We start from the raw sequence: 57,671 nt of genomic DNA on the forward strand, positions 1-57,671 counted from the left end.
GTTGAAAAACGCTGGAGAGAATGGCTGGCATTCGAAGAATCCATTATTTCTAATTACGGAAAAGGGGAGACTATTCATGGGTAGGTTTTTAGTCTCAGTTTTCAGTTTTAGTATTCCAGTCTGATTTTAGCTGTCAGTTTTTACGTTTGTCACGTTGAGCGAAGTCGAAACGCATTCCTATTGCGAAACTTTGTAATCTCTGAAAAAAAAAATCCGTTTAAATCCGCGTTATCCGTGTTCCACATAACCGCAATTTTTTAGCAATCCAAAATCTACAATCTACAATCTAAAATTCCTTACATTTGAAAGTAACGAAAATTGAAAACCATGAGAATAGAAAGTGATTTAAAATTAGGATTTAAAGATGTAATGATCCGACCAAAAAGATCAACGCTCAAAAGCAGATCTGAAGTCTCTTTAGAACGGAATTTTAAATTTTTACACAGCACTGCAAATTGGACAGGTATTCCGATTATGGCTGCCAATATGGATACTGTCGGTACTTTCGAAATGGCAGAAGTTTTGGCCGGTGAAAAACTTTTTACGGCAATTCATAAACATTATTCACTACAGGAGTGGAATGCTTTTCTTGAAAATGTATCACCCGATTTCTACGATTATATTGCGATAAGTACCGGAACAGGTAAAGAAGATTTTGAAAAAATCGGTCAGGTTATAATGGCAAATCCGTTGCTGAAATTTATTTGTATTGATGTTGCCAATGGTTATTCGGAGCATTTTGTTCAGTTTCTAAAACAAACCCGCAAACAATATCCCGATAAAGTTATTATTGCCGGAAACGTTGTGACCGGTGAAATGGTGGAGGAACTATTATTGGCCGGAGCAGATATTGTAAAAGTCGGAATTGGCCCGGGCTCCGTTTGTACCACCCGCGTCAAAACAGGAGTTGGATATCCGCAGCTTTCAGCCATTATAGAATGTGCTGATGCAGCTCATGGTTTAGGCGGGCACATTATCAGTGATGGAGGCTGCAGTACTCCGGGCGATGTGGCGAAAGCTTTTGGCGCAGGATCCGATTTTGTAATGTTGGGCGGAATGTTGGCCGGACATACCGAAAGTGGAGGAGAATTAATCGAAATTAACGGTAACAAATTCAAACAGTTTTACGGAATGAGTTCCACAACAGCAATGGACAAACATGTCGGTGGCGTGGCAGAATACAGGGCAAGCGAAGGAAAAACAGTTCAGGTTCCGTATAAAGGAAAAGTTATAAGCACCATTTTAGATATTTTAGGCGGTTTGCGAAGTACCTGTACTTACGTAGGTGCTTCACGACTGAAAGAATTAACAAAACGAACCACTTTTATAAGGGTAAGTGAACAGGAAAATCAGGTTTTCAATAATTAAAAATACTTTTTAGAATAGATATGATTACAATTTCAGAAGCGGGTTTAAAGGATATAAAAGTAATTCAGGCAATAGCGCATATAACCTGGCCCATAACGTACGGCGAGATTTTATCGAAAGAGCAGCTGGATTATATGTTAGAAATGATTTATTCAGATGAAGCACTAACGGCTCATTTCCATAACAAAGAGCAGCTGTTTTATCTGATTGCAGATGAACAAACTAATTTAGGTTTTATCGGAATTGAACATCAGTACAAAGGGGAGCCATCAACAAGAATTCATAAAATATATCTTTTGCCGGAAACACAGGGCAAAGGAATCGGTAAAAAAGTGATTGAAGAAATTGAAAAATTAGCTTTAGAAAATAAATCAACAGCACTATCCTTAAATGTAAACCGATTTAATTCGGCTTTGGGGTTTTATCAAAAAATAGGTTTTGAAATTGTTGATGAAGTCAACATCGAAATTGGAAACGGTTATTTGATGGAAGATTATGTGATGGAAAAACAATTGTAAGTATTTAAAAGATAATTTACAGCATAAAAAAGACCTGAATTCATATGAAAATTGAAATCAGGTCTTTTATTGTTTAATATGATGTCCAGTTATTCTTTTAGGTCCTCGTTAATCTGTTTGATAATCGTTTCTCCGGAATTAACCAGATTATTATAGCGTTCATAAATCTGATTCCACGGAATAAGATTTTTGGTCAGTTGTTTTCCTTTAGGTTTTGTTAATACGCTCCAATTATCAGGAATGCTTTCTGGATTATTTACATTTTCTTCTAAATAATTCTGTAATTTTTTTTGGTTTGACATCCATCCGGATTCAGATGAACTAACTTCAGAAATTGTCTCCTGATAAAATTTCAGGATATTCAGGGAAAGCGAATCATTTTCTATGTTTCCAATTCTTCCGGAAGATACAAAACCGTTAAATCTGTAAATTTTAGGCCGTAAATACACGTTTGTATTAATATAAGCCAATTGTTTTTTTAGATCTTCCTGATCGTACGGTTTGTTTTTATCCAGATTATTCAGTGCAGTATATACTTTTCCAAATTCCTGATATTGTTTAATAATAGCTTTACTGTCATCAACATCACTTTGTATATCGGATTTTAAGCCAAGTAAAAACTTCTTCACCTGTTCCTGCTCGTGCCTGTGTTCGCTCCATCCGTGTAACCAAATCGATAAGGATACTGCAAAGACAATAATGAAAATTTCTAAACCAATTTCTTTAATCTTTTTAAAAGTACTGTGCTTTTCGTTTGTTGCTATTTCATGCATTTTTTTGGTGTGTTTAATTACTTCAAGTTCTGCCATTTCTTTGTGAATTTGGTTTAGGTGTTGCAAAAATATGTGAAACAGAGTTAAAATCTTAGAAATATCTAAAATTATTTGATGAAAAATATTGAGATAAAAAACTTAAATTATAATCTCGCAAAGTTGTAAAATCGCAAAGTTTAGTAGTTAGTTTTTTAACTTGGCGTCTTTGCGCCTTTGCGAGCATTTTGCATTAAGGCTAAATAACTTAAAGTTATAATCTCCCAAAGCCATTAAATCAGATAGTTTTCGATTTAATTTATTAAAAGGCGCTGCTTTTTTTATTCTCATTAACTCACAATAATATCATGCTTAAACAGCAGTCCTTTAACCTCTTTCAAAGCAAAAACCGCTTTCTTTAATTTAGTTTTCGATGGATCAATGGTGTAGTTATAGCTGGTTTTAAAATCAGCTTTATTAGCAATCGCTTTATCAAATTCAGAGCGGTATAAATCACAATTATCAAAAAGTACGCTTGTAAGATCTGTGGCCATAAAATCTACCGCAATCAAACTGCAATTCGTAAAAGTGGTTCCTTTTATTTTTAAGGTATAGAACTTCGAAAAGTCTAAAATACAATCATAGAAATGAACTTCAAAGATCAGTTTGTCGCACATGGCAAAATTAACTTCCTTAATTTCGCAACGGTTAAAAGTGGCTGTTCTGAAAGCGACATAATTGATTTTGGCCTCACTGAAAATACAATCATTAAAAACACAATCGATAAAGGTAACGGCTAAAAAAGTACAGGCTGAGAAGTTGCAGTTATTGAAAACACAGCATTCAAAATCCTTGAAATTGGCGTCATCCCTGCCATAAGTAATGGTATCGTATTCTTTATCAAGGAAATATTCGGATTGTTTTTTCAATGCTTTTTAATCGTTATTTGAGAGTGAAAAGATAATAATTACGTTGTTATTTGATACGTTTTGGCTTGTTATTTTTAAAATGTAAATGAATTTATAAGAATTTAACCGTGAATAATTTAATATTTAAATTTTAAAGTACTTTTAGTCATAATAAATTCATAATAATAAATTATTGTGATTTGTATTCTGAACTCAATTCTTATTTTTGTTGTATATACATATATTCATATGAAATTACTAATAGTCGAAGACGAACCCAATCTTTTATCCATTTTACGTAAAGGATTTGCTGAAAATAATAATGAAGTAAGTGTTGCCCTTGATGGCAGAACAGCTTTAGAGATGATTCATAATTATACGTTCGATGTTGTAATTTTAGATGTAATGTTACCCGATATCAACGGAATTGAAATTTGCAGAAGATTACGTGCCGGTAAAAATTTTGTTCCTGTTTTGCTTTTAACAGCACTTGGAACTTCAGAAAATATTGTAACAGGCCTGAATGCCGGAGCCGATGATTATTTGGTAAAACCTTTTAAATTTGGAGAACTCGATGCAAGGGTAAATGCCTTAAACAGAAGAGCCAATCAGGATACGGAAAAAATAGATACTATAGTCATTAGTGATTTAGAAATAAACGGAAGAGCCAAAACCGTAAAAAGAGACGGAGAACCTATTGTTTTAACCGCCAAAGAATTTAAGTTACTCTATTATTTAGCCAAAAATAGTGGCAGAATTGTATCCAGAGATCAGATTTTAGATAACGTCTGGGATATAAATTTTGATATGAACACCAATGTTGTCGATGTTTACATCAATTATTTAAGAAAAAAAATAGATAAACCTTTTGCAACCAAGCTTATTCACACGATGAAAGGTTTAGGTTATGTGATACAGCCTTAATTATGGATATAAGAAAAAAAATTACGGTTACTTACGTGGCGCTTTCTACTTTTAGTACACTATTATTGTGTATTGTTGTTTTTGTTTTGTTTCGCGAAAATAACCGATATTACTTCTTAAAACGATTAGAAGACAGAGCCAAAATTGTAGCTTCCATTCATTTTCAGAAAGATCCTGAAAAGATCAAATATTACAGCAATCTTAAAAAAAATGGCCTTGAAGAACTGATCGAAGAGGAAGAATTTGTGCTTAAAATAAACAGTGCTAGCAGTTTTGATTATAATACAAACCTGAATTTACCGAATAAATTTTATACCAACGTCTTAAAAACCGGAAGAGACTTTTTTGAAATTGACAATAAATATTACTTAGGGCAGGTCTTCACAGAAAACCATCAAAAATATATTGTAATTGTTGGTGCGAGGGACAGAAAGGGAACTACGACAACCATTTATATTGTAAAAATCATGCTCTTTGGCGGTATTGCTTTTGTATTTCTGGCCTTCTTTTTAGGTCGTTTTCTGGCAAAAAGGGTCATCAATCCGGTAGCAAGAATTACGAAGGAAGTCAACAGAATCAGCGCTTCCAATCTTCACAACAGGCTGCCTGAAGTCAAAAATTCAGATGAAATCTCAGATCTTACGGAAACGTTTAATGATATGCTGGACCGTCTGGAAACTTCCTTTGAAATACAGGCGAACTTTATCAATAACGCTTCTCATGAGTTAAAAACGCCTATTACGACTATTATAGCAGAGTCTGAGATCATGCTTCTGAAAGAAAGACAGGTGCCGGAATACATTCAGTCGCTGGAAAATATTTACAGTCAGGCATCAAGATTAGGGAACCTGACTGAAAGCTTGCTTAAATTAACACAAACTGGTTATGACGGAAAAAAACAGGTACTCGATATTGCCCGAATTGACGAATTACTGATGGATGTAAAGTCGGATCTGGATAAAATTTTCCCGGATAACCGCGTGAGCATTAAACTTAATTTTGCGCCTAAAGATTCTAATTTATTATTGATTCCGTGTAACAAGCCTCTTTTAGAGCTGGCCATCAATAATATCATTACCAATGGAGTAAAATATTCCGACAATAATGAGGTTTTTGTATCGCTTTCCGCTACTACTGACTGGATTAAAATTGCCATAAACGATATCGGAATCGGAATTCCGCCGGAAGATATTCCACACTTATATGAACCTTTTTTCAGAGGGAAAATTGCAGCCAAATATATCGGCTACGGTTTAGGGCTTCCGTTGGCTTCTAAAATTATCCGCATGCATGATGGGGAAATACAGGTGCAATCCGAACAAAACAAAGGCACTATTGTCACCATTATTTTTAAGAAAGACAAGACCGGAAAAACCAACATTAAAAAATCTAATGTTGAATCTTAGGAAATTCTAATTTTAACTTAAGACCCTTCTAATTTGCAGGGAGTTATTTTGTAAGTATAAACTAAACAAGTATACTTATGAAAAATTTCCTTATACCCACCACTTTAAAAGAAGATACGATCAGCGCTGTTAAATCAGCTGTAAATCAGGCAAAAAACACCAATTGTGAAATCGTCTTAATGATGACTTCAGATGCTCCCGACTCTTTTTCATCTTCCCAGTTTTTGCGTGAAATGAGAGTTGGCCTTACCACAAGCCAGGAAGAAGTCCTGGAAACCTGCCGCTATATTATTGAGCACAGTGCCAACTGCAAAATAAAAGTGCACAACCAATACGGACTTTCATCACCGGTTTTCAAAGGAATTATTGATGCTTTTGATGTGAAGCTGGTCATTCTGACCCATTCTTATAAACAAGAAACAAAACGTATTCACCAATATCTGGTAAAACTAGCCGGAAACCAAAGATGTCCTATTTTGCATTTAGGAACAGAAGCTGTCAAAGAAGATTTCAACAAAGCACTTTATATCGAAAACAGTAATGCCAACATGCATGTCAAAGATGTTCAGCAGTTTCTGAGCCAGAATTTCTCTTATGAAATAGTAAGTCAGACCGCTAATTTTGATGATAACTACGAAGAATTTGCGCCTTACTTATCAGAAGCCATTTCAAAGTACGACATCGATTTGCTGGTAGAAACACGCAAAGGCGAAAAAATCAAATTCAAAAAATCTAAAAAAGAAAATATCAACGATAAACTTGGACTTCCTGTGTTATCACTTTACGAAGAATTAGTCTAAAATCTAATTGCTTAATAAAAACAAGTTTAATTTAAAACCGAAAATATGTTATTAAAGAAAAGAATTCCCATGAAGTACGTTCTCGGAAAAATTAAAGTAGAATTAAGCCTGGTACTGGCTTACACAATTTTGTTTGAAATTTTCCACAATTATTTTATAAACCTTCCCGTAGATATTCCAATTGCAATACCCACAATGATTGGTACTATTATATCCTTATTATTAGCTTTTAAGTCTAATCAGGCCTATGACAGATGGTGGGAAGCACGTATTGTCTGGGGAGCTATTGTAAACGATTCCAGAACGTTGATCCGTCAGGTATTGACTTTTTATAAAGATCCTGATTTTTCTGTGGAAGCAAGCGAGTTCAAAGAAAATTTCGCGAAAAGACAAATTGCATGGTGTTATAGTTTAGGTCAGGCATTAAGAAACAGAGATGCCATAACGCCCATTGAAGGATTAATCAGTGAAGAAGAACTGCGATTTGTAAAAAATCATCAAAACATACCGAATGCCATTTTAATGCTTCATGCGAAAGATCTTCGAAATGCTAAAAATACGAAGCACATCAACATGTATCAGCAGGTAGAAATCGATAATACTCTGTCGCGATTATGTGATGCAATGGGTAAATGTGAGCGTATTAAAAACACCATTTTTCCAACAACCTACAGTATGTACATCAGATTGACCCTGTGTTTATTTATTTTGCTATTGCCTTTTGGATTAATCAGTGTCTTAAGCTGGTTTGCTATTCCGTTGATTACCGCTATTGCCGGAGCTTTCTTTTTAATTGAAAGAATGGCAATCCACTTGCAGGATCCTTTCGAAAACAGACCTACAGATACACCGGTAACGGCTATTTCGAACACTATTGAAAAAAATATCATGCAGATGCTAAACGAATATCAAAGCGAATTTGATATCATCAAAGAATTTAATCTTAGTGCAGAACCTGCAAAAGTAGACAAGAATACCTATTATGTTTTATAATTAATGTTAGTCAATTTTAATTGTTGGCCAGACAATGCATGTATTTGTATTGTCTGGTTTTTTATTTTAATAAGAATGAAGCAATCTGCCCAAAGTCTGAATCGATTGTCGTAATTCATTGGTCCAGGGCAAACCAAAACTCAGACGCATGCAATTGGAGAACTGATCCTGAAAAGAAAAAATCCTACCCGGAGCAATACTGATACGATGTTTCATCGCCAGATGATAAAAATCGGCGGTATCTATTTTTTTATCCAGTTCTACCCAAAGAAAAAAACCGCCTTGTGGCTGACTCACTTTTGTTCCCGTCGGAAAAGATTCCAGAACCGTGTTGATGTAATTATTGCAATTGTGATTCAGGATCTGACGAATTTTCCGGAGATGATTCTCATAGCGTCCGTTTTTAAGAAAATCACCCACAACCTCATGCGTGATGGTAGGAGAGGAGAGTGTATGGTAAATTTTATTTCTCAGGATTTCCTTTTTAAATTTCCCCGGCGACACCCATCCCACGCGATAACCCGGAGCCAGTGTTTTAGATACCGAACTGCAGCAAAGCACAATACCGCTTTCGTCATAGGTTTTGCAATTGGTAGGACGGCTGGAGCCAAAATACAAATCACCATGAATATCGTCTTCAATTAAAGGAACATTATAAAATTCCATCAATCGGACAATCTCTTTTTTGTGCTCAACAGGCATCATGCTTCCGGAAGGATTGCTGAAATTACTCATAAGCACACAGGCCTTTACTTTTTTGGTGGAAATGGCTTTTTTTACGGCATCCAATTCTATTCCTGTTGTCATATTGGTTGGCAGTTCCATGATATATAAGCCCAATGATTTTGACAATTGCAGCAGGCCAAAATAAGCGGGGCTTTCAATAATAATGGTGTCTCCCGGTTTTGTTAGTGTCATTAAACAATGCGAGATCGCACTTGTACAGCCCGGCGTTGTAATAATATCCTCTTCGGTAAGCGACCCGCCCCAGGTAAAAGACCATCTGGCAATTTCCCGTCTTAAATTCGGATTGCCCTGTATTTCTTCATAACTCGTTCCGCTATTGGGCAAGGAACGCATCGCCTGAATCATTCCTTTGTTTAATTTTGCAATAGGAAGAAGTTCATTCGAAGGAAAACCCAAAGAAAGCATCGTGATATTTTTATCGGTCATATTGCCGTAAACCTGATCGATTAAATCTTCGCGGTCAATATTCAGGCATTTTGAAACCGGACTGCTTGAACTCGGTTCCGCAATTACTCTTGCAGAAGTATTACTCACATAATAACCGGATTGCGGTCTGGATTCGATCAGAGAACGGCTTTCGACTTCATAATAGGCCTTACTGACAGTGCTCATGCTGTAACCGGTTTCAGAACAGACTTCCCGAATCGAGGGCAGCTTATCCCCAACATTCAGAACACCCGATTTTATCTGTTTTTCAATTCGGTCCGCAAACTGAAGATATAAGTAATTGGAATTTTTCATAAAAAAAACTGTTATGGTGCAATTTACAAAAACTGTATCTGTATTGCTGTTTTATTTTTATGAAATTTGCTTCATCAGAAAAATTAACCAAAAACAAACCCCGTGAAAACAACAAAATATTATTTAGCTGCGATTACCGCTTACACCATTTGGGGATTTTTTAGCCTGGTGCTAAAACCGATCCATGAATACCCTTCATTAGATATTTTGTTCAACCGCGTTTTTAGCTGCAGTATCCTGATGGTATTGATTGTTTTTATTTTTAAAAGAAAAACAGTCATAGAAACAATCGGTATTTTTAAAGCCTTATCAAAAGCAGAAAAAAGAAAAACACTTTTGTTGAATTTTGGAGGCAGCTTTTTTCTAATGGCCAACTGGTTTACGTTTATTTATGTCATGAATCATGTGAGCGTTAAAGCAACCTCTCTGGCGTATTTAGTATGTCCGATCTTAACCACATTGCTGGCGTATTTTCTTTTGCACGAAAAGCTGTCAAAAACACAGTGGATTTCCGTTGGACTTAGTGTTTCAGGCTGTTTACTTTTATCATACACCAATATTATGGATATGGTTTTTAGTATTGTCATTGGATTGACCTACGCAGCCTATTTGGTAAGTCAGCGTGTCAATAAAGGGTTTGATAAATTTATCATACTCACCTTTCACATTAGTTTGGCCGGATTGGTTTTGCTGCCTTTTTATCCGGTTTACAGTGGTCCGGTACCAACAGAATTTAAGTTTTATTTCTGTATTGAAACCATTGCCATATTGTTTACCATTTTCCCGCTGTTTTTGAATTTATACGCGCTTTCAGGACTTAATTCTTCAACAGTCGGAATGCTTTTAAACATCAATCCGATGATTGCTTTTGCTTTGGCCGCTTTTGTTTTTAATGAGCAGATTAGCAGCTTACAGATTCTGGCGTATGGTATTATTTTCATCGCAGTTTTGGTATTTAACTCCCATCATCTTTTTGCCTTGAGAGCGAAATATTTGCCGGTGACTAAAAATACATAATTTCGAAAAGGTAAAATTACCAGAATCTTAACAGCATATTAAAACAGGAATGATTATTTTTCATTTCTGTTTTTTTTTTGTTTTATCGAAAGACAGTTGAAATTTAATTTCCACAAAAGCACAATATTATTTTATGAAAAATACGAAACTACAAGCCTTTATACCTTTATTTTATCTGGTGTGGTCCGATGATCTTCTGACACAGAAAGAGTTTTCTACTTTACAGGAATTTATTCGTTCCCTTACTTTGCTTTCACCTGAAGAACAGCAATATTTGCTTTCTAAAGTTGATATTTCAAATCCTCCTTCCCGAAATGAACTCGCAGAATGGAAACTGGATATAGAGAAAAGTATTAAAGATAAATCTTCCATAAAATCTGTTTTTGATATCGCTGTGGCCCTTTCCGATACCCATCTGGATATTTCAACATTGGAAGCAGATTTTACAAAACTCGAAAATGATCTGGGCGTTTTAGGCGAAGAAGTCATTCAGAATTTCAAAACAAAAGCCGATTCCTTTACGGCCAGTTCTCAAACCAACAGTAATTTTGACATTCAAAAAATTACCGAACTTTTAGACGGTAAAGAAGCCGCAATTATTAAAAAGGTAAAAGCGGTCATTTCACAACCAGAGTTCGCTTACGAAACTTCAACAGATATTACTGTTTATCGCGAGACGGTATACAAATGGTGTAAAATCCTGGCCGATGAAAATCTCGGAAACATGGCTTATCCAAAGCAACATGGAGGAGGAGAAAACATAGCCGATTATTTTGCTATTATGGAAACCCTGAGTTATCACGATTTAAGCCTGGTAATCAAATTCGGAGTACAGTTCGGACTTTGGGGAATGAGTGTTCAGTCGTTAGGAACAGAGAAACATTACGCAAAATATTTAAAAGATATTGGATCATTGAAGCTTCCGGGCTGTTTTGCCATGACCGAGACACATCATGGTTCCAATGTAAAAGGGCTTGAAACTACAGCGACTTACCATCACGGCAATCAGACTTTTACGATACATACGCCCAATAAAAATGCACAAAAAGAATATATCGGTAACGCAGCTGTTCATGGACAAATGGCAACTGTTTTTGCCAAACTGATTATTGACGGTCATGATTACGGCGTAAACGCTTTTGTGGTGCCTTTGCGCGATACAAACGGCAATACTTTAGCAGGAATTACCATTGGCGATTGCGGCCATAAAATGGGGTTAAACGGCGTTGATAACGGAACAATTAGTTTTGATAAGGTTGAGATTCCAAAAGAAAACATGCTGGATCGTTTTGCTTCCGTAAACGATAAAGGAGAATTCGAAAGTCCGATTCCGAGCGATAACAGACGTTTCTTTACCATGCTGGGCACTTTGGTTGGAGGACGAATCGGAATTCCGCGTTCGGCTTTGGCTGCGGCTAAATCAGGACTTACAATTGCCATTCGCTACAGCAATCAGCGCAGACAATTTGGCCCTGAAGGAGGTTCTGAAGTGCCGATTTTAAATTATCGCATTCACCAACGCAGATTATTGCCGCATTTAGCAAAAACCTACGCGGTACATTTTGCCTTGCAATACCTAACGAACCGTTTTCTGAACAGAACCGAATCGGAAATGCAGGAAATTGAAGCTTTGGCGGCCGGAATGAAATCCTATTCGACCTGGAGTACCAGAGATATTTTGCAGGAATGCCGGGAAGCTATCGGAGGAAAAGGATATTTGTCTGAAAACCGAATTGATGCCCTAAAAAACGATACCGAAATATACACCACTTTTGAAGGTGACAATACCGTTCTGATGCAACTCGTTGCTAAAAACCGCTTGTCTGAATTTAGAAAGTCCTTTGGCGAAATGGGATCTTTGGGCATTATTAATTATGTCTATGAAAATGCAAAAACCGCTATTGCTGAGAAAAATCCAATAGCCACCCGCAGAACAGATGACGAACATTTACTGGACGATCAGTTTCACCTGCAGGCATTCGTTCACAGGGAAAAAACAATTCTGGCATCGGCAGCAAGACGTATCAAAAAACTGATCGACGAAGGTCTGGAAGCTTATGATGCTTTTAATGTCGTGCAGCACCAAATGATCGATGTAGCGCAGGCTTATCTGGAACGTATTGTTTTAGAGCAGTTTCAGGAAGCCATAAAAGCAGTTGAAGACGAAAACTCAAAAGCAATATTAACAAAACTGAATCAGCTGTATGCACTTGCCCAGATCGAAAAAAACAAAGGCTGGTATCTCGAAGACGGTTATATGGAAGCGGTAAAAACCAAAGCCATTCGTAAAATGGTCAATCAGCTTTGCTGGGATATTCGTCCGGATGCCGTATCATTGGTTAATGCTTTTGATATTCCGGAAAGTTGCCTGGCAGCACCTATTGCGGTTAATTAAGAATATAGAGTAAAGAATATAGAGTAAAGAATATAGAGTAAAGAATATAGAGTAAAGAATATAGAGTAAAGAATATAGAGTAAAGAATATAGAGTAAAGAGTAAAGAAAATAGACTTTTTTAAGAGCTCTGTGAAGGTTTTAAACTTTGACAGAGTTTTTTTTATCCCAAAGTTTGTGATTTCTCCTTCGTCGAAATGACACAAAATGACACAAATGAGAAAAATCTGCTCAATCTGCCAAATCTGCGTGAAATAAAAATCTTTAATGAACTTACATCACTTATATGGTAAAAAAAAGTATTACCAGCTTCCCTTTAAACCTTCTTTTAAGGCAGCATTGTATTTTTCAAGATCGAAACTATACAAATCAGGTGCTTTGTGCGCGCCTCCTTTTCTCGATTCGTCTAATTTTGTGAGGATATCGTAACGCAGAATTTTTCTGTAAAAATTTCCCCGGTTTAATTTCTTGCCTAAAATGGCTTCATATAATTTTTGCAGTTCCGGCATGGTAAATTTCTCAGGAAGAAGATTGTAACCTATCGGATGATTGTTTAATTGTTCCCGAAGCGTAAGTAAAGCCCTTTCTAAAATGGTTCTGTGGTCCATCATAAATTCGGGCAATTCAGCAATAGATTTCCATTCACAGGCAGTAGAATACTGATCGATAATTAATTTCACATTGGTGTATTCGGCCAAAGCATAATACCCGATCGAAACAAAGCGCTGTTTATTCCAAAGCGTATCAGCATATCCCTCAAAAGCACTTTCAGAACGTTTTAAATTTCCAAAAGTATAAAATTGCTGCAAGTAGATATTTTCAGTTCCGGTTCTGTCTTTCAGGATGCGTATTGCGGCATCATCTACATTCTCTTCTTTACCGACATACCCGCCGGGAAGTCCCCAGCTGAACTGATCTTTCATTTTAAGCAGCAACACCTGAAGCGTCGTTTCGTGAAAACTGAAAATAACGCAGTCAATAGAAAGCGTCGGAATATATTTATTCCAGGACTCTTCAGATTGCTGTTCAAGTATTCTTTTAAATTCCATTTGGCAGAAGTATTTCCAAATTTAGTTTTTTGAATGGAACAAGTCAAATTATTTAAAATTTTTCTGACAATTTATTCTTCGCATAAAAAAATATTTGATTTTCAAATTTGTTATTTCACTGTCTTTTCGTTTACTGTTTTTTTAAAGTAAAATTAATTTTTCGGCTAATTTCAATATTTTACGCAAACGAAATAGCTGTTTTTGCACTTCATTTTGATAAATCGGTTATAGATTTTATTTTTCTTTTTATTTAATTTTTAAATGCTATTAATTTGATAATGAAAATTATACGGTATTTATTTGCTGATATGAGAAATTGTAATTAATATTGCTTCATAAGGAAGCAATGAAATTTCACAATTAATAAACTGATTGGAAAAACAGCAGAAATTACAAGGATTTTTAAACTAATGAACTAATCTCTACAGCATGAAACACAAAATTATAAAAACAGCGAGAGTATCACTTTTGACCGCATTGGTACTTTCAAACTTATCCTTTAATACAGTGACGGATGATATAAATGAACCGCCGTTAATTACCATTAAAGGTTTTACGTTTAAAGATTTCAATAAAAACGGAAAATTAGACCCGTGGGAAGATACCCGACTTTCTGTAAATACAAGAATTGACGCGATTATAAAAGAAATGACCAATGCAGAAAAGGCAGAACTGCTTATCGGAACCGGAATGCCGGGAATAGAAGTACTTACGGGTCCTATTGGAGATTCTAAAAAAGGGTTGGTTCCGGGAGCTGCCGGCGGAACTGCTGCTTTTGAGCGTTTCGGAATTCCAGCCACAGTTGTTGCCGATGGCCCAGCGGGTTTAAGAATTCAGCCAACCAGAGATAATGATACAAAAACCTATTATGCAACGGCATTTCCGGTTGGAACGGCTTTGGCTTCGACCTGGAATAAAGCGCTTTTGGAAGAAGTTGGAAAAGCAATGGGTAATGAGGTAAAAGAATATGGTGTTGACGTTTTATTGGCACCAGCTTTAAACATCCACCGAAATCCTTTAAACGGGAGAAACTTCGAATATTATTCTGAAGATCCCCTGATTTCAGGAAAAACGGCAGCAGCAATCGTAAACGGAATTCAGTCGCAGGGCGTGGGAACTTCGATTAAACACTTTGCAGTTAATAATGAAGAAACCAACCGTTTAACAATTAATGCGCATGTATCTGAAAGAGCGATTCGAGAATTGTACTTAAAAGGTTTTGAAATCACAGTGAAAGAATCGCAGCCGTGGACTGTAATGTCATCTTACAATAAACTTAACGGCGAATATACTTCTGCCAGAAAAGATTTACTGACTGAAGTTTTAAGAAACGAATGGGGTTTTAAGGGTATTGTAATGACAGACTGGTTTGGCGGTTTTCCGGGATTTGAAAGTATTAGAGATGGTTCAAATTCTGAAGTAGTAAAACAAATGATTGCCGGAAATGATCTTTTGATGCCAGGAATTCCGGTACAGAAAAAGGCATTATTAGAAGCCTTAAATTCAGGAAAACTTTCTCAGGAAGTGGCAAATACAAATGCAAAAAGAATTTTAGAATATATTTTCCGCACCCCAACTTTTGCAAAATACAAATACAGCGATAAACCTAATTTAACAAAAAATGCCGAGGTAACCAGAAATGCAGCGGCTGAGGGAATAGTTTTGCTTAAAAACACCAATAGTGCATTACCTTTTGCCGACAAACAAAAAGAAGTTGCTGTATTTGGCGTTACGTCTTATGCGTGGATTACAGGCGGAACCGGAAGCGGTAGCGTAAATAACAAACACACGGTTTCCCTTTTAGAAGGTTTAAATGCTGCAGGTTACAAATTAGATAAGGAATTAGTTGATTTGTATAAACCATACGCTGATAAAGAAGTACTTGCTGAAAAGGAAAGAAGAAAAGAAAAAGGAGTTATGGCTTTGCCTGAAAGACTTCCTGAATTGAAATTGGATGATGCTTTTATTGCTAAAAAAGCGGCAAGTTCTGAAATTGCATTCGTGACTTTGGGAAGAAACTCTGGAGAGTTTAACGACAGAGTTGTTGATAATGACTTTAATCTGGCCACAGAAGAACTTGAAATGCTGGATAAAATCTCAACTGCTTTTCATGCAAAAGGAAAAAAAGTAGTGGTGATCCTAAATATAGGCGGTGTAATCGAGACAGCCTCGTGGAAAGATAAAGCAGATGCTATTTTATTAGCGTGGCAGCCAGGGCAGGAAGGCGGACATTCGGTTGCGGATGTCGTTTCCGGGAAGATCAATCCGTCCGGAAAACTGACCATGACATTTCCTGTAAAATATGCGGATACGCCTTCAGCCAAAAACTTTCCGGGATTGCCAGCTGATAATCCAAAAGAAGTGACTTATGAAGAAGGAGTGTATGTCGGATACCGATATTTCAGCACTTTTAATGTAAAGCCATCGTATGAATTTGGATATGGAAATTCGTATACAACTTTTGATTATTCGAATGTGAAAGTAAGCGCTCCGGTTTTTAAAGATAAACTGACCGTTTCGGTAACGGTAAAAAACACCGGAAAAACAGCAGGAAAAGAAGTTGTTCAGGTCTATCTTGCTGCTCCGTCTAAATCTATTGACAAACCAAAAGAAGAATTGAAAGCTTTTGGCAAAACCAAAGAATTAAAACCAGAGGAAAGCCAAACCCTGACTTTTACACTATCGCCAAAAGATTTAGCATCATTTTTAGAAAATAAAAGTGCGTGGATTGCCGAAGCCGGAACGTATAAAGTTTTGGTGGGAGCCTCTTCTTTAAACATCAAACAAACAGCTGAGTTCACCGTAGCAAATGAAATTACCGTTGAAAAAGTAAAGAAAGCCTTTGACTTAGATAGCAAATTCACAGAATTGAAACCGTAATGAACAGACGATTTTGATTTTTAAAGTATCGTTCCCCTTCTACGTTCCCTTTGGATGTAGCAGTGGAACGATTTTTTTCAGACCATTGCCTTATTAAAATAATTTGATTTTTCGAAATCCTGAATATTGATCGAAATCACAGGAACTTCCGGAAGAATCGAAGCTAATTTAGTTACAATTACTTTGGAAAGATCCTTTTTCTGATCGTCATTCCGGCCTTCCATAATATATCCGAAAACATGAATAAAATCATCCAGCGTATTTCCATTATTATAAAAAGCAAAAGGATTGATGCGGACTTTTATTTCAGATTCCACAAAAAGTCCCGTTGCTAAAGCCGAATTATAAACTTCATCCATTATTTCGTCGGCAGATTTTAACCGGATTACGTTTTCAGAACAATCAATGATAAAATGTGGCATCTGTATGTAGTTTAGTGTGTAGAGAATTTCATTGAGACAAAATTAGCAAACATTATCCGGATTTGACGGAAATGGGTTTTTATAAATCATTTTTATACCATCACTTTCTTATATTTGTAATTCTGTTTTATCTTTTATTAGTTTGAAAAATTATTTTCTTTTTGTTTTAACCCTTCTTTTTTGCTTCCCTGTTTGTGCATCGGATAGTACAGCTACTATTTTGAGTAAGCTGAATGATGCTTTGAGAAATAAACAATACTATGTTAAGTTAAAAGAAGAACGAATTCTGAACTTCAAGAAAATCAAGTCCGACTCGTTTACCAAAGAACAGGAATACAATTACAATAAAACGTTATATAACGAATATCAGAAATTCAATTCCGATTCGGCTATTTTTTATGTTAAGAAGAATGTGGTACTTGCAGCAGCACTTCAAAATAAAGATTTATCAGATTTGGCAGCATTGCAACTAGCCAACCTGTATTCTTCATCAGGAAAATATCGGGAATCCGAGGCTATTCTTAAAAGCATCAATAAAAAAACATTAAGCCAGTCGTTGCTGCCCAACTATTACGTGGTTTACCGGGAGTTTTTTGAGCATTATAATGCCAATAGCACCAGCAGAAAATACATTGAGCAAATAGGCAAATACCGAGATTCTTTGCTAAGCGTTCTCCATCCGGAATCACTGAATTTTAAAATTACTCAGATTCAGAAAAATATTTTTGACAAAAAGTTTGCTGTTGCCGAAAAGCAATTAACAGTTTTATTGAAAAATACCAAAGAAGAAGATTCCCAATATGCAATGATTACCTATCTTTTTGGCAGTATTTATGAAACAACGCATCAATTAGAATTAAGAAAAAAATATTATGCACTTTCCTCTACTGCGGATATCAAAAATGCCATAAAAGACAATGCATCACTTCAGGAACTGGCGTTGGTTTTTTATGAAATAGGCGATGTAGATATGGCGTACAAGCTGACGCAATCCGCTATTGAGGATGCACTTTATTGCAATGTACAGTTTCGTACACTTTTGATGTCAGAAGTATATTCAATCATCAATACTGTATATTTAGAGAAAGAAGCAAAAAGAAAAACAGAATTACAGCTTTATCTTTTATGCATCAGTTTACTTTCCTTATTTCTGATTGTAGCAGTTATTTACGTGTACAAGCAAATGAAAAAAGTATCCAGAATTCGTGGGGAACTTTATGAAACGAGCCAGAAATTAGCCGAATTAAACAAAGATATTACCGAAACCAACAGTCAGTTGCAGGAACGTAACGCGCAATTGTCAGAATCCAATCATATCAAAGAAGAATACATTGCTCATTTCTTCAGCCTTTGTTCGGCTTACATTAACAAATTAGAAAATTACCGCATCATTTTGAATAAAAAGGCGACAGCCAAACAATTTGATGAAATTTATAAAATGCTGAAATCAACAACTTTGGTTGATAATGAACTGGAGGAATTGTATAAAAACTTTGACATTATCTTTCTGAATCTTTATCCGACATTCGTCAAAGATTTTAATGACTTGCTCATAAAAGAAGAACAGATCGTTTTAAAGCAGGGAGAATTACTCAATACAGAACTTAGAATTTTTGCACTGATCCGACTTGGGATTACCGACAGTGTGAAAATTGCTGCCTTTTTGCGTTACTCTCTAAGCACTATTTATAATTACCGTACAAGAGCCCGAAATAAAGCCGCAGTTTCGCGAAATGATTTCGAGGAAATGGTCATTAAAATAGGTTTAATATCCTTGAAAGTATAACAATTTATTTTAAAACCACTACTTTTTTCTACACTTAAATTTTGTTAAGTATTTGATTTTAAATATTTTGATTTTTTAAATCACTACTTTTTTTCGTTTAAAAATGTAACGTGTACTATAACGTTTTAGCTTTACAATATTATTATAAGGTACTTTTGACTACTAGAGTACACCGCCAAAAATAAATGCTTTAATAAATTAATAGTTATGTTTAAAAACGTTAAAACAGTTGTTGTTTTAGTTTTATTAAGTTCATTCGGATTGAATGCACAAAATAAAGTTCCTGTATATCTGGATGATAAAAAACCAATCAATGAGCGCGTAGAAGATGCGCTTTCGAAAATGACCATCGATGAAAAGATTGCCATGATTCATGCACAATCTAAATTTAGTTCACCGGGTGTTCCGCGTTTGGGAATTCCTGAAAACTGGATGACGGATGGACCACACGGAATTCGTACGGAAGTTTTATGGGACGAATGGGAACAGGCAGGATGGACAAATGATTCCTGTATCGCATTCCCTGCATTGACGGCACTTGCTGCAACATGGAACAAGGAATTATCGTCACTATATGGTAAATCAATAGGAGAAGAAGCACGTTTTCGTAATAAAAATGTACTGTTAGGCCCCGGAGTAAATATTTACAGAACGCCGCTAAACGGTCGTAACTTCGAATATATGGGAGAAGATCCTTTCCTGACTTCAAAAATGGTGGTTCCTTATATTAAAGGAGTTCAGTCTAATGGAGTTGCTGCCTGTGTAAAACATTTTGCCCTAAACAATCAGGAAACGAACCGTAATAGTGTAAACGTAATTGTGGATGATCGTGCCTTGTACGAAATTTATTTACCTGCTTTTAAAGCAGCCGTTCAGGAAGGTGATGCGTGGGCCATAATGGGATCTTACAACAAATACAAAGGGCAGCACTGCTGTCATAATGAGTTTTTACTGAATGATATTCTTCGTGGAGAATGGGGTTTCAAAGGAGTTGTAATCTCAGATTGGGGAGGAGTTCATGATACCAAACAAGCCATTTATAACGGTCTTGATATGGAATTCGGTTCCTGGACCAACGGACTTACCTGGGGAACCAGCAACGCTTATGACAACTATTATTTAGCAAAACCATATTCAACCATGATTGCTAAAGGAGAAGTGGGAACTAAAGAACTGGACGATAAAGTACGTCGTATTTTACGCTTGTCATTTTTAACGACCATGAATAAAGAACGACCATTCGGATCTTTCGGAACAAAAGAACATGCCGATGCAGGTTTAAAAATTGCCGAAGAAGGAATTGTCTTATTGCAAAACAACAATAATATCCTGCCAATCAATCTTTCTAAAACTAAGAAAATTGCAGTTATTGGAGAAAATGCGATCAAAATGATGACCGTTGGAGGAGGAAGTTCTTCCTTAAAAGCCAGATACGAAATTACGCCACTGGAAGGATTAAAGAAAAGAATCGGAAATCAGGCTGAAATTATCTATGCCCGCGGTTACGTTGGAGATCCGACCAGTAATTATAACGGAGTTGTTGCCAAAGTAAGTTTAGAAGAAAAACGTTCTCCGGCTGAATTGACTGCCGAAGCTTTAAAAGTAGCAAAAGACGCTGATATTGTCCTTTTTATCGGAGGTTTGAATAAAGCTCCAAATCAGGATGATGAAGGTCACGATCGTAAAGGATTAGAACTTTCGTATGGTCAGGATGAATTAATTTCGGAGTTAGTTAAAGTCAATAAAAATGTAGTTTTTGTAAACATTTCAGGAAATGCCGTGGCAATGCCGTGGGTAAAAGAAGTTCCCGGAATTGTTCAGGGATGGTTTTTAGGTACTGAGGCAGGAAATGCTTTGGCTGCTGTTTTGGTTGGAGATGTGAATCCATCCGGAAAACTGACCTTTACTTTTCCTGTAAAATTAACGGATAACGGAGCGCATGCCTTGGGAGAATTCCCCGGTGGAGAAGAAGTAACGTATAAAGAAAGCATTTTTGTCGGATACCGTTGGGCTGACAAACAAAAAGCAAAACCATTATTCGCCTTCGGACATGGTTTAAGCTACACCACTTTTGAGTACGGAAAAGTAACGGCGGATAAAAAGCAAATGGCTGCCGGAGATCAAATTACGTTTTCTGTAAAAGTAAAAAATACAGGAAACAGAGAAGGAGCGGAAGTAGTTCAGCTTTATATCAGTGATTTAAAATCTTCTTTGCCTCGTCCAATAAAAGAATTAAAAGGTTTTGAGAAAGTTTCGCTTAAAGCGGGAGAAGAAAAGACAATTACTTTTACAGTAGACAAAACAGCTTTAAGCTTTTTCGATGATAAAAAACACGACTGGGTTGCAGAACCGGGAGCTTTCGAAGCTTTAATTGGTGCTTCTGCTGTTGACATAAAATCTAAAGTGGGTTTCTCACTTCAATAATTTCATTAAATTTCTAAACTTGGTTGGTTTGTAAAGCTGCAATGGTAAAACTTGCAGCTTTAATTTTTATAAAAACAGAAGTTAAATGTAAAAAGGGTTAGATGTGAAAAGTTTTGCATCTCAATTAATAATTTTAATAAAAACATAAATGAAACGAATACTAATATTTACCGCCGCGTTCTTTTTATTTCAGAATGTTTGCGCACAAAGCCTGAATAAAATGCAGTGGTTTAACGAACCTGAAAAATGGGAAATTAAAAACAATGCATTGCTTATGAATGTTACGGCAAACAGCGATTACTGGCGTATTTCGCACTACGGCTTCACCGTTGATGATGCTCCGTTTTATTATGCCAGTTACGGTGGGGAATTCGAAGCAAAAGTAAAATTAACAGGAGATTATAAAGCCCGTTTTGACCAAATGGGACTGATGATTCGTGTGGATGAAAAAAATTACATCAAAACCGGAGTTGAATTTGTAGATGGAAAATTCAATATCAGCACCGTTGTAACGCATGACAAAAGTGATTGGAGTGTTACAACCTTAGACAAAGCACCGCCTTTTGTATGGATAAAAGTAGTGCGACGATTAGATGCTGTTGAAGTTTTCTTTTCTTATGATGATAAAAATTATATCCTGACCAGAAATGCACCATTGCAGGATAATACACCTGTTATGGTAGGTTTAATGGCCGCATCCCCGGATGGAAAAGGTTTTGAAGCTAAATTTGAAAATTTTACAGTAACCCATTTACCGGATCAAAGAAGATTGGAATGGCTTAAAAATCACCAGTAAAGTCAGGTCTGCAGTTCTCAGTTCTCAGTGGCAGTTTTCAGTAAATTGAGAGTAAATGTAATTAGACAATAAGATAACCGTGTTTAAAACGCAACAACTTTGTGTGCTTTGCGTAAAACCTGGCGGACTTTGCGGTGAAAAAAATATTAAACTACCAAAAAATATTTTATGAATTATAAGTTGTAAAGTGTTTTAACTCACAACTCATAATTCACAACCCATAACCCATAACTTCTAACCAATGAATATTGATATAAAACCAAAAAAGCATTATGAAATTCTGGACGGTTTGCGTGGAGTAGCAGCAATTTTAGTAGTTGCTTTTCACATTTTCGAAGCCTTTTCAGGGGGAAACCGTTTTGTACAAATTATCAATCACGGCTATCTGGCTGTTGATTTCTTTTTTCTTTTGTCCGGATTTGTAGTCGCTTACGCGTATGACGATCGCTGGGGAAAAATGACACAATGGGAATTTTACAAACGAAGATTAATCCGTTTGCAGCCCATGGTCATTATAGGAATGATCATTGGAGCCTTACTCTATTATTTTCAGGCTTCGGATATTTTATTTCCGATGATTGCCGGAATGGAAGTTTGGAAAGTGATCCTAACCATGATTATCGGGTTTACTTTACTTCCAGTTCCACCTTCAATGGAAATAAGAGGCTGGGGAGAAATGCATCCTTTAAATGGTCCAGCCTGGTCGCTTTTTTTTGAATATATCGCTAATATCCTGTACGCGCTGATTTTTCGTAAATTTTCAAATAAAGTACTTGCTGTTTTTGTTTTACTATTTGCAGGAATGGTAATTAATTATACCGTTTTTGGACCAAAAGGGGATGTAATCGGCGGCTGGTCCTTAAACCTGGAGCAGCTGAATGTTGGTTTTACCCGTTTGTTATACCCGTTTTTTGCCGGTATATTGCTTTCGCGTTTAGGAAAACTAATTCACATCAAAGGGGCTTTTTGGGTTTGCAGTGTAATGATAACGGTGATTTTAGCCCTGCCAAGATTTGGAAATGAAAGCAGTTTATGGATGAATGGTATCTATGAATCGGTTTGTATCATTGTATTGTTTCCCATAATCGTTGCCATTGGGGCAGGAGGAGAAATAAAAAATGCATTCTCCTTAAAAATCTGTAAACTTCTGGGTGCTATTTCCTATCCCGTTTATATTACGCATTATCCGCTTATTTACTGGTACACCGCCTGGGTTGTAGATAATAAAGTTACTCTTGCCGATGGCTATTTATTGGGAATTGGTGTTTTAATTGCCAGTTTAGTTATAGCCTTCTTATGTTTGAAATTCTACGATGAACCTGTACGCAAGTGGCTTCAGAAAAGGTTTCAAACAAGGCTCAAAGAAGCATAGGTTCAGAGGCGCGGAGGGAAAACCTTTGATCCTTTGGACCTCTGAACCAACCTAACAAACAAAAAAAGGGATGAAACTTTAAAAGCTTCATCCCTTTTGTATTGAGTTCAATTAAGCAAAACCTTTGCTCCTCTGAACCTCTGTAACTTAGAACCTTTTTAAAAGATTTACTCTAAAACCAATGCCCCTAAAGCTTCCTTGCTGAAACCTTTTAGTTCATCTGTTTTTCCCGCTTTGATTTTTGCAACCCAATTCGGATCAGATAAAAGAGGTCTTCCAACGGCAACCAGATCAAAATCACCTCTGTTGAAACGTCTGTTTAATTCTTCAAGAGAAGTTGGTTCAGAACTTTCACCTGCAAAAGCACCGAAGAAATCTCCGGAAAGACCAACAGAACCTACCGTAATGGTTGGTGCTCCGGTTACTTTTTTAGCCCAGCCTGCAAAGTTCAGATCAGAATCTTCGAATTCCGGTTCCCAGAAACGACGTTGCGAACAGTGTAAAATATCGACACCCGCATCTACAAGAGGCGTAAGCCAGGCTTCTAATTCCTGTGGATTTTTAGCCAGTTTATAATTGTAATCAGAAGGTTTGAATTGAGAAAAGCGCATAATAACTGCGAAATCAGGACCCACTTGTTTTCTCACTTCCTTAACCACTTCAATCGCAAAACGGTTACGTTCGGGCAATGTTTTTCCACCATAAATATCCGTACGTAAATTCGTTTCAGCTCTAAAGAACTGGTCAATCAAATACCCGTGTGCACCGTGAATTTCGATGGTATCAAAACCTAATCTTTTAGCATCAGCGGCAGCTTTACCAAAAGCAAGAATTGTATCTTCAATATCTTTTTCAGACATGGCAATACCGTTTCTGAAATCAGGTCGGTTTAATCCGGAAGGGCCTTCAAAAGGAACAGGCGGTACCCATCCGGAATGGTGGTTATCCATAATTCCCATATGCCAGATTTGTGGCCCCATTGAACCTCCGGCAGCGTGCACTTCATCAATCACTTTTTTCCATCCGTTTAAGGCTAAATCTCCATGAAAATGAGGGACATTAGCATCGTTTGAGGACGAAGGTCTGTCAATTACAGTTCCTTCAGATAATATTAAACCAACTTCACCTTCTGCTCTTTTTTGGTAGTAAGCAGCTACTTCATCCGTTGGAACTCCGTTTGGAGAAAAAGAGCGCGTCATTGGCGCCATTACGATTCTATTTTTAAGATTTAACGTTTTTAAGTTAAATGGCGAAAACAGGTTGTTTGTACTCATAGTAATTTACAAATTAGATTGAATTAATTTACTGAGTGCTTCAAAGGCACCTTCGTTGCGTTTATAGTAAGTCCATTGTCCGACGCGTTTAGATTCTATAAATCCGGCGCGTTGTAAAATAGACAGGTATTCAGATACTGTTGATTGCGTTAAGCCGGCCTTGGCCTGTATTTGCCCAACACAAACTCCGTGTTCAAATCCTGCATGCTGAAGCTGATCCGGAAAATTGATTTCAGGTTCTTTCAGCCATTCCAGCATTTGTAATCTGGACTTATTAGATAATGCTTTAAAGATTTCTATATTTTCCATGCCGCAAATATATCGACTTTTCCCGATATACCAATTTAAAGAAAAATATTTGGCAAAATTTTAAGATAGGGGAATTGATTAAGGAAATATTGAAAGAAGTATTTATATTTGTTTCCGGATTAATCATGCAAAGGGACAAAGATGCAAAGGGACAAAGTTGTTTTTCCATTGTTTCACGCAGATTACAGGGATTTAAGAAGATTTTAAAATCCTTTAATTCTTTAATCTGTGGCTATACTATAAAACTCTGCGACTTTGCGAGATCAAAAAGCCCAAATAAATAAACTCAATTACTTATGAAAAAAATCTACTTTGTTTTAGTTTTTACATTTTTTAATTTACTGACCAGCAACGCTCAGGTTGTAGGCACTGAAGTAGGAGATATTGCTCCGGAAATCGATCTTCCGGATACGAAAGGAAATAACGTTCTGCTTTCTTCTTTAAGAGGAGAATTGGTACTGGTAGATTTTTGGGCTTCCTGGTGCGGACCGAGTATTAAGGAACAACCGGAATTGATAAAACTGTACAATACTTATCCTGACAAGTTTTCTATTTACAGCGTTTCTATGGATACGAAAAAGCCACTTTGGTTAGCTGCAATAGCGAAACAAAAATTGCCGTGGACACAAGTTAGCGATTTAAAATATTGGAAATCTCCCGTTGTTGGGGATTATATGCTGCAATCGGTACCTTTAAATTTCCTTATAGATAAAAACGGAATTATTATGGCCAAAAACATTCACGGAAATGCATTGAATGAAATGGTCAAAAGTTTGCTCACGCCACAATAATTTTGGAAATTTCAATAAAAAAATTCCAAATTCCAACCTTACTGTCAGATTGGAATTTGGAATTTGATTTTTGGATTTTTAGATTTTTACTTTTTATTCGGTTGAATTTTTCCTGACTCCCCCAAAACTCGTTTTCAGCATTTCCCTAATTTGAAATTGCGTTTTGCTTCGGGTAATATTTTTCCATTCCAGAAAATCAAACAGATGAATTTCATGTGCATAGGGATTGGTAACAAAAAAAAGTCTTGAAATAGAGTATTTATAAGGTTTTATTTCATTGGAAACATGGCGATTCGGAACTATAATAAGTATGGTTTCCCATTTCAGGAAATCTTTAGGAATATCTTCTCTCTCGGTTAAGCCAAGCGACTCAAAAAAAGCAACTATTTTCTGATCGTTAAGACTGTTAATCTTCTCGTCAATGCTTTTTAGGGTGCTATGAAGTGTGTTTTCATCTTTTATAACACTCATGATACGTATGGTTTTTTTAATTTAATAAGTAAAATTAAGTTAAAAGAACAAGATTTGGTAAAGAAGCGCTGATAGAATGATTCTAAATTTTTAAGGCCTAATTTACAGAGGCAAATAATATAAAAGATTACCTTTTGATTAAATACTATTATTTTAATCGGTTTAAAAAGAATATTTTTATCGCTGTTTGCAAAACAATTCTGTTAATTTTTATATTTATGAAAACTATTTCTCCTCACGGAATTCTTCTTTACCTTGTTTTTTTATTCTCGTTTAATTCTTTTGGGCAAAATAAATCAGAAAGGGACTTGATTTTGATTGATAAGGGCTGGAGTTTTTCTTTTGGTCATTTGTCTGATACAGAAAAGGATTTCGGACACGCGACGGGTTATTTTTCCTATTTATCAAAAACAGGATTTGGAGACGGACCAGCTGCACCGGGATTTGATGACCGTGCCTGGAGGAAACTGGACCTTCCGCATGATTGGGTGGTGGAACAGTCTTTTAGTGAAAAAGCAAGTTTCAGCCACGGATTTAAAGCAGCCGGAAAAGGTTTCCCTGAAAAAAGCATCGGCTGGTACCGAAAAAAAATAGAGATTCCACAATCAGATCTCGGACGCATTATTTCCTTAAGATTTGATGGTGTTTTCAGGAATTCCAAAGTCTGGTTTAATGGGCATTTCCTGGGAACAGAAGAAAGCGGATACAATGGTTTTGAATCTGATGTTACGGCCTACATTAATTACGGAGGGGAAAATACGATTGTCGTCCGTGCCGATGCTTCGATGGAAGAAGGATGGTTTTACGAAGGTGGGGGAATTTACAGACATGTGTATCTTCAAAAAACAAATCCGCTGCATGTCATCCAAAATGGAACGTATGTCACCTCTGAAATTAAAAATGATACAGCGGAAGTCACGGCAGAAGTTACCATTGAAAACAAAGGAAATTATAAGGGGCAGCTTGAAATCGTCCAAAATATCCTGGATGCTTCAGGAAATCAAATCGCAACTATTTCTGAAAATCCGATCGCACCTGATTTTTATAAAACAGCAAAATATACTTCAAAATTAATAGTGAAGAATCCATTATTATGGGATATTGATTCACCCAATCTATATCGTCTGGTAACTCAGATCAGGCAGGGCGGTAAGATTCTGGACCGTTATGAAACTTCTTTCGGAATAAGAACGATAAAATTTGATGCCGAAAAAGGGTTTTTCCTGAATGGTAAAAATATTAAACTTCAGGGTACAAATAATCATCAGGATCATGCAGGCGTAGGAACGGCGCTACCGGATGAATTACACTATTTTCGAATTCAGAAACTCAGGGAAATGGGTTCAAATGCCTATCGCTGCTCGCATAATCCGCCCACTCCGGAATTGCTGGAAGCCTGCGACAAACTGGGCATGCTGGTCATTGATGAAACGCGACTGATGGGAATTAATGAATATCATCTGAATGATTTAAAAAGAATGATCGAAAGAGATCGCAATCATCCGAGTATTTTTTGCTGGTCGGTTGGAAATGAAGAATGGAATATTGAAGGAAACAGTACAGGCGAACGTATTACAAATGTCATGCAGGGTTTTGCAAAAAGTATAGATCCTACAAGACCTGTAACGGTTGGAATCAGCAGTGGTTTTAAAAGCGGAATTTCATCGGTTGTTGAAATCATGGGCTACAACTATATTGGAAACGGAGATATTGATGCACATCAAAATGAATTCAGACAACAGCCCGGAATGGGAACAGAGGAAGGTTCTACTTTTGCGACGCGCGGCATTTACGTTACAGATGATGCAAAACATTATCAGAGTGCTTACGATAAAAAACCGCGCCCGTCTTTTTACAGTATCGAAGAAGGCTGGAAGTTTTATGCAGAACGCCCTTATCTTGCCGGAATGTTTATCTGGACTGGTTTCGATTATCGTGGAGAACCAACTCCGTACGGATGGCCGTCGGTTACTTCTTATTTCGGAATGATGGATGTTTGCGGCTTTCCGAAAGACAATGTGTATTACCTGAAATCCTGGTGGGGAAAAGAACCCGTTTTGCATCTTTTACCGCATTGGAACTGGGCAGGAAGAGAAGGCAGGGAAATTGATGTCTGGGCCTATTCTAACTGTGATGAAGTAGAACTTTTTCTAAATAAAAAAAGCCTCGGAAAAAAGAAAATGGAACGTTTGGGACATTTAGAATGGAAAGTAAAATACGAACGGGGAACTCTGGAAGCCGTTGGTTATAAAAACGGAAAAAAAATACTTACTGAGGTTCAGAAAACAACTGAAATAGAAGAAAACATAAAGCTGACTGCCGATAAACAAATTCTTTCTCATACTGATATCGCTGTGGTTACAGTAGAACTGACAGACAAAAAGGGGCTGCATGTGCCTAATGTAAATGATGAAATTAAGTTTGAAGTAAAAGGAGGAAAGATAATTGGAGTAGGGAATGGTAATCCGACGTCATTAGAGAAAGACAAATTTCTGGATGAAATTACGTTGGTTCCTATCACTAATTTTCAGGAAAGAAAAGCAACAACAGCTGACGCTTCACAACAATTATCAGCCAATACGGAAGAAGGCTGGAAAGAAGCTTTTAAAGACAGGGATCATAAAAATCAGGCTCCATCGTATGCGTACCGCGGTGAGTTTGAGCTGAAAAATAATGCAATAACAAATACAGTTAGTTTCTTTTATAAAAAAATCGGACTCGAGACGACCATTTTTGTCAACGGAAACAGAGTTGCCGCAAGTGCGGAAGATCCTGATAAATACATTTTAAATTCGGGTATCTTAAGACAGGGAAAAAATACAATTCACATTGTTGCCAAACCCCTTCAAAAATTAAAAGAATGGGATGTTATGAATACCGATCCCGGACTGATCCAGATCATAACGCCATCCGAACCCTGGAAACGAAAACTTTTTAACGGATATGCGCAGGTCATTGTCCAGACCGACGGCAGTGGAAATGATGTAGTGATTTCAGCTTCCGCTAAGAATTTAAAGCCCGGAGTTTTGAATATTAGTTTTAGCAAAAAATAATAACAGGCTATCATCAATTTGAATAACAAAAAATGGCTGTAAAATTTAAACTTTTACAGCCATTTTTTTACCCTGAGACTAAGCCTGAGTACTGAGTACTGAGACTAATTAACCTCTTTCTTATACCTCAGTTTCCATCCGTTTTTTTCTTTAAAAAACGTTTCGGTTACTGCAACATTTTGGGCGTCTTTACCTTCCAATTTAAGGACTTCAATGTAAGTAAGTACCGCTGTATTTTCATTGGAAAAAACAATCCTGAAATCTTCAGCAGTCCAGGATTCTATTTTAGTTTTCGGATGTGTACTATAACTTTCGATAAATTCATTTTTGTTTAATTCTTTAAGATCAGCGGTTTGTAATATGAAATTGGCTCCTAAAAATTGATTGGTCACATCAGAATTTCCTTTTACAACAGCACTTAATAAATCGTTTTCCTGTTTGGATAAAAGTTTTAATAAGGGTTCCTCCTTAATGTATTTCGTTAATTCATAAGCAGAAACTGGTCCGTTATGTGTAGGATAAATAGTTTTTACCTTATTTTCCAAAGCAATTTTTTCAATCACTTTTAAATTCTCATCCGCCAATTGTTTGTTTTCGTGAAAAAAGTGTTCTCTTACATGATGACCGTCAGGAGCTAGTCCGCCTCCCTGAGATTTGAAGGTCCCTACAAAGGCATCTCCCACAAAAAGATTTTCACCAATCAGAACCAATAAATCACCTGGCGTATGTCCGCCTTTAATCGGAATGATTTTGCCATTTACGCCATATTGGCTCAGATCAATCGTATTTTCAACAACAATGTCCGGAGTAAAGGGCGGATAACTTAAATCAGAATAGGGACGAAGTCGGTTTCCCCAAATGCTGACATCTTCCGATTTTTGCAATTCCGTTTTACCTGAAGTAAATTTTTCTAAGTCGCCTTTGCTTCCTGCAATCTTAATTTTGAAGGTCTGTTGTAAAAAACGGGCATTTCCGGCATGATCCCCGTGTCCGTGTGTCACAATGGCCAAAGAAATGTTCTCCGGTTTAAAGCCCAGTTTTTGAATTGAATGTACCAGACTATCCTGATAGCCTGCAACAGGAACACCTGTTTCTATTAGTATTAATTTCCCGGAATTGCCTTTTATAAGATAGGCTTCTGAAAAATAATTTTGGATATGATATACCTGGACTTTCTGGTTGTCATTTTTGTGCTGTGCAACGGCAGTAAAAGTTGCGGCAATCAGTAAAAAGAAAAACAATAAAGAAAAGCGTTCTGTATTGTTGGCATAAATTGACTTTTTCATTTTTATAATATTAAAATTAGTTGTCCTTATTGACAATGCAAATCTGGGACAGAATAAGAAAAATAAAAATGAACTGGTTTAGGAAATAAGGTTGAACTGGTTTAACTTTTTGATGTTTTTCCGTTTCGGATTTTGCTGAGGTATTCTGTACTGAAACCCAGATACGAAGCCAGGGCGTATTGTGGAACGCGTTTAGCAATGGCGGCATATTTGCTCATAAATTCATCGTAGCGTTCTTCGGCGGTTTTTGTGAAATTAGACAAGAGTCTTTTTTGTTGAAAGGCTAACGAACGCTGCGTGATGATGCGTTCAAATTTTTCCAGTTTTGGAATTTCTGCTAAAAACCTTTGCTCGTCTTCATAGGCAATCTGAATGAGGATGGAATCTTCCAGCGCTTCTACAAATAAAGTGGCAGGTTCCTGATAAATCAGACTGCTGTAATCGGAAATCCACCAGTCTTCTATGGCAAATGATAACGTATGTTCTTTGCCTTCATTGTCTACCAGATAGCCTCTGAAAGCGCCTTTTACGACATAACTTTTATGCTGGCACACAAAGCCCGGCTGTACGATAAACTGTCTTTTTTTGACCTTTGTAATTTTCAAAAAGCCGGCCAGATGATTTTTTTCATCATCAGTCAGATCAACATATCTGGAAATATAATCTATAACGGGTAGTAAATCCTTCATTTCACAAAGATAAAATATTATGGATGGAACAGGAAAGATCTGTTTTTATTCTTTAACATTTTGAGAAGTAAATTTTTGTTTGAATTTCATAACTTTGCGGCATGAAGGAGAACACTATTTCAGAACCAATTGATTTTAATACTTCTGACTTAAAACTGAAAGGCTTTAAAGTGTACGAAGCCGGAAACGACTGCAGCGCCATACCGACTTATAATCGCAGGGATTTTTATAAAATCTGTATCAATACAGGTCAGAATATTATTCAGTATGCAGACAGAGGTATTGAAACTGACGGAACTATTTTGTTTTTCGGAAATCCGCACATTCCGTATTCCTGGGAAGTAATATCGGAGTCTTATCATGGTTTTGCCTGTGTTTTTACCGAAGAATTTCTGAAAGTCAATGACCGTTCGGAGAGCCTTCATGAATGTCCGTTGTTTAAAATCAGCGGAACGCCCATCTTTTATTTATCAGCGGAGCAAAAGACGTTTCTGACTTCTCTTTTTCAGAAAATGATAGTAGAGCAGGATACCGATTATGTCTTTAAGGACGATCTAATCCGAAATTATATCAATCTGATTATTCATGAATCGATGAAAATGCAGCCTTCGGAAAATTTCTTTAAACATAAAAATGCTTCTGCAAGAATTACATCCTTATTTCTGGAGCTTTTAGAAAGACAATTTCCAATTGAAACTAAAGATCAGCCTCTTATCTTAAAAACGCCGCAGGATTATGCGCAAAATCTGGCGGTTCACGTCAATCACCTGAATCGTTCGGTAAAAGAAATTACCGGAAAATCTACTACAGCCCATATTACGGAAAGAATTATCAGCGAAGCAAAAGCACTGTTGCAGCATACAGACTGGAGTATCGCAGACATTGGATATTCCCTTGGATTTGAATATCCGAGTTATTTCAATAATTACTTCAAAAGACTTACAGGAACGATTCCGAAGTCGTTACGAATGTAAATTGTTTCAAAATCTTAATTTTTTGTTTGATTTTCATTATTTCTGATCGGATTTACCGTAGTAAATTTGCACTCAGAATGCAGAATTATTGATCAGATTTATTACTGGCTAAAGATATATACTTCCATAGGCACACTCTTGCCCGATTTAGTTGCAGTACTGATAATAAAAAATAAAAGCTTTACCATATTTTAAAGCGAATCGGAAATACTCAATAAATTTTTAAATAGAAAACTAAATTCAATTAATAACTAACTTTATGTCAACAAAATACACCACAGTTACTGAAGAAGGGAAAGTTTCGAATTCGTTTATGACGGGCGATGTTTCTTATAAAAAACAGACCAGCGATATTCATCCCGAAAATACGCTGATCAAAGATGTTGTTTTTGAACCGGGCTCGAGATGCAACTGGCATATCAATTCCAGTTTACAGCTGTTTATCGCGACAGACGGAATTGGCTATTATCAGGAAAGAGGAAAAGGGATGAAACTCATCCATAAAGGGCAGGTACTTACCGTATTGCCTGGCGTAGAACACTGGTATGGGGCAACACCGTTCAGTCGATTTTCCCATATAGCCATCATCACAGAAATAGACAAAGGTAAAGGCACCTGGCTGGAAAGCGTAACCGAAGAGGAGTACAATAGTTTTGGGAAGAGGTACTAAGTTGCTAACTTATAAGGTACTGAGGTTCTAAGTCACTAAGACCCTAAAAGAAAAAAGCCTCAGAACCTTAGCGCCTCAGCAACTTAGAACCTCTAAAAAAAAAAATAAACCCCTAAACATTTTACTGCTTAGGGGTTCCCCAAAAAAAAAAATACCAATACCAATTCTATTTTTTATCTAAGTTTTGTTTAAGCAATTTAGCATGTTCTAAATGTGCTGTTAAACCTGCAATACTATTAGAGGCCCAAACTTTTACATCTTCATCTTTAGCATCTTCAGAGGCTGTTCTTAGCTTATCAATTGCTTTCTCGTGACCATCGATCATCATATCAGCAAATTTTTTGTCAAAATCAACACCTGATTTTTCGTTTAGTTTATTGTATTCTTCCTGTCCTTCTTCAGTTAGAGAAGTTGGAAGGGTGAAATTTTTTGCTTTAGCCAAAGCACTCACTTCCGAAGCAGATTTAGTGTGCTCATCAACAAGCATTTTACCAAATTTTTTCACTTCTATATTAGTGCTTTTTGTCTGAGCCAGTTTTCCGATTTCGATTTCGGCTAAATTCACTTCAGCGATATCTACCAAAAATTCAGAATCGTCCTTTTTATCATCTATAGAGTCAAATTTGGCTTCATTGCTATCTTCAGCAACCTCTTTTGGATCTTCTTGCTTAGTTTCATTTTTGCAGGAATTTAGGAATATAATGATTAGTCCGGCGCCTAAAATAACTTTTCCTGCTAGTAATAACTTTTTCATGATTTTATGGTTTAAATGTTATGATGTAAAATTATTCAGAAAGGCCAGGGAATATTTTACAGCATTTTAGAAAAATGTTACAGGATTTAAATATGGAGCATTTTCTTGCTTTTTTTATCTGATAATGAATGAGTCGGAAAAATCACAATACAGCTACCTTGTTAATAAACTATTTGACTTATAGTTAATTATGAAAATTTATTCAAAAATTGTATAACGCAATTGTTTTGATTTATGATCAATTTTGAATTACCATACATATTATCATTATTCATTAAAACTTATCATCATGCCAGATCCAGTAATTAAAAACGAGGAGCAAGACCAAGCACATTTAAAAAAAGGAAATAGTGAGGAAAAATCAGTCAGCATTGACAATACTCCTGATTCGGAAGTAAGAGGCGGCAGAACTAAAATTTACGAAGAATGGACAAAAGACGAATTGTACCAACAAGCCAAAAAAGTCGGTATCCCGGGGCGTTCTTATATGTCTAAAAAGAACCTTATCAAATCCTTACGCAACAATTAGAATACAAAATTAAATTTCAGGAAATCATATGAATGCTAAAATCGCCCAGGGAGAACTAATGGAGCAATTAATAAAAGCACCGCAATTAGTTTTAGAAAAATTAGATTTAGTTTACGTAAATGATCACGCGCTTACGATACAACGTTGTAGGGAAGGCGAGGGTTTCGTATATAAAAAGAATGGCAGAAGTGTTAAAAGGAAAAGTGAATTAAAACGCTTTAACAGCTTAGTGCTTCCGCCTGCCTGGGAGAATGTAAGGATTACAGATTTATCCAACGGGCATCTTCAGGCTGTAGGTACAGATGATAAAAACAGAAAACAATACAGATATCATCCCAAATGGAACCTGGTTCGGAATCAGACGAAATTCTATAAAATAGCCGAATTCGGAAAGTTCCTTCCCAAAATCAGAAGACAGGTCGATTTGGATCTGGAACAAAAAGAATGGAACAAGAACAAAGTCATTGCGCTTGTTATTCGGCTGATGGAAGAAACACATATTAGAATTGGAAACGAAAAATACGCAAAAGACAACAAATCTTATGGGCTTTCGACTTTAAGAAAACGACATATCAATATTGATCGTAATTCGCTTCGGTTTGAGTTTGTCGGCAAAAAAGGAAAACAGCATACCATCACCACCAGAAATAAACAACTGATAAAATTGGTCAGCCGATGTGAAGAAATTCCAGGTTGGGAAGTTTTTAAATACTATGATGAAAATGGCGAACGAAAAGTCCTGGACAGTCATATGGTAAATGAATATCTTCATGAAATTTCAGGTAAGCATTTTAGTGCGAAAGATTTCAGAACATGGGCAGCATCCCTGATATTTTTTGAAAATTTACTGAATATCGGAATTACTGAGGAAGAAAAAGAAATTAAAAAAAATATTCTGACGGCTATTGACAGTACTGCCGAAGCACTGGGAAATACAAGAAGCGTCTGTAGAAATTATTATGTGCATCCTTTGATTGTAGCCGGTTATGAAGATGGTTCAATCAAAGAATATTTTGATAAAGTCCGTAAAAACAGAAGCAATCAAAAATATTTTTCACGTTCGGAAGTTGTTTTTTCTGAATTAATCGGAAGCTTTCAACCCGAATTTTCAAACGGATTGAGCTAAAAATTGATTGGATTGAGTTAAAGAATACGTGTAAAAAACAGCAATTTTGATACTACAAGGAGTTCAGATTGGAAAAAAAAAGCGGCACATATATCTTTTGGTAAATGTGTCGTTTTAATTTAAAACAAAATTATAAAGTTATGGGAACTAAAAGTGGTGCTTATCAGGATGTATATATCAAAAGAGAGGATGAAATGGTAAGTTTGAAAAACGATGTAACTGATTTTTGTGAAAAGTACATCAAACCTGTTCATCCCGATAATTGGGACTGGTCGGTACGGGATTTCGAAAATCCGGATAACGATCCTACAATTGACGAAGCAAGAGCGATTGCAGCTGTTGTTTATAACGATTTAAATAAAAACATAGAAACCGATGTTGATCTGTCAACGATGAACAATGTCGAAGCCATTAAAGCCTATTTAAATCCGAATAGCAAACACGAAAGATTTAATATGGAAGAATTCGCTTTTGCCTTAAAAGTGGAATTAGAACACGGAAGGATAAAGGATGTCAATGTAACCAGCAATCATCCGTTTCTGACTGCCATGATCGCACTTGCCCATATGACCGAAAGCCTGACCTATTACAAAAGATTAGCCGTAATGGAAGCACAGGGTGAAATTTATGAAATCATGCGTAAAATCGAAAGTTCCACTACAGGAAAAGAGGAATGGTATAAAGAATTAGGCAAAGCTGAACAGGAACTAAACGAAGCCAGATCCGGTCTCTCAGAACGCCTGGAAAGAATGGATGATATTCCTCCTTTGGAAAAAATTGGAGATTAGGTTTTTATAAAAAAATAAAATAAAGAAAGCCGTTACTACATGTAACAGCTTTCTTTATGTTTTACCCCGATTAAAATTTTCTGGGGTCATTGTCAGGATAAGTATCTCCCGAATCTTCTTCTTCGATTTCGTCTTCTTCCAGATCGTCTTCCAATTCATCATCATCCTCATCTATATCTTCAAGATCTTTATCTGTTTCGGTAAAGTCATCGTCAACATCTTTAGGGTTGTCAAATTCGTCGTTTAAATCTTCCTGATCGTCATCGTGTTCAAGATCACGGGGAGAATGGAAATCATCGTCCAGATCATCAATTTCATCGTAATCACCTTCGTCATTAGTGATTTGCTCCTGATCCGGAATTGCCTTATTAGGATCATATCCGTTTAATTTACGTCCAAAATTTCTACTATCATTGTAATGGTGATGTCCTTTTTTTAGCTCGTGATTGTTATAAAGGGCTTCATTCATAATCGCATTTTGCTTATTTAAATTAGTGCTTCTGATTTTTTTATCTGTAATATCCATGATCGGTGATTTTAATTGTTTGTATTACAAATCTAACACCTGACAGATGCTTTCTTCTTACAGAATTTTATTTGCTAATTCTATAATTTACAGATGTTTATATTGTAATTTAAGCAAAAAAGGGTGTAACAAATTCGTTTTTAATGCCTGTAATTTTACTCTTATTAATTATTAAAAAAAACTCTATCATGGAAACTAAAAGTAAAAAAGAGACCACACCAAAACAAACTGCAAAAGCAGGTGTCATAAAACCAAAGTCAAATGCAGCTTCAGGATTAACAGCACTTTTTGAAGATGGACTAAAAGATATTTACTGGGCGGAGAAAGCGCTGACAAAAGCACTTCCGCTAATGGCAAAAAATGCGACCTCTGCTGAATTGATCGACGCATTAACCAATCATTTGACGGAGACAGAAGAACAGGTAACCCGTTTAGAAAAGGTTTTTGAGTCGATCGGTAAAAAAGCAAGCGCGAAAAAATGTGATGCCATGGAAGGTTTAATTGAAGAAGGAAAAGGTATCCTTGAGGAAACCGAACCAGGCGTAGTTCGTGATGCCGGGATTATTGCGGCCGCCCAAAAAATCGAGCATTACGAGATTGCCACTTACGGAACGTTACGACAATTTGCAGAAACCCTTGGTTTTACGGAAGCTGCAGCGCTGTTGGAGGAAACATTAGATGAAGAAAAAGGGGCTGATAAAAAATTAACGGAAGTTGCCGTAGCAGCCATTAATATTGAAGCGGCAGAAGAAGACGAAAAGTAAACTGCCCTAAAAGAAAAAGTGTTGTTTTTTGCAGCACTTTTTCTTTTATAATTTAAAAATACCGGTCTAACAAAATATAGAATTCTTATGCCAGAAGGTCCGTCAATTGTAATACTTAAGGAAGAAACACAGCAATTTTCAGGGCAGAAAGTAATTTCTGTTTCCGGAAATAGTGCTATTGACATTCAAAGAATAAAAGGTAAAAGCATAACCTCTTTTAAAACCTGGGGAAAACACTTTCTAATTTGTTTTGATGATTTTACGGTTAAAATCCATTTACTCATGTTTGGTACCTACCGGATCAATGAGCGAAAAGAAACCACGCCACGATTAAGTTTGGTTTTTTCGAAAGGTGAACTTAATTTTTATACTTGCTCCGTTAAAATTCTCGAAGGAGATATCAATCTTCATTATGACTGGACTGAGGATGTCATGAATACAAAATGGGATCCGGAAAAAGCAAAACAAAGCCTGGATAAAATTCCAAAACAAAAGATTTGCGATGCTTTACTCGATCAGGATATATTTTCGGGAGTCGGCAATATTATAAAAAATGAAGTTTTATACCGCTGTTACATTCATCCCGAATCTTTGGTGGGTACAATTCCACCTCTGAAACTAAAGGAATTGATTGACGAATGCTCTGTTTACAGTTTTCAGTTTTTGGAATGGAAAAAAGCATTTGAACTTAAAAAACATTGGCTTGCTCATACCAAAAAAATCTGTCTGCGCTGCGATCTTCCGTTTACAAAGAAATATACCGGTGTAAAAAAACGAAGAAGCTTTTTCTGTACCAATTGTCAAAAATTATATCAATGAAAAAAGAACTATTAACAGGATGTTCGAGTTACAATAACCGCTATTGGAAAGGTATTTTCTATCCCGAAAATTTGCCCACTTCCAAATGGTTCGATTATTATTGCCAGCATTTTGATACGTATGAAATGAATGGTACTTTTTACAAATTTCCGACCCTTCGAATATTCGAAAATTGGTATAAAAAAGTACCGGAAAATTTCCTTTTTGCAGTAAAAGCACCAAAAGAAATTACGCACATCAGGAAGTTTACAGCTTGCGAAACTTTGTTGTCTGATTTCTATTCTATTTGTGAAAATGGTTTACGTGAAAAATTAGGTCCGATATTATTTCAGTTTCCTCCGAGTTATGATTTTACCGAAGAGAGACTGCAAACCATTATAAAATCACTTGATACTAAATTTATGAATGTAATTGAATTCAGGCATAAAAGCTGGTGGAATCAGCATGTCCGGGATACTTTTATAGAAAATAAAATCACTTTTTGCAGTGTAAGTTATCCGGGATTGCCTGATGTTGTTTTAACCGAATTTCCAATGGTTTACGTTCGGCTGCACGGAGATAAAAAGTTGTTTTATTCAGGGTATTCAACAGAAAAACTGGAAGAAATAAAAAAGGAAATTTCAAAATCCTCTAAAAGTGCTTTTGTTTATTTTAATAATACGGCAGGTGTGGAAGGGATTTCGAATGCTTTGGAGTTTAAAGCACTATAAGTTTAAAAAGATAAAGAAAAACCAAAATGGGGTATTAAAAGGAAGGAGCAATTACAATCCGGCTTTGGCCCGATAATAATTGCTCCTTGGTCTTAAATGAGAAAAAATATAATGAAGAAATGAAATTTACAATTTCAAAGTTCCTTCAATTCCGTCATCCATGGTTTTTCCACTTACAAATGCAGCTGTCATTTTTGCAATTGCAACCACTTTTCCGTGTTTATTGTTCCAGTAGTAGCCATCTTCAGGTACGACTTTAATAACACTCAGATTCGGATCGTCAATTCCACCCGGCATCCAGATTTTTACAATCGGATCCCATAGTTCTTCTATGATTTCGCGTTTGTACAATATTGTTGCAGTTCCATGTAAAGTCAGAAATTTATCATGTGGCGCAGCAAAAAAGATTTCTACCAGTGGATTTAGCGTGATTTCTGCATTTTGACTGCTGTTTCTGTCCGATAAAAACCAGAGTTGTCCCAGTTCATCAATTTTCTGAACAGACATTGGCCTTGATTGCAGTCTGATGTCTTTATAAGTACAAAACATACATGTTTTTATATCTTCTGCGAGATCTTTTATTTTATCTGCAGCTAGTTCATCTGTAAGGTCTTTATGATCTCCCATAACTTTATTTGTTTAATGTGTTAATTAATTAGTTTTGCATAAAAACTCCTGTTTGTAAATTGAATTTTATGTAAGAGTTTAATAATGATAAAGTTGAGGATTTTGTTCTTTTTCCGGTTACAGAATTTTACTTATAAATTATGAGATTCCAATTTGGATTTTTGTCAGAATTTAAAACAAATTATTTAAATTTATTTATTTGAGTTATCTTTGAATCACAAAATACCATTTTTCCAATATACATGAAAGATTTGACAATATTTTATACAGATGATGACGAAGATGATATAAGCATTTTCACAGACGCAGTTGAATCTTTACCTAAGAAAATAGAGCTAAAAACGTACAATGGAGGTGAAAAATTACTGAACGCAATTTACAATCCGCCACCAACGCCACACGTTGTTTTTTTAGATTTGAATATGCCGGGTAAAAATGGTTTTGATGTATTGACTGAGCTGAAAAAGTCTGATGAAAAAAAAGACATTCCAATTATAATTTTTTCCACTTCAAACGAACCGGGCATCATAGAAAAATGCCGTACACTGGGAGCCAATTACTTTATAACAAAACCTGTTTTAATGAAAGATATTATAAAATCTATTGAACATGCTTTAGAAATTGACTGGAAAAAGTTTACTCCCGATTCCAAAAATTTTGTCTATAAATTATAAGGACTTTTAAAAAAATTATAAAAACCAAACTTACCCATAAGTTTGGTTTTTTTTTAGAAGATTAATTTCAAAAAGGTGCTTCTTTAACTTTTTTCACTGTGCCAGGATTGCAGACCAATTCCTATATCTCAATTATTGACTTTGAAAAGCGCACATTTTTCTTAGAGTCTGTAAAGTGTTATTATTGTGGCGTATATTCTCTTTTCTAATTTTTAAATGAGCTAAGATTTAAATGCATTGAGTTAAGGTTTTTGGGTCTGATTGCTGAAATTTGGATAAGAGATTAGAAAACATATTAAAAATAAAGATCATGAAAAAAGAATATTCAAAAAACGAAACCGACTATATCAAAAAATATCAGGATGAGGGATATACCTCTAACTTCTTGTTTCAGGATGGTACATTCTTAGATTCAGAAACTAAGAACAGCTATCTGCCGGAAGAAATATTTATTGTGGCCCATCATCGCTACGAAGGAATGAGTGATCCTGATGATATGTCTATCTTATATATAATAGAAACCAACGATGAGAAAAAAGGAACTCATTTAATAGGCTATGGACCAACTGCTGATTTGGAAGAGGCAGAATTCTTTAAAGATATTCCAAAAAAGAACTATTCTAAAAATGCGGATATTAATGAAATTGCTTCCGAGTAAGTATATTAGAAGAAGCTTATTATAAAAATACACAACTATTTTATTTTGCTGAGGAAAGCAGTTATTCAGGATTAATTTCTGAATAGCTGCTTTTTTATTTAAAAGAATGCTAAAGTAGGAATTTGAGTGCAACCACAAATTTTGAAATATATCCGAAAAATTGTATAACAATTTGATTTGCAATAATTACGAAATTTGAAATATCAAAAGCGATAAAAAAACCAAAACCGGTTTTGTACGTAAATTAATACTAACCGTTTTTTTTAAATAAATCAAAATGAAAAAACTATACTTAAATACTGGCGGAATCAATACAATCTTTACGGATCTTGAAAGTTCATTTGAAGGAACTTTAACCTTTGATAATGAGGATTACAATTTAGCGGTAAACTCTAAATGGGCAAAAGGTACCATCAGCGGAATGAGTTTTCAAAACAAAATGTCCTATATACAGTTTGATATGATTTTTTCTGAAGAGGTAACTTTAAGTATAGAATCGTTTCAGTGTGCTCCGGTTTTTTTCGCGTATTGTTCAGCCGGAAACTTAAAACATAGTTTTGGAGCGTACGGAAATAGTACCCATCTGAAAAAAGGACAATCCGGAATTATGAGTAACAATACAACGATCAATAATGTATTGTATTTTGAAAGAAACAAACCGGTTAAGATTTTACTGATCGGGGTTCCAACGGCAACATTTCAGGTGGAAGAAGATAACGATTTGCTTTCCAAAATATCAAAAATGTTTATTAATTCTTCCGGGAACTATATTTACGTTGGTGCACAAAACCATAGAATCGCCGAAAAACTAATTGAGTTTGATCGTATTCCTCAAAAAGGGATTGTCAAAAACTTGCTTAAAGAAAGTATTCTTAACAGTATTGTGGAAGTAGAAGTGATGCAGCACAGTTCTAATTACAGCTCAATGATTACACCAATTTTAGGTTTGGCCACTAAACAAATGGAGGAAATCAGAAGAATTTCGCAGGTTAATATTTCTGAAGTTTTACATTCACTCGGACATGCGGGAAGAAATTACTTTCCAAGATTTTTCAAAGAGAAATACCAGCTTATCCATAAATACTCTCACAATTCGCTAGCTAAAACAGCCTAATATATCCTTAACTTGTAAGACAAAAAAACAGCTTAAAACAAAGCTGTTTTTTTTATGGCATTATTTTTCCTTTTCGTAGTAAAGTATAAAATACACCATTATTAAATTTAGAAAAAGAGATACACTATTGGTGATAATAATGGGCAGATCATTTTTAAGAAAGCCATAAACTATCCAGGCCGCAATTCCAAAAGTCAGCGCACTAAAAGTTAAAAGTGAAATTTCTTTTACTTTTTTAGTTTTCCAAACCTTCAAAATCTGGGGAATAACCGATAGCGTAACGCACGTACCAGCCAGAAGCCCAACAACGTTAATCAGATCCATATCTTTTTTTTAAAATAATAGCGAATTTTTAACTGGAAGAAGACTTAAAAGTAGCACTTATTTTGTCGGGTCGTTAACTGCATTGCAACAAAAACTACCGCAATAAAACCTTCTTTTGTCATTTTGTACGAAAATACATTTGGTAAAAAAGGAAGTTTCAACGTTAATGAAATTTTAAAAATTCAGCAATCATCAGGAATCTAATTAATTCGATTCAAACATGGGAATTATGAAACTATTTTCATTTGTGATAAAATAGGTTTTTAATTTTTTTTTATAAATTTGAAGCTTTTGTCAGCTGTTTTTTACATAATAACTGGTATTCCAAGAACAAAAAACCATTCAGAACCAAATTTTAATTTTAAAATTTAATTCAATAACGTTTTACACCAATAAAATGATATTAATCGTAGATGATGTTAAGGCTAATATAATTGCCTTAAAAAAAACGCTGGAGCTGCATGATATAGAAGTAGACACGGCAGAGTCTGGTGAAGAAGCGTTGAAGAAAATTTTAAAAATAAACTATTGCCTGATCATAATGGATGTCCAGATGCCCGGACTTGATGGTTTTGAAGTCGTTAAAATTCTTTCCGGCAATAAAAAGACAAAAGAAATTCCCGTAATTTTCCTGTCCGCCATCAGCATCGAAAAAAAATACATCTTCAAAGGATACGAAACAGGCGCTGTCGATTATGTTACAAAACCGGTAGATACAGATTTACTTATTTTAAAAGTAAAAACCTTCATCAAAATTTACGAGCAGAAAAACGAATTGAAAGTAATGAAAGACTTACTTTCAAAAGAAATAAAAATTCGAAAAGAAGCGCAGGATAACCTCGAAATCAAAATCGCGGAAAGAACCAAAGAACTGGTTTTGAAAAATGAAGAACTGGAGCTCAAAAATCATGAACTGCAGCAATTTTCGTGGGTAGTTTCCCATGATTTGAATGAACCTCTCCGGAAGATTCAGATTTTTATCAAAATCATCAAAGAACTTTACTTAGTACCTGACGCAAAAGCAATTGATTATGTAGATCGTACGGTGAAGGCCGCAGAAAGAATGCAGACCCTGATTACTGACTTGCTTGCCTATTCCAGATTATCCTCAAAAGTACAACCTGAAAAAACAGATTTAAATGTTGTTTTGCAGGAAGTGCTTACTGATTTTGATTATCTCATAGAGCGTAAAAATGCCGTCATAGAAACAAGCGAACTTCCAACAATAGACAGTATTCCGAGCCAGTTGAGACAGGTTTTTCAGAACCTGATCGGGAACGCCCTTAAGTTCTCCGGAAATGTAGAAACGCCTGTTATTAAGATTACGTCAGAATTAATCAAAACAAAAGATATTGACGGTGAGGTTTCATCCGACGGGAAATACTGCCGAATTATCGTTGCCGATAACGGAATTGGTTTCGATGAAATTTACCTGGATCGTATTTTTATTATTTTTCAGAGCCTAAATGACCGTCAGACTTATGAAGGCACCGGAATTGGTCTGGCAATTGCCAAGAAAATAATAGAAAAACACAACGGATTAATAACTGCGAAGAGTCAATCCGGTAAGGGAGCCAGTTTTATCATGGTCTTACCACTAAAATATGAGAATTAAAATAAAATAACCGGCTTAAAACCTATGAAAAACAATTTTAAAAGGAATTTACTGATTAGCTCAATGGTTTCGTTGCTCGTATTAACAATCAGTTCTACGGCTTCTTATCTCAGTATAAAAAATTTGCTAAGAAGTAATTTCTGGGTAAATCATACTCAGGATGTTATTTACAATTTAAATCAGGGATCTTATCTTGTTACCGATGCTCAAACCAGAATGCGCGGTTACCTGATTAGTGGTGATGAGCAATTTATAAAAGCCTATAGTGAGTCTGAAAACGAATCGAATGCTTATTTTCAAAAACTTGCTGAACTTACAAGTGATAATCCGACACAGCAAAAACTGCTAAATGATCTAAAGCCGCTAAGAGCTAATTTCTTTAAATATCTAAACAATCAGATCGTAAAAAAGCGTCTTGGAAAAAGCAATGCTACTTTTGACCTCGCAGTAGGAGTAAAGATGATGGATGAATTAAGAAGTTATTTCAAACGCATTGAACAAAGCGAACAGATTCTTCTGAAAGAACGAAATGAAACTTCAGACCAATATGGAACCTACAGTATTATCCTGATTATCGTTGCCTTTGTTATAGCCTTTTGTATTTCGATTGTGTTTTTATTCCGAATTTTAAAAGATTATAACGAACGTTTAACACTTCAGCATGAGCTCGAAAAGAAAGACAGGGAGACAGCGGAGCGAATTGTTGCCATCAGTACGATTGCCTCTAATATTTCAAACGGAAATTATGATATAAAAATAGAAGACACCAAGGCAGATGCTCTCGGAAATGTTGGAGAATCCCTGAATAATATGGGAGCTTCCCTAAAATCTTCTTTTAGTTTATTGTCTGAAAAAGAATGGCTGCAAAGTGGTATTGCAAAATTGAATAACATCATGCTGGGTGATAAATCACTGAATGAATTATCTAAAGATGTTATTGAATTTTTATGTATGTATACCAATAGCAGTGCAGGTGTGATGTATATTCTGGAAGGTGATGAGCTTTTTGCGACCGCCGGATACAGCTATATACCGACTAAGAACAGAGAGCGTATTCAGAAAGGAGATGGTTTATTGGGACAAGCGATTATTTCGCGTAAAATGTTAGAATTAAAAGTATTGTCATCCGATTTTATTCATATTAATTATGCCCTGGGTGAAATAAAACCGACACATATTGTCGCAGTTCCCTTAATCAATTTAAGAGTAGAAGGAGCGCTTGAACTGGCCAGTATTTACGGATTTTCTGATCTTCATCTGGAATTCCTGAAATTAGTAGGTAATAATATTGGTATTGCCATTAAATCAACTCAAAACCGTAAACGCGTTTTAGAATTGCTGGAAGAAACACAGTCACAATCGGAAGAATTACGTATTCAGCATAGTGAACTGGAAGCAATTAATGCCGAACTGGAAGCACAGACAGAAAAATTGCAGGCTTCTGAAGAGGAATTAAGAGTGCAGCAGGAAGAACTGGAACAAACCAATGAAGAGCTTTCGGAGCGCAGTGTTTTATTGGAAGAGAAAAACAATGAGATTCAGAAAAAATCAGAAGCTTTAGAATTGACAACTCGCTACAAGTCCGAATTTTTGGCTAATATGTCACACGAATTAAGAACACCTTTAAATTCTATTTTGCTTTTAAGCCGATTATTATCAGAGAATAATAGTCAGAGTATGAACAATGAAGAAATTGAGTTTGCAAAAGTAATTCAGAGTTCCGGAAACAGTTTATTGGGCTTAATTGATGAAATTCTGGATTTATCTAAAATTGAAGCCGGTAAAATGGAACTTGAATATTTAGATGTTTCCACCAAAGAAATTACAGACGGCATGTATAACTTGTTCTCGTTTGTGGCGAAAGAGAAAAACATCAACTTTGAGATTATCTCAAAAGATGCCCCGATTGTCATCAAAACAGATAAAATGAGATTAGAACAGATTCTTAAAAATCTAATTTCAAATGCCATAAAATTTACAGAAAAAGGATCCGTAAGTCTGGAAATTAAAGTAAACGACGACGATGATAAAATCATTTGTTTTATCGTAAAAGATACCGGAATCGGAATCCCGTTAGACAAGCAGCCATTGATTTTTGAAGCTTTCCAGCAGGCAGACGGCTCTACAAAACGTAAGTACGGAGGAACAGGTTTGGGATTGTCGATCAGCAGGGAATTAGCAAAATTATTAAGAGGAGAGATTATCCTGCACAGTACAGTAGGAGAAGGAAGCAGCTTTACTTTATGTTTGCCTGTTTTTGGGTCAATCACTAAAAAAGTAACTGTGGAGAAAAATCCTCCCATAGAAATTGCTGCAGCAGAGGCAGAAGAATTGAAATCAATCAAAAATAAATACATCTCGACTATTATTCCGGCTGAAATTGAAGACGACAGAGACACCATTTCCGAAGATGACAAAGTAATTTTAATTGTGGAAGACGATATTAACTTTGCAAAATCACTTTTGAGCTTCAGTAGAAATAATGGTTATAAAGCTATTGTTTCGGTTCGTGGAGATTATGCTTTAAATTTTGCGATTATCTACAAACCAGTCGGAATTTTACTGGATATTGAATTGCCGATAAAAAGCGGATGGGAAGTGCTGGAGGAATTGAAAAACCACGGAGAGACCAAACATATTCCGGTGCATATCATGTCATCACATAAACTGAAACAGGAAAGTTTATTGAAAGGAGCGATTGATTTTCTTCATAAACCGGTTGCATTTGACCGAATTCCCGAAGTTTTTACGCGAATAGAACATATCATCAACAAAGAATCGCAAAAGGTTTTAATTATTGAAGATAATCCGCAGCATGCAAAAGCGCTGGCTTTCTTTTTAGAGACACATGACATTAATTCTGAAATTAAAAGTGAAGTTTCCGAAGGTTTAATCGCATTAAACAAAAAAGAAATAGACTGTGTTATTCTGGATATGGGAGTTCCCGATGCCCATGCCTACGAGATTTTAGATGGCGTTAAAAAGAGCCCGGGCTTAGAAAACCTGCCTGTAATTGTATTTACAGGAAAAAGTTTATCCCTGAAAGAAGAAGTTAAAATTAAAAAATACGCAGATTCTATTATTGTAAAAACTGCTCATTCGTACCAGAGAATGTTAGATGAAGTATCTTTGTTTTTACATTTGGTGGAAGAAACGAAAGGAGCAGACGGCAAAAAAGAAAGCCATAAAAAGCTCAATTTGCTCAACAACGTACTATACGACAAAAAAGTCCTGATTGTAGACGACGATGTTCGAAATATATATTCGCTGACCAAAGCGCTGGAAACTTTTAAGATGAATGTAATCACAGCCTTTGACGGAAACGAAGCCATCAAGATATTAGAAGAAAATCCGGATACCGATATTGTTCTTTTAGATATGATGATGCCCAATATGGACGGTTACGAAACGGCAGAAAAAATACGTACAATCCCTAAATTTATCACATTACCACTAATCGCCGTGACGGCAAAAGCAATGACAGGAGACAGAGAAAAATGTATCAGGGCAGGTGCGTCGGATTACATCACAAAACCGGTTGATATCGATCAGTTATTGTCGTTGTTGCGCGTATGGTTGTATGATAAAATTTAAGGTAAAAAGGATAAAAAAAATGAGTAAAAAAAGAGTCTTAATTATTGACGATGATTCAAGAAATATCTTCGCTTTGGTCAATACCCTAAAGGTAAAATCATTCGATTGTTTATCTTGTTTAAGTGCCGAAGAAGCCTTAAAATTGTTACAGACAGAGGAGCAGATTGATGCCATTCTGATTGACATGATGATGCCCGAAATGGATGGTTATGATGCTATTCCGTTAATAAAAAGAATACCTTCCAGAGAAGATACGTTAATTGTTGCCGTAACGGCACAGGCTATGACAGGTGATAAAGAAAAATGTCTGGAGGCCGGTGCCGATGATTATGTTTCAAAACCCATTGATGTAGATAAATTGCTTGAAGCATTATCAAAAATTTGATTTTATTATGATTGAAGATATTGAGTTAGAAACGCTTATAAATGATATTTATGAATATTACGGTTTTGACTTTGGAAGTTATTCCAGGGCATCTCTGAAAAGGCGTGTAAACCGAATATATCAATTAGAAGGATTCAAAAATTTTTATGAATTCTTGTCAAAAGTAAGGTACGATCCGGAATATTATAAAAATATGATTGACGAAATTACAGTAAATGTTACTGAAATGTTTCGCGATCCCGCTTTTTATAAGGCAGTCCGAAATGAGATTTTGCCTCAGCTGGCTCCAAAACCTTTCATTCGTTTGTGGCATGCGGGTTGTTCCAGTGGCGAAGAAGTATATTCTATGGCCATTATGCTCAAAGAGGCAGGACTTCTTCACAAATCAATTATCTATGCCACAGATATCAATTCTAAAGTTTTGGAAACGGCCAAAAAAGGAATTTTTCCGTTGCGAATGATGAAGGAATACTCCGAAAACTACCGGGACTCCGGAGGGCAGGAAGATTTTTCCAAATATTACATTGCGAACTATGGAATCGCTAAGTTTAATGAGGAATTAGCCGAAAAAATGGTTTTCTCCCAGCATAATTTAGTTTCAGACAATTCATTTAATGAATTCGATTTTATTCTTTGCCGCAATGTTCTCATTTATTTTGATAATGATTTGCAAAAAAGAGTGATCAATTTATTCGACGAAAGTCTGTCAATTCTGGGATTTTTAGCGTTGGGAACAAAAGAGACTATAAAATATTCTATATCTACCACTAAGTACAAACAGTTAGAGAAAGAAAAAATATGGCGGAAGATAAAATAAATCCAAAATGTAAAGTGGTTATTGTCGGAGGATCTGCGGGAAGTTTAAACGCTTTGATGCAAATCCTGCCGGAACTATACGTTTTAAATGCTTTCGCTCTTGTAATTGTGCTTCACAGAAGAGGTACAGACGACATGACGCTCGAAGAATTAATCAAAATAAAAACAGAAGTTCCCGTAAAAATCATCGAAGATAAAGAACCTTTAGTGCCCGGGTTTTTATACGTGGCTCCGTCCAATTACCATTTATTGTTTGAAAAAGGGGAGACGATGTCTCTCGACACTTCAGAGAAGGTAAATTACAGCCGGCCAAGTATCGATGTTTCTTTTGAGTCTGCAGCTGAAATTTACGGAGACAGTCTGGTTGCGATTTTATTATCAGGTTCCAATGCTGACGGAACAGAAGGATTAAAAACGATTCAGAATGCCGGAGGAATCATTATTGTTCAGGATCCGCAATCGGCTGATATGCCCTTTATGCCTAATAATGCTATAAGACACACTACACCGGACTTTATTCTGAATACCGATGAAATATTAAAATTTATTATTTCTGTCAACAGTTAAGCATTCCCCAAAAGATTATTATTCGATAACACTTTCATAAAATGATTCTGGGTTTTAATACTTAAAATTGCAGCTTATAAGCCAATTTATAAAATGTTATGCCATGATTTTGAATAAAATAGTGCTCTTCCCCAAAAAAAATATCGTTCGATTCAGCTTTTTGTTCCTGCTTTTTTTGAATTATACGCTTTCAGCCCAAAAGCAAGCCCGGCTTGAAGGTGTTCAGGTTGCTTTTTTATCAGATGTGCATTTACAGGATTTGTTCGGAAAATTTTCAGATAATGAATTCCGTGGAATTTTAAATCCGAAGACAGGAAAATATACCTTATTGCGAACAATGGCTTCCCAGTTACATTCGACCCGAATTTTCAATGAAAATTACTTTGCCTTTCTGGCTGCTTTAGACGATATCGCCAAACGAAAAATAAAGTATGTGGCACTTCCCGGTGATTATACAGACGATGGTCAGCCGATTCATGTTCGCGGATTAGAAGAAATCTTAAATAAATACCGAAAAAAATACGGAATTGAATTTTTTATCACCACCGGAAATCACGATCCCGTTGGGCCATTCGCGCAGGAATCCGGTAAAGAAGACTTTTTAGGAAACGAAGGAAAAAATCAGCCGATTTACAGCAAAGAAGGAATGTATAAACCTAATTTAGACCTGGAACAACCTGTTGTCGTTACCGCCGATATCGCAAAAATGGGTTATTTAGGAATTACAGAAGGGTTGAAAAATTCCGGATTTTATCCCAATAAAAAATATAAATTCTGGTCCACGCCTTTTGCACCCTATACGAGCCAGAATTATACCTATGCAAAAGCTATGGAAGCCGCTTTACTATCCAACAGAGTGTATAACGTAGCTCCGGGTTATGAAGTTCCGGATGTGAGTTATGTGGTAGAACCCATTGACGGACTTTGGCTAATGGCGATTGACGGGAATGTTTATATTCCGAAGAAAAATGCAACGGCAGATTCAAAAGATCCCAAGAATTACTCGGATGCCAGTACGGGCTACAACAATGTGCTGTCGAACAAAAAACATCTGATAAAATGGGTAGAGGAAATTTCGCTTGAAGCGAAAAAACAAGGCAAAATGCTGATTGCTTTCAGTCATTTTCCGATGATTGATTTTAATGATGACGCTTCGGCGGAAATAAAAGAATTACTGGGTCCGAATAAATGGCAGCTCAACCGGGTTCCGACCGAAGAAGTCGCACAGGTTTTTGCTGATGCAGGATTAAAAATTCATTTTGGCGGACACATGCACATCAACGATACGGGAGTGAGGACTACTGCAAAAGGCAATACACTGGTCAATATTCAGACGCCTTCCCTGGCAGCTTATATTCCGGCTTATAAATTACTGACAATTCAGAAAGATAATCTTGTCGATATTCAGACCATTACCATTGATAAGGTTCCCGGTTACGATGAACTTTTTGATTTGTACCGCACAGAATATCAGTTTCTGGAAAGCAAACATGCCAAAGACATCTGGAATATTGAGATCCTGAAAACGAAAAACTATCACGATTTTACCGATTTCCACCTCAAAGAACTGGTTCGTCTTCGTTTTTTAGCAGATGACTGGCCTGCAGCGTTCAAAGATTTTATTCTGAATGTTTCCGGAGAAGATTTATTGGTTTTGGCGAATATAAAATCAGATAAGGATTTTGATGTAATCCTGAAAAACAAAGAAAACTTCAAAACAGAATGGGCAGCGTCGGAACAAAAAACTTCTGAACTTTTATCCAAAAATAATCTCAAAAAAGAAGCTTTTAAAAACTGGAACGGGTACGATTTTCTGGTCGACTTTTACCGTTTCAGAAGCGCCGATGAATTGGCTTTAACCGATATCGGAACAGAAAAAGCAAAGGAATATAAAATACTATCACAGTTGTTTTTTGAAAACTACAAAGAAGAAACGGCTTCAAAAGAAAAACCGTTGCAAAATCAAATGCGTCTTTTCCTGATTATATTCAATAAATTCATGCACGAAGTTCCGGCAGATCATTTTAGTGTTGATTTGAAGACTGGGAGAGTTAGGGATCTTAAATAGTTTTCAGTCCCAGTCTCAGTCTCAGTTTTCCGTAAACTGAGACTGCAAACTTTATTTCTTCTCAATGAAGTTTTTTTCACGCAGATTTTGCAGATTTTCTACGCAATTTGTGTCATTTCGACGAAGGAGAAATCACATTTTCTGAAGCACGTTTGCTGAATCCGTTTAGTATAGTTTGCTTCGTTCTTCGCAATGACTTTGATTGCCGGGTAACATTGTTGCTCTGTATATGTAATTTTACTTCGTCTGTTCGCTACCGCTCTAGTCTCCAGCATCGAATCACACAACTTTGTGTTAGTTAACAAAATAGAACATAAAAAATTTGCTAAATCTGCTTGAGAAAAAAAAGAAAACCACCACAAAAAAAATCAGGTTTCAGATTCAACACAAAGTAGAACCTGAAACCTGAAACTAAAAAACTTGAAACTATTTTACACCATTAACCGGATTAACTCTAACATAAGTCCCATCATCGTATTTAATTTGATAAGGCGAATTGAAAAACGTACTCGGCAGATAATAATCCGTAGTAATTACCTGTGCACCTGATTTTTTGGATGCTTCAAAGTGCTTGTAATCATTTGCTCTGGCTTCTTTGGTATCCGAGTCGGCTCTGGTGCGGATGATGTATCCCTTTTTTACCAGATCGGCGATTTCAGGATCTTCAGAATTGTTTCTGAATAAAGCTGCAGCTTCCGGCTTTCCGGGTTCGGCGTTGATAAAAACGGTGCGTCCTTTAAGGGAGGGGTGATTTAAGGCGTACAAATCTCTTTTTGCTCCGTTGTTGTCTAACAGGAATAAAAATCGTCCTTTTGCTTTTTTAAGTGTTGGCCAGTTTTGGTGTAAAACCGCCTCTTCCAGCGTACTGTATTTTCCTCTCACCATATCGGGCGTAATCAACTTATTGTTTCCTAATTCTTTGCGGATCACTTTATCCAGAGCATCAAATAATTCAGGAGTGAAGTCTTCCGGTTTCGTTCCGAAGAAATTGGCTTCCCCGTCCTTAGGTTCCAGAGTAATAAAAACAGGAACGTGATCCGGATTGGCATCGGACCATTTTTTAAGTTCCTGCAGGCAAATTTCGAAAGTGTAGCAAGAAGTCCTGAAATCGATATCCGGCATGTGAAACACCTTAAAACCGGGTTTGTTCATTAATCCTTTGGGATCATAAGCTTCTTGTGGTGTTACAATATCCAATCCTTTTGGATGCGCGTATTTTCCACCTTTCGTATCCGCGTAAACATCGATTTCCAGATTGCGTAATCCTTTATTCAGTTGTTCTGTAATAGGAATATGCGTGTATTGCAAACCTTTCAGGGAACGTGCCGTGTCTTTCGCCTGAATGAAGTTGTACAAATCATTTTCGATAGCGTGTCTGTAACTATTGTGGGAGCCAATGACTTGTAGCTGATTTATTTTTAGGTTTTCGTCTTTTATTTGTGCATTGCCATTCAGGGCACCTGCAAGGCATAATGTAAACAGGATCTGTTTCATAATTTGAAGTTGTAATTAGGATTAAGGGAGAGGGGAGAAGAGCTGAGAATACGTCCTCTTTTGAGTGTACTAAATTAAAAGCATCATCCGGTTTTTGTGTTAGTTAAAAAAAAACAAATCGCAAAATGATTATCATTTCTTCGGTAAAAAAGTAGTATTACTACAGCAAAAGAGTTTATTATTTAATTTAAAGTTAACCTTCAGGCAAAAAACATTGGTGTAACATTTCCTTATTTTACAGCATAAAAAAGTTCCCAATATTCTTATGAAGAACCCTGAAATTTTTGAAAAAACGTATACGGAATACTGGAAAAAGTTAAATGCCTTTTCGTATACCATGACTCAGGATAAAGATTTGGCGCAGAACATTGTTCAGGATGTTTTTATTGATTTATGGGAAAGAAAAGACGACCTGAACATTCAGGCAATCGAACCTTATTTATTCCGTGCGGTAAAGAATCAGGTTTTTAAACATTACCAGAACAATCGTTTTGACAAGACCATTCTCGAAGACAAATTCGAAGATTATATTATTGATAATTTCACCTCTATTGATCCTGAAGTTATGGATCTGCTTTATTCCTTATTAGACAAACTTCCCGAAAAAAGGAAAGAGGTTTTACTAATGTATAAATTTCAGGACATGTCTATCGATCAGATCGCTTCAGAACTCGGTATTTCAAAACAAACCGTCAAGAATCAAATTTCTTCCGGCTTAAAACAATTGCGTGAAGGCTTGAAAGACCTGGCCTGGATGGCACCTTATATCGTTTTGCATCAAAATTTTTTAAGATAACTTTCTGTTAATGGTTTCATAATATTTCCGGATAGTACGATTTCTGATTTCCGGTACTTACAGATAATAATAAGTATTATGATAAAAAGAATCAAACACAGTTTAGGGTATCTGATTGATAAAAGTGCTCAGAATAAAACATCAAAAGCAGAAGAAAATCTATTAGATCATTTTGCCTTTACTGAATTTAAAAAATCAAAGTGGGATGACGCTTCAATGGGCAATGCCGACGAAGTTTCCCAAAACATATATAGAGGTATTCAGCTTCGAATAGAGAAGAAGAAGATTTTTAGTCCGTATTGGAAATATATGGCTGCTGCCAGTATTCTTTTTCTTGTTGGTTTAGGATTTTTTTATAAGCCGAATGTATCCATCGAAAAGCAATTAACATTTAAAACCGCATCATCTCCAAAATCAATCCGGTTAAGTGATGGTACGAAAATTTATCTGGCAGCAAATTCTTCTTTCCAATATCCGGCGCAGTTTAAAGGTGACGAAAGAACAGTTTCTTTACTAAAAGGGAATGCCTTTTTTGAAGTGGCAAAAGACAAAAAACATCCTTTTATCATTCATTCCGGACCAATTAAAACAAGGGTTGTCGGAACCTCATTTCATATTCAGTTTTCCAAATCAAAATGTGAAGTGCTTGTTGTAACCGGAAAAGTAAATGTTTCCAGCAAAGATCAGAGTGTTGATCTGATACCTAATCAGGAAGCTATTTTTGCTGATGCTCAATTAACGAAACTTCCAATTGACAAATCACTTTCAATCAATTGGTACAATACTGACATAGCACTAAATCAGGCTACATTAAAACAAGTCATTACCATTTTACAATATAAATACGGAGTAACCTTTTCGTGTAAAAACGAAGCTGTGCTGACAACGCCGGTGACTGTTTTTATAGAAAAGAATGCTTCACTTGATAGTGTCTTAAAACAAATAAACTATATCACGAACCTAAAATTCAACACCTATGACGGAATAATACAAGTGAATTAAAAAACAAAAAAGCAGTTGCTGAGAACAACTGCGATTAATAATTAAGTATCGAAAAACCAATAACTTAAATCATGTATTTTAAACGAATCAATTTAAATCTTCTAAAGGGAATCTTCTTTTTAGCGCTGGCGTTACTGACCGTTCAAAGTGGTTACAGTACAACCCGTTACAAAAAATCAAATGTAAATAATAAAATAGAAAAAGCAACACTGGTTTCTATTTTTTCGAAATTAAGCCAACAAACAGATTACAAATTCAGTTACGGGCAAGCCATTATCTCTGATAATACGGTTTACACAGTAAATTATACAAACGAATCTGTAGCGGTAATTTTAAGCGACCTTTCTAAAAAAGCGAATTTCAATTATAACATTAACGGAAAATTAGTTTTAATTCAGAAAACTGCTCCGGTAAAAATTTCAGAAGCAGCAGAAAAAATTAGAGTAAAAGGAAAAATTGTTGATGAAAACGGTGTGCCAATGCCGGGCGTAACTGTTTTAGAAACAGCGACTAAAAATGCTACCGTTACTAATTTTGATGGAGAATTTGAACTTTCGGTAACGGAAGGCAAAACAATTGAAGTTTCTTATTTAGGTTATCAAACGAAAACGGTTGGTGTACAAAAGAATTTCATGACCATAAAATTAGAGCCAAATACCTCAGAATTGAGTGAAGTTGTGGTTGTAGGTTATGGTAAACAGTCTAAAAAAGACGTTACAGGAGCGGTAACACAATTGAATGCTGCTAATTTTAAGCAGGGAGTTAATGTATCAGTAGATAATTTAATTCAGGGAAAAGTGGCCGGAGTTCGTGTGGTGAGCACAAGCGGTGAGCCGGGAGCAGGCGTAAATGTTACGATTCGTGGCGTTGGCTCTATCAGAAGCGGAAGTACGCCTTTGTTTGTTGTAGACGGTATGCCATTAGCTAACGATGATGTGAGTCCAAGCGGAAGTAATGTTGGTTTTGGTGCTTCGGCAGCAAAAAATCCATTAAACTTTTTGAATACCAGTGATATCGAATCGATTACAGTTCTTAAAGATGCCTCTGCAGCGGCTATTTACGGAGCAAGAGGGTCTAACGGAGTTGTTTTGGTTACCACTAAAAAAGGATCTAAAGGCGAAGGAACATTAACGTTTGACTCTTATATGGGAGTTTCGAGTGTTGCTCATAAATTAGATGTTTTAGATGCAAACCAATATAGAAGTGCTATAAAAGATAAAGCATTTGATCATGGCGGAAACACAGACTGGCAGGATGTTATTTTTAGAAGTGCAGTTACTAAAAATAATTCATTGTCTTTTGCAAAACAAACAGAGTCAGGCAACTACTATGCATCTGTTGCACAAATGGATCAGGAAGGAATTATTCATAACAGTAATTTTAAACGTCTTTCAGGTAGAATTAATGCTGCCGAATCCTTTTTAGACAACAAACGTTTAAATGTAAAACTGAATCTTACTGCGAGCCAGACTACAGATGATGGAGTTCCAACAAGTGATGATGGTGGTTCTAACGGACAATTGATCGTACATACTTTGATGGCTAATCCAACAAGATCCGTTTTTGATGCTAACGGAAAGTACACCAATTTTAATATGAACGCACATTATAACCCGGCTTATTTATTAAGTATTTATGAAGATCAAACGCGTACGTTAAGAGTTTTAGGAAATCTGGAGACTTCTTTCAGAATTATCAACGGATTAGAATATAAATTAAATATTGGTATAGATCGCTCTACATCAGAAAGAAATACTACAATTTATCCCAACCTTACCGATTTAAATCCAAAAGGTAAATATGTTCAGAACAATCTTGATTCAAAAAATTCATTGATTGAACATTATCTAACGTATAATAAGGCATTAGATAAACATAAATTTGAAGTTCTTGGCGGATTCTCTTATCAAAAATTTGAAAGATCAGGAACAAGTTTCAGTATTGATGGAATTTCAGCGCAAGGAGCAGGTGTAAAACCATCTATTAATCCGGGTTTTGCAGGAACGCAGTCTGGTACAACAGGTTATGCTCAGGAAAACGAATTGCAATCTTATTTCGGAAGATTAAATTACAGTTTTGATAATAAATACTTATTGACAGCTTCTATGAGAGCTGATGGTTCTACACGTTTTGGTGATAATAACAAATACGGTTATTTCCCTTCATTTGCTTTAGGATGGAATATTTCTAATGAAAATTTCCTGAAAGATTCTCAAACAATCAATAACCTAAAGCTTAGAGCAAGCTGGGGACAAACAGGAAATCAGGAAGTACCAAATAAACAAACCAAGGCAAGCTACTCTTTGGCTGGCCCGGACGGATATTATTTATATGATGATTTAAATCTTGTAAATGGTGTTTCTGTTTCCAGAACAGCAAATCCGGATTTAAAATGGGAAGTTGTTACACAATATAATTTAGGTCTTGATTTTAATTTGTGGAATGACAAATTTTATGGAACTGTAGACTATTTTAATAAAACAACTACAGATGCTATTTTGTATATACCTTCAACTCCTTTGAGTCAGACAAAATTTATCTGGACAAATATTGACGGTAAAATTGTTAATAGGGGTATTGAGATTATGCTGGGTTCTAAAATCATCGATAGAAAAGATTTCAGCTGGAATGTTGATGTGAATGGATCAACATTAAACAACAAAATTGAAAACTTACCGCTTTCAGAAATCTTAACAGGTGCTATTTCTGGTCCTGGACAATCAGGTGTTAATGCTAATATTTACAAAAGCGGTTATGCCGCTGGTTCATTCTATTTGTTAGAGCACACTGGTTTTGATCAAAATGGCGCAAACGTATTTAAAGACCAGAATGGAGACGGTAAAATTGATAACAGCGACAGGATTATTATCGAAGGAGCTTTGCCAACTTTTTATTACGGTTTCAACAGTGATATGAGATATAAAAATTTTAGTTTTTCATTCTCAATTATTGGACAAACAGGCGGTTATTTGTTGAATAATACAGGATTGAATGCTTTAAATATTAACAACTTAGCATCAGATCGTAACGTGGCAACAGGATATTATGAGTCAGGGGCAAACCCAACAAACTCACCAATTTTGTCTACGCTTTTCTTAGAAAAGTCTGATT

At 35.9% G+C, this 57,671-nt stretch carries 51 protein-coding genes (2 of these 51 cut by a window edge); 36 read left to right on the forward strand and 15 right to left on the reverse strand.

The genetic code is table 11. The features are described 5' to 3' along the window. From miaE to EV142_RS06525, 3 genes are all read left to right on the forward strand, one after another. Positions 1 to 84 carry the final stretch of a tRNA-(ms[2]io[6]A)-hydroxylase gene (gene miaE, locus EV142_RS06515; protein ID WP_132033692.1) on the forward strand. 510 nt of this gene lie to the left of the window's left edge, so 84 of the gene's 594 nt are visible here — the last part of the coding sequence; its start codon lies off the left edge, out of view; the stop codon is at positions 82 to 84. Positions 85 to 327: 243 nt separating this feature from the next. Further along, a complete protein-coding gene (locus EV142_RS06520; protein WP_132033694.1) occupies positions 328 to 1,368 on the forward strand; it encodes a GMP reductase in 1,041 nt (346 codons plus the stop codon). Positions 1,369 to 1,388: 20 nt separating this feature from the next. Continuing rightward, entirely contained in the window at positions 1,389 to 1,886 is a 498-nt protein-coding gene (locus EV142_RS06525; protein WP_132033696.1) for a GNAT family N-acetyltransferase, read from the forward strand. An 89-nt stretch (positions 1,887 to 1,975) separates the two neighbouring features. Here the strand turns inward: EV142_RS06525 and EV142_RS06530 are convergent, their stop codons facing one another. Beyond that, the gene (locus EV142_RS06530) at positions 1,976 to 2,695 is read right to left on the reverse strand and encodes a DUF6090 family protein (protein WP_132033698.1); all 720 of its coding nucleotides are present in this window, start codon (positions 2,693 to 2,695) and stop codon (positions 1,976 to 1,978) included. Positions 2,696 to 2,985: 290 nt separating this feature from the next. After that, positions 2,986 to 3,564, reverse strand: a complete 579-nt coding sequence (locus tag EV142_RS06535; protein ID WP_132033700.1) for a pentapeptide repeat-containing protein — start codon at positions 3,562 to 3,564, stop codon at positions 2,986 to 2,988. 228 nt (positions 3,565 to 3,792) lie between these two features. Here EV142_RS06535 and EV142_RS06540 point away from each other — a divergent pair, with 228 nt between their 5' ends. The 4 genes from EV142_RS06540 (at position 3,793) to EV142_RS06555 (ending at position 7,666) form a co-directional block, all read left to right on the forward strand. Continuing rightward, positions 3,793 to 4,467 carry a response regulator transcription factor gene (locus EV142_RS06540; RefSeq protein WP_132033702.1) on the forward strand — a complete coding sequence of 225 codons (675 nt, stop codon included), beginning with the start codon at positions 3,793 to 3,795 and terminating at the stop codon, positions 4,465 to 4,467. Positions 4,468 to 4,469: 2 nt separating this feature from the next. Then, complete coding sequence (locus EV142_RS06545) at positions 4,470 to 5,873, forward strand: HAMP domain-containing sensor histidine kinase (RefSeq protein ID WP_132033704.1); 1,404 nt, start codon at positions 4,470 to 4,472, stop codon at positions 5,871 to 5,873. Between the two features lie 77 nt (positions 5,874 to 5,950). Beyond that, positions 5,951 to 6,673: a hypothetical protein gene (locus EV142_RS06550; RefSeq protein ID WP_132033706.1), complete on the forward strand. Its 723-nt coding sequence runs from the start codon at positions 5,951 to 5,953 to the stop codon at positions 6,671 to 6,673. Between the two features lie 45 nt (positions 6,674 to 6,718). Then, positions 6,719 to 7,666 (forward strand): bestrophin family protein, encoded by a 948-nt coding sequence (locus EV142_RS06555; RefSeq protein WP_132033708.1) that lies wholly within the window; start codon positions 6,719 to 6,721, stop codon positions 7,664 to 7,666. Between the two features lie 66 nt (positions 7,667 to 7,732). On the opposite strand, the gene EV142_RS06560 is transcribed toward EV142_RS06555, so the two are convergent. Next, complete coding sequence (locus tag EV142_RS06560) at positions 7,733 to 9,154, reverse strand: aminotransferase-like domain-containing protein (RefSeq protein WP_132033710.1); 1,422 nt, start codon at positions 9,152 to 9,154, stop codon at positions 7,733 to 7,735. 102 nt (positions 9,155 to 9,256) lie between these two features. Between EV142_RS06560 and EV142_RS06565 the strand changes: the two genes are divergently transcribed. Together EV142_RS06565 and EV142_RS06570 are read left to right on the forward strand one after the other, a co-directional pair. Next, a complete protein-coding gene (locus EV142_RS06565) occupies positions 9,257 to 10,171 on the forward strand; it encodes an EamA family transporter (RefSeq protein WP_132033712.1) in 915 nt (304 codons plus the stop codon). 133 nt (positions 10,172 to 10,304) lie between these two features. After that, positions 10,305 to 12,566 (forward strand): acyl-CoA dehydrogenase family protein, encoded by a 2,262-nt coding sequence (locus EV142_RS06570; protein ID WP_132033714.1) that lies wholly within the window; start codon positions 10,305 to 10,307, stop codon positions 12,564 to 12,566. 300 nt (positions 12,567 to 12,866) lie between these two features. Here EV142_RS06570 and EV142_RS06580 read toward each other — a convergent pair whose 3' ends face one another. After that, positions 12,867 to 13,613 (reverse strand): NUDIX hydrolase, encoded by a 747-nt coding sequence (locus EV142_RS06580; RefSeq protein ID WP_132033716.1) that lies wholly within the window; start codon positions 13,611 to 13,613, stop codon positions 12,867 to 12,869. 429 nt (positions 13,614 to 14,042) lie between these two features. On the opposite strand from EV142_RS06580, the gene EV142_RS06585 reads away from it, so the two are divergent. Next, on the forward strand, positions 14,043 to 16,493 hold the full coding sequence (locus tag EV142_RS06585; protein ID WP_132033718.1) for a glycoside hydrolase family 3 C-terminal domain-containing protein: 2,451 nt from the start codon (positions 14,043 to 14,045) through the stop codon (positions 16,491 to 16,493). A gap of 77 nt (positions 16,494 to 16,570) precedes the next feature. Here the strand turns inward: EV142_RS06585 and EV142_RS06590 are convergent, their stop codons facing one another. Beyond that, entirely contained in the window at positions 16,571 to 16,915 is a 345-nt protein-coding gene (locus EV142_RS06590; RefSeq protein WP_132033720.1) for a 5-carboxymethyl-2-hydroxymuconate Delta-isomerase, read from the reverse strand. 142 nt (positions 16,916 to 17,057) lie between these two features. Here EV142_RS06590 and EV142_RS06595 point away from each other — a divergent pair, with 142 nt between their 5' ends. The 4 genes from EV142_RS06595 to EV142_RS06610 all read left to right on the forward strand — a co-directional run bounded on the left by EV142_RS06595 (position 17,058) and on the right by EV142_RS06610 (position 23,293). Continuing rightward, positions 17,058 to 18,701, forward strand: coding sequence for a DUF6377 domain-containing protein (locus EV142_RS06595; RefSeq protein ID WP_132033722.1), 1,644 nt, complete (start codon positions 17,058 to 17,060; stop codon positions 18,699 to 18,701). Positions 18,702 to 18,908: 207 nt separating this feature from the next. After that, complete coding sequence (locus EV142_RS06600) at positions 18,909 to 21,125, forward strand: glycoside hydrolase family 3 C-terminal domain-containing protein (RefSeq protein ID WP_132033724.1); 2,217 nt, start codon at positions 18,909 to 18,911, stop codon at positions 21,123 to 21,125. A 148-nt stretch (positions 21,126 to 21,273) separates the two neighbouring features. Next, entirely contained in the window at positions 21,274 to 21,921 is a 648-nt protein-coding gene (locus EV142_RS06605; RefSeq protein ID WP_132033726.1) for a DUF1349 domain-containing protein, read from the forward strand. A 241-nt stretch (positions 21,922 to 22,162) separates the two neighbouring features. After that, positions 22,163 to 23,293, forward strand: coding sequence for an acyltransferase family protein (locus tag EV142_RS06610; RefSeq protein ID WP_132033728.1), 1,131 nt, complete (start codon positions 22,163 to 22,165; stop codon positions 23,291 to 23,293). A 167-nt stretch (positions 23,294 to 23,460) separates the two neighbouring features. Here EV142_RS06610 and EV142_RS06615 read toward each other — a convergent pair whose 3' ends face one another. Both EV142_RS06615 and EV142_RS06620 read right to left on the reverse strand, forming a co-directional pair. Beyond that, positions 23,461 to 24,567, reverse strand: a complete 1,107-nt coding sequence (locus EV142_RS06615; protein ID WP_132033730.1) for an NADH:flavin oxidoreductase — start codon at positions 24,565 to 24,567, stop codon at positions 23,461 to 23,463. Positions 24,568 to 24,573: 6 nt separating this feature from the next. Then, complete coding sequence (locus EV142_RS06620; RefSeq protein ID WP_041518777.1) at positions 24,574 to 24,876, reverse strand: ArsR/SmtB family transcription factor; 303 nt, start codon at positions 24,874 to 24,876, stop codon at positions 24,574 to 24,576. 296 nt (positions 24,877 to 25,172) lie between these two features. Here EV142_RS06620 and EV142_RS06625 point away from each other — a divergent pair, with 296 nt between their 5' ends. Continuing rightward, entirely contained in the window at positions 25,173 to 25,667 is a 495-nt protein-coding gene (locus EV142_RS06625; protein ID WP_132033732.1) for a TlpA family protein disulfide reductase, read from the forward strand. A 93-nt stretch (positions 25,668 to 25,760) separates the two neighbouring features. Here EV142_RS06625 and EV142_RS06630 read toward each other — a convergent pair whose 3' ends face one another. After that, positions 25,761 to 26,138 carry a hypothetical protein gene (locus EV142_RS06630; protein WP_132033734.1) on the reverse strand — a complete coding sequence of 126 codons (378 nt, stop codon included), beginning with the start codon at positions 26,136 to 26,138 and terminating at the stop codon, positions 25,761 to 25,763. A gap of 218 nt (positions 26,139 to 26,356) precedes the next feature. Between EV142_RS06630 and galA the strand changes: the two genes are divergently transcribed. Further along, positions 26,357 to 29,191 carry a beta-galactosidase GalA gene (galA, locus tag EV142_RS06635; protein ID WP_132033736.1) on the forward strand — a complete coding sequence of 945 codons (2,835 nt, stop codon included), beginning with the start codon at positions 26,357 to 26,359 and terminating at the stop codon, positions 29,189 to 29,191. A gap of 104 nt (positions 29,192 to 29,295) precedes the next feature. On the opposite strand, the gene EV142_RS06640 is transcribed toward galA, so the two are convergent. Both EV142_RS06640 and EV142_RS06645 read right to left on the reverse strand, forming a co-directional pair. Next, positions 29,296 to 30,477, reverse strand: coding sequence for an MBL fold metallo-hydrolase (locus EV142_RS06640; protein WP_132033738.1), 1,182 nt, complete (start codon positions 30,475 to 30,477; stop codon positions 29,296 to 29,298). 101 nt (positions 30,478 to 30,578) lie between these two features. Further along, positions 30,579 to 31,166 (reverse strand): Crp/Fnr family transcriptional regulator, encoded by a 588-nt coding sequence (locus tag EV142_RS06645; protein WP_132033740.1) that lies wholly within the window; start codon positions 31,164 to 31,166, stop codon positions 30,579 to 30,581. Between the two features lie 101 nt (positions 31,167 to 31,267). Between EV142_RS06645 and EV142_RS06650 the strand changes: the two genes are divergently transcribed. Further along, positions 31,268 to 32,140, forward strand: a complete 873-nt coding sequence (locus tag EV142_RS06650) for a helix-turn-helix domain-containing protein (RefSeq protein ID WP_132033742.1) — start codon at positions 31,268 to 31,270, stop codon at positions 32,138 to 32,140. 259 nt (positions 32,141 to 32,399) lie between these two features. Further along, positions 32,400 to 32,810, forward strand: a complete 411-nt coding sequence (locus EV142_RS06655) for a cupin domain-containing protein (RefSeq protein ID WP_132033744.1) — start codon at positions 32,400 to 32,402, stop codon at positions 32,808 to 32,810. A 166-nt stretch (positions 32,811 to 32,976) separates the two neighbouring features. On the opposite strand, the gene EV142_RS06660 is transcribed toward EV142_RS06655, so the two are convergent. Continuing rightward, positions 32,977 to 33,564 (reverse strand): DUF4142 domain-containing protein, encoded by a 588-nt coding sequence (locus EV142_RS06660; protein WP_132033746.1) that lies wholly within the window; start codon positions 33,562 to 33,564, stop codon positions 32,977 to 32,979. Between the two features lie 289 nt (positions 33,565 to 33,853). Between EV142_RS06660 and EV142_RS06665 the strand changes: the two genes are divergently transcribed. The 3 genes from EV142_RS06665 to EV142_RS06675 all read left to right on the forward strand — a co-directional run bounded on the left by EV142_RS06665 (position 33,854) and on the right by EV142_RS06675 (position 36,007). Beyond that, a complete protein-coding gene (locus EV142_RS06665) occupies positions 33,854 to 34,093 on the forward strand; it encodes a Rho termination factor (RefSeq protein ID WP_132033748.1) in 240 nt (79 codons plus the stop codon). Positions 34,094 to 34,121: 28 nt separating this feature from the next. Next, complete coding sequence (locus EV142_RS06670; protein ID WP_132033750.1) at positions 34,122 to 35,219, forward strand: DNA topoisomerase IB; 1,098 nt, start codon at positions 34,122 to 34,124, stop codon at positions 35,217 to 35,219. A 140-nt stretch (positions 35,220 to 35,359) separates the two neighbouring features. Then, on the forward strand, positions 35,360 to 36,007 hold the full coding sequence (locus EV142_RS06675) for a DUF5661 family protein (RefSeq protein WP_132033752.1): 648 nt from the start codon (positions 35,360 to 35,362) through the stop codon (positions 36,005 to 36,007). A 70-nt stretch (positions 36,008 to 36,077) separates the two neighbouring features. Here the strand turns inward: EV142_RS06675 and EV142_RS24005 are convergent, their stop codons facing one another. After that, positions 36,078 to 36,533, reverse strand: a complete 456-nt coding sequence (locus EV142_RS24005) for a hypothetical protein (RefSeq protein WP_158286304.1) — start codon at positions 36,531 to 36,533, stop codon at positions 36,078 to 36,080. 188 nt (positions 36,534 to 36,721) lie between these two features. Here EV142_RS24005 and EV142_RS06685 point away from each other — a divergent pair, with 188 nt between their 5' ends. From EV142_RS06685 to EV142_RS06695, 3 genes are all read left to right on the forward strand, one after another. Beyond that, a complete protein-coding gene (locus EV142_RS06685; RefSeq protein ID WP_132033754.1) occupies positions 36,722 to 37,297 on the forward strand; it encodes a YciE/YciF ferroxidase family protein in 576 nt (191 codons plus the stop codon). A gap of 87 nt (positions 37,298 to 37,384) precedes the next feature. Next, a complete protein-coding gene (locus tag EV142_RS06690; RefSeq protein ID WP_132033756.1) occupies positions 37,385 to 38,116 on the forward strand; it encodes a DNA-formamidopyrimidine glycosylase family protein in 732 nt (243 codons plus the stop codon). Further along, a complete protein-coding gene (locus EV142_RS06695; RefSeq protein ID WP_132033758.1) occupies positions 38,113 to 38,826 on the forward strand; it encodes a DUF72 domain-containing protein in 714 nt (237 codons plus the stop codon). The genes EV142_RS06690 and EV142_RS06695 overlap by 4 nt, the downstream gene beginning before the upstream one ends. 126 nt (positions 38,827 to 38,952) lie before the next feature. Here the strand turns inward: EV142_RS06695 and EV142_RS06700 are convergent, their stop codons facing one another. Next, complete coding sequence (locus EV142_RS06700) at positions 38,953 to 39,453, reverse strand: pyridoxamine 5'-phosphate oxidase family protein (protein ID WP_132033760.1); 501 nt, start codon at positions 39,451 to 39,453, stop codon at positions 38,953 to 38,955. Positions 39,454 to 39,695: 242 nt separating this feature from the next. Here EV142_RS06700 and EV142_RS06705 point away from each other — a divergent pair, with 242 nt between their 5' ends. From EV142_RS06705 to EV142_RS06715, 3 genes are all read left to right on the forward strand, one after another. After that, entirely contained in the window at positions 39,696 to 40,127 is a 432-nt protein-coding gene (locus EV142_RS06705) for a response regulator (RefSeq protein WP_132033770.1), read from the forward strand. Positions 40,128 to 40,437: 310 nt separating this feature from the next. Beyond that, the gene (locus EV142_RS06710; RefSeq protein WP_132033772.1) at positions 40,438 to 40,785 is read left to right on the forward strand and encodes a hypothetical protein; all 348 of its coding nucleotides are present in this window, start codon (positions 40,438 to 40,440) and stop codon (positions 40,783 to 40,785) included. A gap of 277 nt (positions 40,786 to 41,062) precedes the next feature. Further along, on the forward strand, positions 41,063 to 41,899 hold the full coding sequence (locus EV142_RS06715; protein ID WP_132033774.1) for a hypothetical protein: 837 nt from the start codon (positions 41,063 to 41,065) through the stop codon (positions 41,897 to 41,899). 60 nt (positions 41,900 to 41,959) lie between these two features. On the opposite strand, the gene EV142_RS06720 is transcribed toward EV142_RS06715, so the two are convergent. Continuing rightward, positions 41,960 to 42,223 (reverse strand): SemiSWEET family sugar transporter, encoded by a 264-nt coding sequence (locus tag EV142_RS06720; RefSeq protein WP_132033776.1) that lies wholly within the window; start codon positions 42,221 to 42,223, stop codon positions 41,960 to 41,962. Positions 42,224 to 42,620: 397 nt separating this feature from the next. On the opposite strand from EV142_RS06720, the gene EV142_RS06725 reads away from it, so the two are divergent. From EV142_RS06725 to EV142_RS06750, 6 genes are all read left to right on the forward strand, one after another. Beyond that, positions 42,621 to 43,838 (forward strand): hybrid sensor histidine kinase/response regulator, encoded by a 1,218-nt coding sequence (locus EV142_RS06725; protein ID WP_132033778.1) that lies wholly within the window; start codon positions 42,621 to 42,623, stop codon positions 43,836 to 43,838. Between the two features lie 24 nt (positions 43,839 to 43,862). Continuing rightward, complete coding sequence (locus EV142_RS06730; RefSeq protein WP_132033780.1) at positions 43,863 to 47,432, forward strand: response regulator; 3,570 nt, start codon at positions 43,863 to 43,865, stop codon at positions 47,430 to 47,432. Positions 47,433 to 47,451: 19 nt separating this feature from the next. Further along, positions 47,452 to 47,817 (forward strand): response regulator, encoded by a 366-nt coding sequence (locus tag EV142_RS06735; RefSeq protein ID WP_132033782.1) that lies wholly within the window; start codon positions 47,452 to 47,454, stop codon positions 47,815 to 47,817. Positions 47,818 to 47,824: 7 nt separating this feature from the next. Next, positions 47,825 to 48,634 carry a CheR family methyltransferase gene (locus EV142_RS06740; RefSeq protein ID WP_132033784.1) on the forward strand — a complete coding sequence of 270 codons (810 nt, stop codon included), beginning with the start codon at positions 47,825 to 47,827 and terminating at the stop codon, positions 48,632 to 48,634. Next, positions 48,616 to 49,200 (forward strand): chemotaxis protein CheB, encoded by a 585-nt coding sequence (locus EV142_RS06745; RefSeq protein WP_132033786.1) that lies wholly within the window; start codon positions 48,616 to 48,618, stop codon positions 49,198 to 49,200. Before EV142_RS06740 ends, EV142_RS06745 begins: the two co-directional genes overlap by 19 nt. Positions 49,201 to 49,303: 103 nt before the next feature. After that, positions 49,304 to 51,268 carry a metallophosphoesterase family protein gene (locus EV142_RS06750; RefSeq protein WP_132033788.1) on the forward strand — a complete coding sequence of 655 codons (1,965 nt, stop codon included), beginning with the start codon at positions 49,304 to 49,306 and terminating at the stop codon, positions 51,266 to 51,268. Between the two features lie 426 nt (positions 51,269 to 51,694). Here the strand turns inward: EV142_RS06750 and EV142_RS06755 are convergent, their stop codons facing one another. Next, positions 51,695 to 52,762, reverse strand: a complete 1,068-nt coding sequence (locus EV142_RS06755) for a phosphatidylinositol-specific phospholipase C1-like protein (RefSeq protein ID WP_132033790.1) — start codon at positions 52,760 to 52,762, stop codon at positions 51,695 to 51,697. Positions 52,763 to 53,027: 265 nt separating this feature from the next. Here EV142_RS06755 and EV142_RS06760 point away from each other — a divergent pair, with 265 nt between their 5' ends. From EV142_RS06760 to EV142_RS06770, 3 genes are all read left to right on the forward strand, one after another. After that, positions 53,028 to 53,558, forward strand: coding sequence for an RNA polymerase sigma-70 factor (locus tag EV142_RS06760; protein WP_132033792.1), 531 nt, complete (start codon positions 53,028 to 53,030; stop codon positions 53,556 to 53,558). A gap of 78 nt (positions 53,559 to 53,636) precedes the next feature. Then, the gene (locus EV142_RS06765; RefSeq protein ID WP_132033794.1) at positions 53,637 to 54,560 is read left to right on the forward strand and encodes a FecR family protein; all 924 of its coding nucleotides are present in this window, start codon (positions 53,637 to 53,639) and stop codon (positions 54,558 to 54,560) included. 71 nt (positions 54,561 to 54,631) lie between these two features. After that, positions 54,632 to 57,671 carry the 5' portion of a SusC/RagA family TonB-linked outer membrane protein gene (locus EV142_RS06770; protein WP_132033796.1) on the forward strand. It continues 239 nt past the right edge of the window, so 3,040 of the gene's 3,279 nt are visible here — the first part of the coding sequence; the start codon lies at positions 54,632 to 54,634; the stop codon falls past the right edge of the window.

The organism is Flavobacterium circumlabens, assembly GCF_004345565.1.
Lineage (GTDB): Bacteria > Bacteroidota > Bacteroidia > Flavobacteriales > Flavobacteriaceae > Flavobacterium > Flavobacterium circumlabens.

Coding starts and splice junctions, on each gene's coding strand:
- EV142_RS06685 (WP_132033754.1), top strand. CDS start 36,722: ATGGAAACTAAAAGTAAAAAAGAGACCACACCAAAACAAACTGCAAAA.
- EV142_RS06545 (WP_132033704.1), top strand. CDS start 4,470: ATGGATATAAGAAAAAAAATTACGGTTACTTACGTGGCGCTTTCTACT.
- EV142_RS06710 (WP_132033772.1), top strand. CDS start 40,438: ATGAAAAAAGAATATTCAAAAAACGAAACCGACTATATCAAAAAATAT.
- EV142_RS06590 (WP_132033720.1), bottom strand. CDS start 16,915: ATGCCACATTTTATCATTGATTGTTCTGAAAACGTAATCCGGTTAAAA.
- EV142_RS06760 (WP_132033792.1), top strand. CDS start 53,028: ATGAAGAACCCTGAAATTTTTGAAAAAACGTATACGGAATACTGGAAA.
- EV142_RS06580 (WP_132033716.1), bottom strand. CDS start 13,613: ATGGAATTTAAAAGAATACTTGAACAGCAATCTGAAGAGTCCTGGAAT.
- EV142_RS06520 (WP_132033694.1), top strand. CDS start 328: ATGAGAATAGAAAGTGATTTAAAATTAGGATTTAAAGATGTAATGATC.
- galA (WP_132033736.1), top strand. CDS start 26,357: ATGAAAACTATTTCTCCTCACGGAATTCTTCTTTACCTTGTTTTTTTA.
- EV142_RS06555 (WP_132033708.1), top strand. CDS start 6,719: ATGTTATTAAAGAAAAGAATTCCCATGAAGTACGTTCTCGGAAAAATT.
- EV142_RS24005 (WP_158286304.1), bottom strand. CDS start 36,533: ATGGATATTACAGATAAAAAAATCAGAAGCACTAATTTAAATAAGCAA.
- EV142_RS06695 (WP_132033758.1), top strand. CDS start 38,113: ATGAAAAAAGAACTATTAACAGGATGTTCGAGTTACAATAACCGCTAT.
- EV142_RS06675 (WP_132033752.1), top strand. CDS start 35,360: ATGGGAACTAAAAGTGGTGCTTATCAGGATGTATATATCAAAAGAGAG.
- EV142_RS06705 (WP_132033770.1), top strand. CDS start 39,696: ATGAAAGATTTGACAATATTTTATACAGATGATGACGAAGATGATATA.
- EV142_RS06570 (WP_132033714.1), top strand. CDS start 10,305: ATGAAAAATACGAAACTACAAGCCTTTATACCTTTATTTTATCTGGTG.
- EV142_RS06665 (WP_132033748.1), top strand. CDS start 33,854: ATGCCAGATCCAGTAATTAAAAACGAGGAGCAAGACCAAGCACATTTA.
- EV142_RS06585 (WP_132033718.1), top strand. CDS start 14,043: ATGAAACACAAAATTATAAAAACAGCGAGAGTATCACTTTTGACCGCA.
- EV142_RS06730 (WP_132033780.1), top strand. CDS start 43,863: ATGAAAAACAATTTTAAAAGGAATTTACTGATTAGCTCAATGGTTTCG.
- EV142_RS06530 (WP_132033698.1), bottom strand. CDS start 2,695: ATGGCAGAACTTGAAGTAATTAAACACACCAAAAAAATGCATGAAATA.
- EV142_RS06650 (WP_132033742.1), top strand. CDS start 31,268: ATGAAGGAGAACACTATTTCAGAACCAATTGATTTTAATACTTCTGAC.
- EV142_RS06640 (WP_132033738.1), bottom strand. CDS start 30,477: ATGAAAAAGTCAATTTATGCCAACAATACAGAACGCTTTTCTTTATTG.
- EV142_RS06690 (WP_132033756.1), top strand. CDS start 37,385: ATGCCAGAAGGTCCGTCAATTGTAATACTTAAGGAAGAAACACAGCAA.
- EV142_RS06630 (WP_132033734.1), bottom strand. CDS start 26,138: ATGAGTGTTATAAAAGATGAAAACACACTTCATAGCACCCTAAAAAGC.
- EV142_RS06560 (WP_132033710.1), bottom strand. CDS start 9,154: ATGAAAAATTCCAATTACTTATATCTTCAGTTTGCGGACCGAATTGAA.
- EV142_RS06735 (WP_132033782.1), top strand. CDS start 47,452: ATGAGTAAAAAAAGAGTCTTAATTATTGACGATGATTCAAGAAATATC.
- EV142_RS06765 (WP_132033794.1), top strand. CDS start 53,637: ATGATAAAAAGAATCAAACACAGTTTAGGGTATCTGATTGATAAAAGT.
- EV142_RS06525 (WP_132033696.1), top strand. CDS start 1,389: ATGATTACAATTTCAGAAGCGGGTTTAAAGGATATAAAAGTAATTCAG.
- EV142_RS06615 (WP_132033730.1), bottom strand. CDS start 24,567: ATGAGTACAAACAACCTGTTTTCGCCATTTAACTTAAAAACGTTAAAT.
- EV142_RS06645 (WP_132033740.1), bottom strand. CDS start 31,166: ATGAAGGATTTACTACCCGTTATAGATTATATTTCCAGATATGTTGAT.
- EV142_RS06610 (WP_132033728.1), top strand. CDS start 22,163: ATGAATATTGATATAAAACCAAAAAAGCATTATGAAATTCTGGACGGT.
- EV142_RS06700 (WP_132033760.1), bottom strand. CDS start 39,453: ATGGGAGATCATAAAGACCTTACAGATGAACTAGCTGCAGATAAAATA.
- EV142_RS06540 (WP_132033702.1), top strand. CDS start 3,793: ATGAAATTACTAATAGTCGAAGACGAACCCAATCTTTTATCCATTTTA.
- EV142_RS06660 (WP_132033746.1), bottom strand. CDS start 33,564: ATGAAAAAGTTATTACTAGCAGGAAAAGTTATTTTAGGCGCCGGACTA.
- EV142_RS06750 (WP_132033788.1), top strand. CDS start 49,304: ATGATTTTGAATAAAATAGTGCTCTTCCCCAAAAAAAATATCGTTCGA.
- EV142_RS06605 (WP_132033726.1), top strand. CDS start 21,274: ATGAAACGAATACTAATATTTACCGCCGCGTTCTTTTTATTTCAGAAT.
- EV142_RS06755 (WP_132033790.1), bottom strand. CDS start 52,762: ATGAAACAGATCCTGTTTACATTATGCCTTGCAGGTGCCCTGAATGGC.
- EV142_RS06550 (WP_132033706.1), top strand. CDS start 5,951: ATGAAAAATTTCCTTATACCCACCACTTTAAAAGAAGATACGATCAGC.
- EV142_RS06655 (WP_132033744.1), top strand. CDS start 32,400: ATGTCAACAAAATACACCACAGTTACTGAAGAAGGGAAAGTTTCGAAT.
- EV142_RS06625 (WP_132033732.1), top strand. CDS start 25,173: ATGAAAAAAATCTACTTTGTTTTAGTTTTTACATTTTTTAATTTACTG.
- EV142_RS06600 (WP_132033724.1), top strand. CDS start 18,909: ATGTTTAAAAACGTTAAAACAGTTGTTGTTTTAGTTTTATTAAGTTCA.
- EV142_RS06715 (WP_132033774.1), top strand. CDS start 41,063: ATGAAAAAACTATACTTAAATACTGGCGGAATCAATACAATCTTTACG.
- EV142_RS06740 (WP_132033784.1), top strand. CDS start 47,825: ATGATTGAAGATATTGAGTTAGAAACGCTTATAAATGATATTTATGAA.
- EV142_RS06725 (WP_132033778.1), top strand. CDS start 42,621: ATGATATTAATCGTAGATGATGTTAAGGCTAATATAATTGCCTTAAAA.
- EV142_RS06745 (WP_132033786.1), top strand. CDS start 48,616: ATGGCGGAAGATAAAATAAATCCAAAATGTAAAGTGGTTATTGTCGGA.
- EV142_RS06720 (WP_132033776.1), bottom strand. CDS start 42,223: ATGGATCTGATTAACGTTGTTGGGCTTCTGGCTGGTACGTGCGTTACG.
- EV142_RS06620 (WP_041518777.1), bottom strand. CDS start 24,876: ATGGAAAATATAGAAATCTTTAAAGCATTATCTAATAAGTCCAGATTA.
- EV142_RS06670 (WP_132033750.1), top strand. CDS start 34,122: ATGAATGCTAAAATCGCCCAGGGAGAACTAATGGAGCAATTAATAAAA.